Below are 57,125 nucleotides of genomic sequence, written 5' to 3'. Positions count from 1 at the left end.
GGCTCAATCGGCATCGAATGGCTGATGTGCGACCCAACCTTGACTGCGACGACGATCGAACCCCGCGCGGATCGCGCTGAACGTATTCGCCGCAATGCTGATGCGCTTGGTCAGGACCGGCTGAAAGTGATCCACGGCACCGCACCGGATGCACTACACGGGCTTGCTCTGCCTGACGTGGTATTCATTGGTGGTGGGCTCAGCCCCAACCTGCTGGCATGGCTTCGCGACGCACTGCCCGCCGGAACCAGGCTGGTCGCCAATGCAGTGACACTGGAAAGCGAAGCACTGGTGGCACAATGGCACGAGTCACTGGGTGGCGAGCTCTTGCGTATCGAACTGGCCCAAGCGTCGGCACTTGGTCCTCGGCGCGGATGGAAATCCGCGTACCCGGTCGTGCAGTGGAGCGTCACCCTATGATCGTGGCTGGCATCGGTTTCTCTTCAACCGCCACGGCAGAAAGCCTGCGCGTTGCCTTTGACCGGGCCAGTGTCGGTTTGCGCGTTGAAGCGCTTGCAACTGTTGCTGACAAAAAAGACCATCCCGCTCTGAACGAATTTGCCGCGACGGCCGCCCTGCCCTTGCATTTCGTTACGCCCGCCGATCTGGCCGGGCAGCGCACTCTCACTTGCTCGAACCGCAGTCGTGCCACATATGGCACCGGCAGCGTGGCCGAAGCATCCGCCCTTGCCGCGGCCGGTACCGGCGCGCGGCTCACTTCACCCAGACATATCTCAGACGATCGGCTTGCCACTTGCGCCGTCGCCATCGGAGGACAAACATGACCGTTCATTTCATCGGCGCCGGACCGGGCGCTGCCGACCTGCTGACCCTACGGGGCCGTGACATCATCGCGTCCTGCCCTGTGTGTCTCTATGCGGGTTCATTGGTGCCCGAGGAAATTCTCGGCCACTGCCCCGAAGGCGCAAAGATCGTGAACACCGCGCCAATGGATCTCGGTCAGATCATGGCCGAGATCGAGGCTGCGCATAAAGCAGGACAGGATGTGGCCCGGCTGCATTCCGGCGATCTGTCTGTCTGGTCGGCGATGGGCGAGCAGATCCGCCGTCTTAAAGAGATGGGCATCCCTGTCAGCGTGACCCCTGGCGTTCCATCCTTTGCCGCTGCTGCGGCTTCGCTGGGCACCGAACTGACCCTACCGGGACTGGCTCAGTCGGTCGTACTGACCCGAACACCGGGACGCGCATCGTCGATGCCCGAAGGCGAAACATTAGAAAACTTCGCCCGCACCGGTGCAACACTCGCCATCCACCTGTCGATCGGCAACCTGGACAAAGTCATTGCCGACCTAAGCCCGGCCTATGGCGCCGATTGCCCGGTGGCCGTGGTGTATCGCGCCAGCTGGCCGGATGAGCGGATCATCCGAGCAACGCTGGCGACATTGAAAGAGGCGCTGGACGAAAGCATTTCGCGTACCGCGCTGATCATGGTTGGCCCTGCCCTAGCTGGTGAAGGTTTTGACGAAAGCTGTCTGTATTCGAAAGACTACGACCGTCGCTATCGCCCGCAGAGCGCCGACAGCCCATGGTCGAGCTGGAGCCACGGCGATGACTAACCCTCCGGGCATTTTGATTTCAGCGCCATCTTCCGGCACCGGCAAAACGACGGTCATGCTGGGCCTTTTGCGCGCACTGGCCGAAGATGGGCTGGCCGTTCAGCCTTTTAAAAGTGGACCGGACTACATCGACCCTGCCTTTCATCAGGCAGCGGCACGCAGGGCTTCGTTCAATCTGGACAGCTGGGCAATGGGTGATCCATTGCTGAGCGCCATCTCAACGCAAGCCGAAGGAGCAGATATCGTCGTTGCCGAGGGTTCGATGGGTCTGTTTGACGGCGTCGCCAAACCAGGGGAACTGGGACATGGCTCAAGCGCCGAAACCGCGTTGCGTATGGGTTGGCCTGTCGTTCTGGTCCTGGATGTAGGTGGACAGGCCCAATCAGCCGCAGCGACCGCGCTAGGTTTCAAGATGTACAACCCAGATTTGCCTTTTGCGGGCGTGATCCTGAACCGCTGCGCCAGCCCTCGCCATGAACGGTTGACCCGGTTGGGAATGGAGCGCGCCGGCCTGCCTGTTCTGGGTGTTTTGCCACGTCGCGGAGATCTGACTTTACCCGAACGCCATTTGGGGCTGATCCAAGCCGTCGAGCATCCGGATTTGGAAAGCGCGATTGTCGGCTATGCTGCCTTTCTACGTGAGCACGTGGATCTTGAGGCAATCAAACAGGCGGCCTCCTCAGGCCCCATTGGGCCATCGTCGGCCGCGCTGCCGCGCCCACCTGCCCAGCGGATTGCACTCGCACGGGATGCCGCTTTCTCGTTCACCTATCCGCATTTGCTAAAGGGATGGCAGGCGGCTGGGGCTGAAATCCTGCCTTTCTCGCCTTTGGCGAATGAAGCCCCTGCTGAAAATGCTGACCTGGTCTGGCTGCCTGGTGGCTATCCTGAGCTGCACGCTGGGACGCTTGCGTCCGCTGAAACATTCCAAAACGGTTTGCGCAGGCATGCCGAGACCAAGCCCGTTCATGGCGAATGCGGCGGATACATGGCTTTGGGACAAGCGCTAATCGACAAGGATGGCGTTCAACACCAGATGGCCGGCCTTTTGGGTTTGGTGACCTCTTACCAGAAGCGCAAGTTCAACCTTGGCTATAGAAAGGCAGAACTGCTGACGCCTATGCCTGGTTTCACCAAAGGGGCAGCTCTTCGAGGGCACGAGTTTCACTATTCATCGATTGTCGAGCAACCCGACCCACCGTTGGCCCGAGTTTTTGACGCCGAAGGTGCAGAAGGCCCTCAAACAGGATCAGTTCGCGGCAACGTGACCGGCACGTTCTTTCACTTGATCGCGGAGGCTTCGGCATGAGCGGATTTGTCTCTTTCATCGGCTCCGGTCCCGGTGACCCGGAACTGCTGACCCTTAAAGCTGTGGACCGGATGAGAAAAGCTGATGCGGTTTTGTTTGACGATCTCAGCAGCGGCCCAATCCTGAGCCACGCGCACGACGACGCCGATCTGGTTGGTGTCGGCAAGCGCGCCGGGCGCCCTTCGCCCAAGCAAGATCATGTCAGCCGCCTGCTTGTGGATTATGCCAAGACTGGCGCTCGCGTTGTACGACTGAAATCTGGTGATGGCGGGTTGTTCGGCCGGTTGGAAGAAGAGTTGGTCGCCCTGCGCGAAGCCGGCATTGAATATGAAATCATCCCCGGAATTCCCTCAGCCGTGGCCGCAGCGGCGGCGGCGGGTATTCCGCTGACACGACGACTAACTGCCCGAAGAGTTCAGTTTGTGACGGGGCATGATGTCAGTGGCAAACTACCTGAAGACTTGAATCTGGCCGCACTCTCCGACCCGGATGCAACAACTGTGGTATTTATGGGCAAGCGGACGTTTCCTTTGCTGGTGAAGACGCTGCATGAGCACGGCCTCCCGTTGGATACGCCGGCTCTGATGGCCGAGTCAGTTTCGACACCAGACCAGAAACTGCATCGCGCAACTATCGGCGGGCTTTCCGAAAAGCTGGAAAACGAGATTGGTACCTCCCCGGCGCTGATCCTTTACGGCCCTCTGGCAGAGTTCGACGATGTTTGATCTGAACCTTATCGGCATAGGCACGGGCAACCCTGATCATGTGACCTTTCAAGGTGCGCAAGCTATCCGAAATGCGGATCTGATATTGATTCCCCACAAAGGCGAGAACAAAGCTGATCTTGCTGGACTGCGTGAAGAGATCATTGCTGCGGTAACAGACACGCCCCCCCAAACCGCCTATTTTGACATCCCCAAACGCCGTGCTGACGATGGGTACCTGAGGGGCGTTGACGAATGGCACGACGCCATCGCTCTGCGTTGGCAAGAAGCCATTTCTGCCCACCCCGAAGCGAAACAAGTAGCACTGCTGATTTGGGGCGACCCTTCGCTATATGACAGTTCGTTGCGGATTGCCTCGCGCCTGGACCCGCAACCGAAAACGCGGGTGATCCCGGGTATCACGGCGCTGCAGGCACTGACGGCAGCGCATGCGATTCCAATCAACGATTTGGGCGCTCCATACATCGTTACCACTGGCAGACGCATTAGAGATGAAGGTTGGCCCGTAAACGCCTCAAAAGTAGCGGTTATGCTGGATGGAGAATGTTCCTTCCAAAGCCTGGATATGGCTGAGTATGACATATGGTGGGGCGCCTATGTTGGCATGAAAGAAGAGATTCTGATCCAAGGGCCTTTGGTCGATGTTGCACAGAAAATTCTGGACACCCGCGCCAGTGCTCGTGCTGATCACGGGTGGATCATGGATATCTATCTGCTGAAGAAGAACGCGGCCTGAACCATCGGGCTGCGCAATCGATTGCCCACGTGATTGTGTGTGCGCGCCAACCAAATCTCTGGCATCAATAGAGCAGTCTCATTGCCGGAGGTGCTAAAATGCGCATTCTTGGGGTTTTGCTCTGCCTTTTTACCCAGCCTGTTTGGGCAGAAGAACCGCTGTCGGGTTGGGCGGTATACCCATCAGGCAAAAGCTACGAAGAGCTTGTTGCGGACACCAAAACTGCAGTTAAGGAAAATGGTCTGATCGTGGTCACTCAAGCCGGTCCTACCAAGGCCGCTGCTGCTCGGGGCATCACCATTCCCGGCAACCTTGTGATTGGTGCCTTCAACAATGACTTCGCTGTGCGCGTACTGGAAACATCAACCCGTGCGATGATCGAAGCTCCGATCCGGTTCTACGTGACTGAGAACGAAGACGGCACTGCTACCCTTTCCTACAAAACACCCAGCTTTGTCTTTGCGCCCTATGTTTACGAGGGCGGCGAGCCATTGAGCGAAATCGCCGCGGAACTTGACACAAAGTTTCAGGCAGTGGCTGAATCCGCAGTCAAATAGTCACACTGACGTGAACCTGCTTGCGTCCGGGCGCGTCCTCCGCAATCTCCTTTGCAACGTGACTATCGGAGCTTGACTGATGCAGGACCTGTCCCCCCGCGCTGCGGACCTACTGGCGCAACGTCTCTATGAGGCCGGATGCCGCCACGCCTTTGGCATGCCCGGTGGAGAAGTCCTGACAATAGTCGATGCGCTGGAGCAAGCGGGGATTACCTTTCACCTGACCAAGCACGAAAACGCCGCCGGGTTTATGGCCGAAGCCGTTCATCACCGCGATGGCGCACCTGCGATTCTGGTCGCAACCCTCGGCCCTGGCGCCATGAACGGGATCAACGTAGTCGCCAACGCGCTGCAGGACCGGGTGCCGATGATCGTTCTAACCGGTTGTGTCGACGCAGATGAAGCGCTGACCTACACCCACCAGGTCATGGATCACTCGCAAGTCTACCGCTCAATCACCAAGGGGACTTTCACCCTAACCGCACAAGGCGCGGACATCGTTGCCGACAAGGCTGTTTCGCTGGCAAATCAGCCGCGCCCCGGCCCGGTTCACATCGACGTGCCGATTTCGGTCGCGGATATGCGGGTATCTGATTTTAAACGTCGGCGTCTGGTTAAGCCTGCGGCAGTTGCCCCCGAAGGAAACTGCGTGGAAAAGGCTCGCCGTTGGGTGGCCGAGGCCGAACGCCCCATCGCGATTGTGGGGCTGGACGTGCTTTACGACGACTCTCGCAATGTGGTGCAGGCGTTTCTGGAACACTTCAGCATTCCCTTCGTGACCACTTACAAGGCCAAAGGAGTAGTCCCCGAGGATCATCCTTTGTGCTTGGGTGGCGCCGGTCTTTCACCTTTGGCCGACAAACATCTGGTGCCTTTGGTCGAACAATCCGATCTGGTGCTTTGTCTAGGTTATGATCCCATCGAGATGCGTCCCGGCTGGCGCGAAATCTGGGACCCCGAGGAAAAGCGTGTCATCGATATCTCGGCCGTGGTTAATGACCACTACATGCATCAGGCTGGCTTGAATCTGGTGGCGCATACCGGCGCTACGCTTGAGGCCATCGCCAAGGGCAACCCCGCCCACGCGACATGGCCAAACGGTGAACCAGCACAAGTCAAGGCTGCATTGGCCCAAGCCTTTCCTGCCGACGATGAATGGGGACCGGCGGCAGTGATCGCAGAAACCCGTGCTGCTCTTCCGGCTGAAACACTAGCAACGGCTGACAGTGGCGCACATCGCATCTTGTTGAGCCAGATGTGGAACTGCCACGAAGAACGTGGCCTGATCCAATCTTCGGCCCTTTGCACCATGGGCTGCGCTGTGCCGATGGCCATTGGCTTGAAGCTGGCGGAACCAGATCGCCCGGTCATCAGTTTTTCGGGCGATGCCGGGTTCCTGATGGTTGCCGGAGAGCTCTCGACCGCGGCCGAAATGGGGGGCAACCCGATTTTTCTGGTGTTTGTTGATGCCAGCCTTGCGCTGATCGAGTTGAAACAGCGCCAACGTCAGATGGGTAACACGGGCGTGGATTTCGATCGCCACGACTTTGCTGCTATGGGTCGTGCATTTGGAGGCAACGGCCACACCGTACGCAACCGTGACGAGTTGCGTGCCGCTTTGAATGCTGCTGTCAAAGCTGACAGCTTTACCGTGATTGCCGCTGAAATCGACCGTGGAGGATATGATGGCCGGATCTGAAGGACCGCTAAAGGGCGTCAAGGTTCTGGACCTCAGCCGTATTCTGGCAGGGCCGACCAGCACACAATTACTGGGTGACTTGGGCGCCACTGTCATCAAAATCGAAAACCCGGCGACGGGCGGCGATGACACACGTCAGTGGGGCCCTCCTTACGTCGAGGATGCAGAGGGCAACCGCTCGGACCTGAGCGCATACTTTATGTCGACCAACCGCAATAAGAAATCTGTGGCCATCGACATCACCACGGCTGAAGGTCAGGCACAGGTTAAACGGATGGCCGCGCATGCGGACATTATGATCGAGAACTTCAAACCCGGCGGTCTGGCGAAATACGGGCTGGACTACGCAACGCTGTCAAAAGAGTTTCCCAGCCTCGTTTATTGCTCGATCTCGGGCTACGGCCAAACCGGGCCGAATGCCTCGAAGCCTGGCTATGATCTTATGGCCCAAGGATACGGTGGGATCATGTCACTGACCGGCGATCCCGAAGGCGCACCAATGAAGGTGGGAGTTGGCATCGCCGACGTGATGTGCGGAATGTACGCAACGGTTGGGATCCTCGCCGCACTGCGCCACCGGGATCAGACTGGTGAGGGGCAACAGATCGATCTGGCACTGGTCGACACACAGGTTTCGTGGCTGATCAATGAAGGCGTGAATTACCTAACCTCGGGCGACGTGCCTCAGCGGCGCGGCAACGGGCACCCCAACATCGTGCCCTATGACGTCTACGAAACAGCCGATGGCCATGTAATCCTGGCAGTAGGCAACGATGGTCAGTTCCGCCGCTTTTGCGAATTCATCAAACATCCGGAACTGGCGGAAGATCCGCGTTTCGCAACCAATCCGGCCCGGCTGGAAAACCGTGACGCGCTGAACGCGGTACTGCGTCCAACGGTTCAGAAATATGCTACAGACACTGTTATATCCGAGCTTGAAACACGCAAAGTTCCGGTCGGTCCAGTGCAATCACTGGATCAGGTTTTTGCCACTGATCAGGTCGCGGCACGGCAAATGCAGATCGCTATGCAGGCCGTACCAGGCGAAGTGAAATTGATCGGAAATCCGCTGAAAATGTCTCGCACGCCTGTAACATATCGCAGTGCTCCGCCAGTATTTGGGGCGGACACAGATACCGTTCTGAACGCTGAAAACCCCTTTGAAGATTGAAACACTACGCCTATTTCGGCGGCATGTTGCTGAAACATGCCGTTGAATCGGCGGTTTTTTTCACGTTTTCCACACACGGCCTTTCACCAATTCGAGAGCAGGGGCGATACTGATACGACGCCGCCAGAGTCTCTGCTAAATCGATTATTGTAGAACGTATCAATTGGATTGGACCGCACGCATGAAACAAGATGTTTTCGGACAGATGAACACTCTGAGCCAGTCGGCAAGTGTCGAGGCGTGGAATGGTGTTCTGCTTGGGTTCATGGCGCATTCGGCCACTACACCGCAACATCTGGGCAAAGTTCTTGAGCTTGAGCCCGACTTTGCGCTGGGGCATGCGATCAAAGGTTTGTTCATGGTGTTGCTTGGCCGACGTGAGATGATCGCGGTCGCAGTCGAAGCGTTGGCAACGGCAAACGCCGCGACTGAACGTCAGCCGATTTCCGCGCGCGAGCAATTGTACATTGATGCATTGGGGCTATACCTCGCGGACCTTCCTTCGCAGGCGATCCAGAAGTTCGAAGAAATCCTGCGAAGCCATCCGCAAGACACGCTGGCAATGAAACTAAGCCACGCAACACGGTTCGTTCTGGGTGATGCGGCCGGTATGCGTCGGTCGATCGAACGTGTGATGCCCGCCTATGAACCGGACCACGCCGGACGTGGCTATTTGCTGGGATGTCATTCCTTTGCACTGGAGGAGACGGGTGCATACGAAAAGGCCGAGATCGCTGGCCGGCAGGCTTTGTGGATGGTGTCGGATGATGCCTGGGGCTTGCATGCTGTAGCTCACGTGCATGAGATGACAGGCAACGCACAGTTGGGTCTGGATTGGCTGGCTGGGCGCGAAGACGCTTGGACGCACTGTAACAACTTCCGCTATCACGTTTGGTGGCACAAGGCGCTGATGCATTTGGATCTTGGCCAGGTCGATCAGGTGATGGAGTTGTACGATAACTACATCCGTCAGGACAAAACCGACGATTACCGCGACATTTCGAACGCAACATCGCTGCTGTCGCGGCTGGAACTGGAAGGCGTTGATGTCGGCAATCGTTGGGAAGAACTTGCTGATCTCAGTGCAGCCCGAACCGAGGATGGCTGCCTGATCTTTGCCGATCTGCATTATCTTCTGGCCCTGACTGGAGACAGTCGCACTGACGCGACCAACAAGATGTTGCAGCGCATCCAGAAGGACGCGCAGCGCAATCAGGGGGACACCCCGATCCGTATGTCCGACCCGGGCATCGCGGCCGCCAAAGGGCTTGAAGCCTTTGGCGATGGTTTGTATGGCGCCGCATTCGACTTTTTATCAAGCGCGCGCAATGGTATGCAGTTGGCAGGTGGCAGTCATGCCCAACGTGATGTATTCGAGCGCATCACAATTGATTCCGGTCTGCGCGCGGGCCGTCTGGATGCTGTCGAGCTCATCCTGGACGATCGCCGCGCCAAACGTGCCGGTGGCGAGGACAATTACGCTTTGGCGCGCCGCGCATTGATCGATGCGGCCCGCGACAACGGAGACGCACAAAGCGTCCCGGCTGAATAAAACAAAAAAAGACTAAGAAGGACAGAACTCGTATGGCGACTGTATCGCCCGCTTCTGATTTTGCGCCTGTGGCGGCCTCGACGGCTGCCCCTGCCCGCACGCGCGACCCGCGGTTGGATTTTTATCGCGGCATTGCGATGTTCATCATCCTGATCGCGCACATACCCAATGACCCGTGGGCCAAGTGGATTCCGGCCCGTTTCGGCTTCTCGGACGCGACCGAGATATTTGTGTTCTGCTCGGGCATGGCCTCGGCCATCGCCTTTGGCGGTGCGTTCTTACGCAAGGGCTGGTGGATGGGCACAGCCCGCGTGGCCTTCCGCATCTGGCAGGTTTATTGGGCGCATATTGGCCTGTTCTTTTTCGTCGCCATGTCAATGGCGGCCTTGGATCAAACAGGTTACTTTGAGAAAACATATATTTCTTCGCTCAACCTTCAGCATTTCTTCAACGATCCGGCACCTCAGATCGTAGGTCTGTTCACGCTGACCTATGTCCCGAACTACTTTGACATCTTGCCGATGTACCTGGTTGTTCTTGCGATGATGCCCTTTTTCATGGCCCTTTCGCGGATTGGGTTCTGGGCAGTCGCGACGACCTCGGTCCTGATCTGGCTGATCGCGCAATTCGACTACTTAGATCTTCCGGCCGAGCCTTGGTCAGACCGCCAGTGGTTCTTCAACCCATTCGGCTGGCAATTGCTATTCTTCACCGGTTTCGCTTTCATGCGCGGTTGGATTCCAGCTCCTCCGGTTTCGAAAACGCTGATTTGGGCGGCAGCTTTGTTCCTCATCCTCTCGATGCCGTTCGGCTCGTGGAAAGTCTTTAGCTGGATCAACGCGGCAGCCCCCGACTTGGCGGACGAAATCCGCAAAGTCTGGCCAATCACTAAGGAATTCCGCGACAAGTCCGATTTTGGCCTGTTCCGTTATCTGCACTTTCTGTCGCTAGCCTATTTGGGCTGGGTTATTGCAGGCGAACATGGCCATCGACTGATTGCCACCGGGCACAGCGCGGCAGCCAAGGTATGGCAAGCCCTGCTGACCGTTATCACCAAAGTTGGGCAGCAATCGCTGGCAGTGTTCGTTTTTTCCATGGCAGCAGCACGACTTATCGGCGTCGGACTGGACCTGAGTGGGCGGGATGTTGCCAGTGTCTTTATCGCAAACATGATTGGCTTTGCCATGATCATCGGCGTGGCCTATCTGGCCGCCTGGTTTAAGTCACAACCTTGGAAGTCGAAAAAATGAATTTCACACGTCGCGCATTTCTTGTCTCGACTTCGGCGCTCGCTTTTGCGCCCGCCACATTTGCCACTGGCGGTGAAACCCCGTTTGACCGCAATGACGTCATCGCTCTGGCCCGTGAACTGGCCAGCCAGCCCTTTGCAGAACGCGAGATGGTTCCACAGGAATGGCAGGACCTAACGTACCAGCAGTACCGCTCAATTCGGTTCCGACTAGATCGAGCGCTCTGGTACGAGACCGAGACCCCGTTCAATGTCGATTTTTTTACGCCGGGCTTGTACTTCCCGCGCACCGTTAAGGTTTCGACAGTTGAGGACGGTTTCGCAACGCCTGTCACCTTTGATCTCGGCATGTTCGACAAATCCGAGGACGTGCCAGAACTGCCGATAGATGACACTTTGGGTTTCTCGGGCCTGCGCCTGCGCACCGAGATGCATCGCCCTGGCAAGACTGATGAATTCTGCGTGTGGCAAGGCGCAAGCTATTTTCGGGCGATCGGGTTGCACGAAGTGTACGGCCTGTCGGCCCGCGGCCTTGCCCTGAAAACCGGCGACCCGGACGGCGAGGAATTCCCCGAGTTCATTCGCTTTTGGCTGGAACGTCCGAAACCCGGTCAGCGCGAGATGGTTGTTCATGCTCTGATGGACAGCCCCAGCGTGACAGGTGCCTATCGGTTTAACGTCACCGCGGGTTCAGACTGCGTGATGGATATCGAAGCAACCCTTTTCCCGCGCGAAGAGCTGACCCATGTCGGTATCGCACCGGGTACGTCGATGTTCCTGTTCGACCAAACCAATCACAGCCGTTTCGACGATTTCCGCCCTGCTGTGCATGACAGCGACGGCCTGTTGATCCGAAACGGTGCTGGGGAGATTCTTTGGCGACCTTTGGCCAACCCGACCCGGCTGCAGATTTCCTCTTTCGTTGATATGAATCCACGCGGTTTTGGGTTGATGCAACGGAAGCGCGAGTTCTCGGATTACGCGGATCTTGAAGCGAACTACCATAAGCGTCCCAGCCTCTGGGTCGAACCTGGCTCCGACTGGGGCAAAGGGTCCGTGACATTGGTCGAAATTCCGGCCGATCAGGAAATCTATGACAACATCGTCGCCTATTGGCGCCCAATGGAACCTTATGCGGCAGGCAGTCAGGTCGATCTCTCCTACCGTCTGATTTGGGGTGAAGAACCACAGCGCACGCCGATGCCGCGTGTGATCAATACGGCTATGGGTGAAAACACCTTTGGTGAAGGGCGTCTGGCCGTCATCGACTTTGAAGAAAGCGAGTTGTTCGACGACCCCGAGGCGATGACGATCTTTGTGAACTCTCCCCATGCCGAAACGTCTGATGGCGTACTGCAACGCAACCCCGACACCGGTGGTCTGCGATTGGCGTTTTCGTTCGAGCCGGGAGAGCGCAACCACGTTGAGCTGCGAGCGCAGTTACTAAAAGACAAACAGCCGGCCTCCGAAGTTTGGCTCTACCGTTGGACCGCATGACCCAAGATCTGCAAATCATGCCCCCAGCGGCGCCTTTGGCCATGCCTGAACAGGATTTCAGCGCAGGTTTCCGAGACGCGCAGGTTCCAAGGGGCAAGCGCCCCTCGGCCGGGTTTTGGCGCGCGCTGGCGTTTTCACCGGCAATGGCGGCCACGCTGGGCTTGCTCTGGGTCATGAGCGATTGGTTCGGGGCCGAAGGGATAAACCTGATCGAGGCCATCCTGTTGGCATTGATCTCGTTTAACTTCTTCTGGATTTCCTTCACGGTCTGCACCGTTTTGCTGGGCATGGCGTCCTTGTCACGGCAGGAACAGCCCAAACGTGAAACCCGACCACAGCCTTTGCGCGTCGCGCTTTTGACGCCCGTCTACAACGAAGTGCCTTGGAACGTTTTGGGCAACGCCCGAACGATGCTGGAAGACCTGCGTGCTCGAGGTGGCCAACATCACTACGCCATGTTCATTCTTTCCGACACCCGCGATCCAGAAATCGCCGCGCAAGAGCAGGCGAGCGTCGAGGCACTGCGCACCACTCTCGCCCCCGGGCTGGAGCTTTATTATCGCCGCCGTGAGGAAAACACCGATCGCAAGGTCGGTAACATCGCCGATTGGGTCAGTCGCTGGGGTGCCGATTGGGACGCGATGCTGGTGCTGGATGCCGACAGCCTGATGACCGGCCGGGCCATTACCCGCCTGACCGACGCATTGGCGCGTGATCCGGGTGCAGGCCTGATCCAAAGCTACCCGCAACTAATCGGTGCTCAGTCTGTCTTTGCCCGGATGCAGCAGTTCGCGAACGGTGTTTACGGCATCGCATTTGCCGAAGGTCTGGCCCGTTGGTGTGGTCAGGAAGGCAATTACTGGGGCCACAACGCGATCATACGAACGCGGGCTTTTGCCTCCAGCGCCGGTTTGCCAAAACTGCGGGCTTTCAATGGTCAGGAAAAGCTGATCATGAGCCACGATTTCGTCGAGGCCGGCCTTTTGCGCCGCGCCGGGTGGGGCGTGCGCTTCCTGCCGCGCATCCGAGGCTCGTATGAGGAAACGCCACCTACGCTGATCGACCACGCGTTGCGCGACCGTCGCTGGTGTCAGGGCAATCTGCAGCACCTAAAACTGCTGGGCTCAACGGGCTTCCGCGCCGTATCGCGGTTCCACATGTTCCACGGTGCAGTCGGCTATCTGATGTCGCCGCTTTGGTTTGCCTTGCTGGTAATGTGGGCATTGATCGGTCAGGGCGAGGATGCCTCGGTTCTGCATTACTTCAGCCCCGACAACCCTTTGTTCCCGCAATGGCCCGAGATGTCGGAAACCCGCCACGTCCTGATCATTCTTGTCATGTATGCGATGTTGCTTGCACCCAAAGTGCTGGGCGTTTTGGCCCTGCCCCTAAGCGGCGTTCGCTATGCGGAATTCGGCGGCGGATCCAAGTTCCTGACATCCTTCCTGGCCGAGGTGGTTCTCTCGATCCTCTATGCCCCGATCCTGATGGTTCAGCAGATGATCGCAGTGTTTCGTACCGCATTCGGAATTCAGAATGGTTGGTCCCCGCAAGCACGCGATGGCGGCACCTACAGCCTGCGCACCCTGATCCTGTGCCACACTTTGGAAACCATCAGCGGTGTCGCACTTAGCGTAGGTATTCTATCCGGTCTTGTATCGATTTGGTTGGCCCCGATCGCTATCAGCCTTGCGTTCGCCATCCCCCTCTCTGCGCTCAGCGGGGTCTCGGCCGGAGCCGCGCGGCGCATGGTCGGAATGAAAGAAGATTTCAATGAGCCTGCGATCACCCGCTCGGCCCGTCGTCATCGGAATGAACTGAAACGCCTGATTGAGGGCAAAGGCGTTATGACCCCGGCGGAGTAATCAACCGCCGGGCAGACCTTCGTACCAATCCACCATCATGTCTGCCCAACCTTTGGGTACGTTGTGTCCACCCGGGAACAGTGCGAACTCCAACGCGCTGCCTTCAGCGCAAGTGGTCCATCGGCGGCGCATGAAGTCGCCTGTGGTACTAAACCCGGTGGGCTTGGTATCGGCGCATTCGTTTACTTCGCGCCAGATTTCCAAGCCCGCAAAAATATCACCTTGGTGGAAACGTCCGCCACCAAGTATCCGCCCCTCTAACGGCACCACGTTGTCGGTCCAGCCATGTGTGTGGAACATCCGTACCGGACCTTCGCAGGCTTCGGGGTGCGGTCGCCAGAACCCACCGGACACCGGAACATACGCCGAAAATGTTTCCGGCGCAGCACAGGCCAAATAGTAGACCATGAATGCCCCGGCCGAGAAACCACCCAAGACAACACGATCCGAGTCGACTCCAAAGCGATCCGAGGCATCCTGTGCGGCTTCGGTCAAAAAGGCGGCTTCATCGCGCCCTTCCCACCCAGGAAAGAAATTCCAGCTTTGACGACCATTCCTCTCAGACCCTTCAGGTGCCATTACCGCATAGCCTCGTGCCAACAAAGGCTCGACCATACTGCGGTTTTTTAGCGTGCCGGTTGCCGTTCCACCGTAACCGTGCAGGAACACCACCAGTGGCGGGTTTTCCGACTCAGGCAATTCAATGTGATACCCGCCCGAAGCCGTTTCGCACATGCCCACTTGATCAGCGCAAGCGGCAAAGCTCATCTGCCCGATCAATGTGAAACTGGCAGCCAGAGCCGCTTTACGGATCATTCTGCTCTCCCTTCGTCGCGCAAGACCGGCAAACCGGCACGCACCCAGCCTGGCCCTGCAGCAGAGCCCAACATCCCTTCAGGAACATCTATAACATTCGTGAAACCGGCCTCAGTCAACAGGTTGCTCAGCCGAGCCGAACGCACACCACGGGCGCAAATCAACGCCACGGGCGCATTCCGATCTCCTTTGGTCAGCTGAATAAGCGCTTGCTCAAAATCATCGCGTCGCATGTCCAGCGGGTTTGCGCCCTCACCCACACCAGTTGCTTGCCATTCTCGCGGCGTACGAATGTCCACCAATACAATATCGCCCGCCAGCGCCTGTTGGTGTGCTTGGCCCACAGTCAGCTGACCTCCAGCATAAACCGGAGGTATCAGTCGGTACTCACGAATTGCAAACCCACCGAGCACTACCGCGCCACCGCCCAAAAGCATCCATCGACGCGTTCGGTTCGTCTTTTTAGCCAATTGGTTTTCTCCCGATCCGACGACGCTGTGTTTACCACACCTCTGGACGCAAATCCGCGAAGAATTTTGCCCCTGAGATCAAGTTCGCGTCATTATTTCGCACCTGAAATGCCGTCAGTTTCATTGCCCTAGAACGCAGTGAAAAACTTGCAATAGCTGGACAGTCAGAAAATTATCCTTACAAAATCAGGACTACTATTGACCGCTCAGACCGGAGTATCGCACTTGTCCCTATTCCTCATCGCGGCCCTTCCCTTCCTCGGAGCTGTATTCCCAGCCCTTCTGATCCGGGCAGGACGAAACGCAGCAGCCTCGGCGGCGGGGCTGACCACTTTTCTGGCGCTTATGGGGCTGTTGATACACATCCCTTCGGTCATGCGCGGAGACGTTGTGACGGCTCGGTTCGACTGGATACCGGCCCTGGGTCTGAATGCGAATTTCATGCTGGACGGTCTGGGGTTTCTCTTTGCGCTGCTGATCCTCGGCATAGGCCTCCTGATCATCCTGTACGCGCGGTTCTACCTGTCACGCGAAGATCCGATGGGGCAATTCTACACGTACCTGCTGTTGTTTCAGGGCGCGATGGTGGGGATTGTTCTGTCCGATAACATACTTCTTTTGCTTATCTTCTGGGAGCTTACATCCCTAAGCTCATTCCTTTTGATCGGTTATTGGAAGCACCTGCCTGCTGGTCGTCAGGGCGCGCGGATGGCTTTGGCTGTGACCGGTTCGGGCGGTCTGGCGATGATTGCCGGCATGCTGATCCTAGGGAATATCGTGGGGTCTTTTGACCTGAGCGTTATACTGCAAAACAAAGAATTGATTCAGTCTTCGCCGTACTACCTGCCCGCGCTCATTCTGATCCTGCTAGGCTGTTTCACCAAATCCGCGCAGTTCCCGTTCCATTTCTGGCTGCCACACGCGATGGCCGCACCGACGCCAGTTTCGGCTTACCTCCACTCTGCCACGATGGTGAAGGCTGGTCTTTTCCTGATGGCGCGGATGTGGCCGGTGCTGGCAGGAACCGATGCGTGGTTCTATATCGTCGCGACCACTGGCCTGGTGACCATGCTGCTCGGCGCATGCATTGCCCTGTTCAAAGACGATCTCAAGGCACTGCTGGCCTTTTCGACGGTATCGCATCTGGGATTGGTGACGATGCTACTGGGGTTTGGCACCAAGATCGCCGCCGTGGCCGCTATTTTTCACATCATCAACCACGCGACATTCAAAGCTGCTCTGTTCATGACCGCCGGGATTGTCGACCATGAGACCGGCACACGCGATATCAAGCGTCTGGGTGGACTGCGTCACCTGATGCCGATCACCTTCACCATCGGCACGATTGCGGCACTATCAATGGCCGGCATTCCGCCGCTGAACGGCTTCTTGTCCAAAGAAATGATGCTTGAAGAAACCGTGCACACCACGTGGCTCCACTCGCATTACTTGGTGCCGGGCCTGGCACTATTGGCGGCGTTGTTCTCAGCGGCTTATTCCTTCCGCTTTGTCAGCCATGTCTTCCTAGGACCGCAGCGTACCGATTATCCTCATCACCCACACGACCCACCTGTTGGCCTGTGGTTGGCACCGGCATTCCTTGTGGTGTTGGTGGTCCTGATCGGGCTTTATTCAGCGGCCATCGTCGGCCCGTTGGTAGCCGTGGTTTCCAGCGCCGTTATCGGCGGTGAGAAACTGCCCTATTATTCGCTGAAGCTGTGGCATGGTTTCACGCCTGCACTTTATATGTCGATCGTGGCCACATTGGGCGGCTTGTTCCTGTTGGCTCTCCATCGCCGTGGAGAAGTGCTTTGGAACGCCCTGCCTCGTCCCGAAGCCAAGGCAATTTTCGACGCCGTTATCAACGCACTGACCGCGCTCAGCCGTTGGATCACCGATACGATGCACAACGGTGTTATCAGCCGGTACGCGATCATCCTGATCACCTTCACGGTTGGGTTGGGCTATTACGCTTACGCGACCGGCACGATCGGCCCCGAAACGCGCGAGCCTCTGCCCGCACCAATCATTCCAATCATCGGGTGGATCTGCCTTGTTGGCGCGACGCTGGCCATCATGTGGTTCCACCGCAACCGTCTGCTGTCCCTGGTGCTGATTGGTGTCGTTGGCCTGATCGTTTCGATGGCGTTCAACTACTTGTCTGCACCAGATCTGGCGCTCACGCAGATCTCGGTCGAGGTGGTGACAATGATCCTGTTGCTGCTGTCGCTGAACTTCCTGCCCACGGATACCCCATGGGACAGCAGCGCAGCACGACGCTGGCGGGATGCGGCGATCTCGGTGGTGGCAGGCCTAGGCACTGGCGCACTGATCTACGCGCTGATGCTGCGGGACTTTGCGTTTCCGACGATTTCCGAGTTCCACCTTGCCAATTCGTACAAAGGCGGTGGCGGCACCAATGTGGTCAACGTAATCCTGGTTGACTTCCGGGGCTTTGATACGTTTGGCGAGATCATCGTTCTGGGCATCGCAGCCCTGATTATCTTTGCTCTGACCGAGGCAGTACTCAGCTCGAATGTCCGCGCCTATCTGCTGAACCGCAAACCGCACTGGCCGCAATCAGGGGATTCACATCCGCTGATGATGGTTGTCGTGACGCGGATGATGATGCCCATTGCCCTGATGGTCGGTGCCTACATCTTTTTCCGCGGCCATAACCAACCCGGAGGCGGCTTTATCGCCGGCTTGATCGTCGCCATCGCCTACCTGATGCAGTACATGGCCAGCGGCTATACATGGGCCATTGAGCGTCAGCGGTTCTACTACCACGGCACGATCGGCTGGGGCGTTCTGATCGCCGCCGCAACCGGTCTGGGCGCATGGTTCAACGAACGCCCCTTCCTGACCAGTGACTTCGGCTATCTTCACTGGCCGCCGTTGGAAGAGTTCGAGTGGGCCACGGCCATCCTGTTTGACACCGGTGTGTTCCTTGCGGTTCTGGGGGCGGTGATGCTTGCGCTCGACAGCCTGTCACGCTTTGCATGGCAACCCGGCATGGCACAGGAATTCCCGATGGATATCAACCCGCTGCGGGACAATCCGCCGGAAGAAGAACAAGAGAAGGAGCAGGCCTGATGGAAGCGCTCGTAGCCTCAGCCGTAGGCATCATGACCGCCGCCGGGATTTTCCTGATCCTGCGCCGCCGGACCTTCCCCGTAATTCTAGGCCTGTCGTTGCTAACCTATGCCGTTAACGTCTTTCTGTTTGCCACCGGAAGGCTGGCGCTGGACGCCCCGGCGGTTCTCAACAAATACAAAGAGGTTCCATACACAGACCCGCTACCGCAAGCGTTGGTTCTGACAGCGATTGTGATTTCATTCGGGATGACGGCGGTAATCGTGATGATCGCGCTTTCGGCCTATCTGTCCTCGAAGGATGACCACATCGACATGACCGCGCAGGACAGCGTGGACGCGCCGGGAGAAGACGCATGAACCATTGGATCGTAGCGCCGATCGTCCTGCCCGCGATCCTGGCCCCATTCATCATTATGGTCCTGCGTTACCATCTGGACCTGCAGCGTATCTTCTCGGTCGCCGGCGTTATCGGGCTGCTTGGTATCGCGTTGACGATTACCGCCCAAGCAGCTGGAGGAGACATTCAAGTCTACGAATTGGGTAACTGGCCAGCACCTTTCGGCATCGTCATGGTGTTGGACAGGCTGTCCGCGATGATGGTGCTGCTAACCGCTCTGTTGGCTTTGCCCATCGTGCTATATGCTATCGCGTCTGGCTGGGACGAACGCGGCAAGCACTTTCATGCCTTGTTCCACTTCCAGCTCATGGGCGTTTGCGGCGCATTCCTGACTGGTGACGCGTTCAACCTCTTCGTGTTTTTCGAAGTTCTGCTGATCGCTTCCTACGGGCTCATGACCCACGGCGGCGGATCAGTGCGCCTGAAAGCTGGTGTTCAGTACGTCGCCTACAACCTTTTAGGTTCTACCCTTTTCCTATTCGCATTGGGCACACTGTATGCGGTGACCGGAACCCTGAACATGGCTGACATGGCGCTACGCGTGGCCGAACTGCCCGCCGAGGATACCGCGTTGTTGCGGGTAGGCGCGGTTCTCCTGTTACTGGTTTTCTGCATCAAGGCTGCAGTTCTCCCCCTGCATTTCTGGTTACCTGCCAGTTATGCAAATGCCCCTCTGCCAGTGGCTGCCCTGTTTGCGATCATGACAAAGGTAGGGGCGTACTCGATCCTGCGCATGTACACGCTGGGCTTTGGTCCCGACGTCGAAGCAACACAAGGTCTGGTTGGCGCATGGCTACAACCCGCCGCAATGGTAACATTGGCCGTGGGTGCCATCGGTATCCTTGGAACTCAGCACATCGCGCGAATGGTGGCCTTTTGCGCCATCACCTCTATGGGGACTCTGCTGATTGCAATTTCATTGTTCACTGAAACTGCCACTGCAGCAGCGTTGTACTACATCTATCACTCGACCTTTGCCACAGCGCTGCTGTTCCTTGTGGCTGATCTAGTGATGGAGCGTCGGGGCGGTGCCATCGCTCCGACCAAGCCGATGCCTCAAAACGGGCTGGTCTCGGCCTTGTTCTTTGTAGGGGCCATCGCGTTGGCGGGCATGCCACCGCTGTCCGGCTTTATCGGCAAACTCTTGGTGCTGGACGCCTCACGCGATGCGCCTGATGCGACGGCCATCTGGGCGGTCGTTCTGATCGGATCGTTTGTCACTATCGTCGGGTTGGCCCGCGCCGGTTCTTTGATCTTCTGGAAAAGCTACGACGCCGAACACAACACCGCGTCACAGACCGAAGAAGCCGATGAGGAAGTCCTGCCCGCGCCTGAACCACATCCCGGGCTGGCATTCACCGCTGTTTTTGGCGCATTGGCAGGCCTCATCCTGCTGACACTGTTTGCAGGCCCGGCGCTGAACTACACTAGCTTGACAGCCGAACAGTTGTTCACACCCGAGGACTACATCACAGCCGTTTTGGGGGGCGAAGAATGATACGACTTCTACACCGAATTTTCCCGCACCCGCATTTGACCGTCCTTCTGACCCTTGTGTGGATGCTGTTGGCAAATTCGCCTTCGCTGAATTCATTGGTGTTCGGGCTGATGCTTGGGATCATCATACCCTTTATCACTCAGCCCTACTGGCCTGACCGCCCCAAGCTGCGCAACTGGCCCATGATCGTAGAGTACATCTTGGTTGTACTTTGGGACATCGTGATAGCCAACATCACAGTCGCGCGGATAATTCTATTCAAACGTGACGCCGACCGGCACCCGAACTGGGTTTGCGTCCCGTTGGAGTTGCGCACGCCCGAGGCTATCACGGTGCTGGCCGGAACCATCACTATGACCCCTGGTACTGTTAGCTGCGATCTGTCCGCGCAAGGTCATAACCTTTTGGTTCATTGCCTGGATGCGCCCAACCCGGATGAAGTTAGGGATCAGATCAAAGCCCGCTATGAGCGTCGGTTGAAGGAGATTTTCGAATGATCGATATTGCGATCTGGTTTGCTTTCGCCTGCTTCGGCTCTGCCATAATGATGTGCTTATGGCGCATTATCACCGCTGACGGCGTTGGCACCCGCGTTCTGGCCCTCGATACTATGGTCATCAACACCATTGCGCTGATCATCCTTTATGGGCTCTCGCTCGGTACCGAAATATTCTTTGAATCCGCTATGATCATTGCCATGCTCGGCTTTGTCTCAACCGTGGCTTATGCGCGCTTTATGCTGCGCGGCAATATTATCGAGTGAGGGCGGTATGGGTATCATCTTCGAAGTTCTGATTGCCTTCTTCCTGATCGTGTCGGGCATTTTCGGCTTTGTTGGATCATATGGGATGATCAAACTAAAAGACCCCATGTCACGCCTTCATGCGCCAACCAAGGCGACCACGCTGGGGGTGGGTGGTGTTTTGCTTGCCTCGATCTGCCATTCGGTTCTGATCGAACAGCATCTCTCCCTGCATGAATTGCTGATCACGCTCTTCCTTTTCCTGACCGCACCGATCACGGCTCTGTTTATTGCCAAATGGCACATTCACCGTCACGAAAAGCCCGAAGACCTACCGGATGCGGGCGAGGATGAGCTCTGGGCCACTCACGCGGTCGAACAGGTTGAAGACGTCCCAGACCACACAGCGAACTAAATCCTATGCACCAATCTCCGCCGCCCCTAACCCGTGATCTGGTTTTGATTGGCGGCGGCCATACTCACGCTTTGGTGCTGCGCAAATGGGGTATGAACCCGTTGCCTGGTGCACGGCTGACAGTTATCAATCCCGGCCCTACGGCGCCTTACTCCGGGATGTTGCCAGGCTTTGTTGCTGGTCACTATGAGCGTGAGGAACTGGATATCGATCTGGTTCGTTTGGCCCGGTTCGCCGGCGCGCGCATAATCCTCGGCGCAGTAGATGGAATTGACGCAGAAAAGCGCGCTGTTCACGTATCGGGACGCCCGCCGGTGGCGTTTGACGTAGCCTCAGTCAATGTTGGCATCACGTCGGATATGCCCGCCCTGCCAGGTTTTGCCGCGCATGCAATCCCGGCTAAACCACTGAGTCCATTCGCGTCACGATGGGCTGCTTATCTTGAAGGCACCGGCACCGCCTCGGTCGCTGTGATCGGCGGAGGGGTCGCTGGCGTTGAACTGGTCATGGCGATGGCTCATGCTTTGCGTTCGAAAGGGCGCGCAGCCCAAATTACATTGATTGACAACACTCAGGCACTGACCGCGACCAGCGATAAGGCGGCAGCCACGATCCGGCAAGCCATGACCGAGTTGGGAGTGCAGCTGATCGAAAACGCGCTCATCGAACGCATCGAAGACAGCCATATCATTCTTGAGGGTGGTCGCGAAGTTCCGGCCACCTTCGTAACCGGCGCTGCCGGAGCCCGACCTTATGATTGGATTGCGCAAACTGGGCTGGACCTGCACGACGGCTTCATTCGTGTGAACGGTCACTTGCAATCCAGCGACCCCGCTATCTTTGCTGCGGGCGATTGCGCCCACCTGTCCGATAACCCTCGACCCAAGGCGGGGGTTTATGCGGTACGTGAAGCTCCGGTTCTTTATAACAATCTGCGCGCAGCGTTGGGTGCAGGAAAAATGCAGCAATACATCCCGCAGAAGGACTATTTGAAACTGATTTCTCTGGGCAAAAAATCTGCCTTGGCAGAACGGCTCGGCACTTCTTTCAGCGGGCGGATGATGTGGACGTGGAAAAACCACATCGACCAGACCTTCATGAACAAATTTCGCAACTTACCTCAGATGACAGCCCCTGCTTTGCCCCGCCATCACGCAGCAGGGCTGACTGAGGCGCTGGGTGATAAACCTATGTGCGGCGGGTGTGGGGCAAAGGTTGGCCGCGGCGCGTTGCAAACAGCGCTTGCAGACTTACCTCAAACGAACCGATCAGACATCACCCCTTTACCCGGCGATGATGCCGCTTTGCTAACAACAGGTGACGTTCGACAAGTGATGACCTCGGACCACCTGCGCGGTTTCACCAATGATCCGATGCTGATGACCCGAATCGCCGCCGTGCACGCCTTGGGTGATATCTGGGCAATGGGAGCAAAGCCACAAGCAGCGACAGCAACCGTGATACTGCCTCGCATGTCGCCCGAATTGCAAAAACGTACAATGGCTGAGGTTATGATCGCAGCCCACGAGGGTATCCACGCAGCAGGAGCTGAAATCGTAGGTGGCCACAGCTCGATGGGGGAAGAATTTACCGTTGGTTTCACCCTGACTGGCCTATGCGACAAAGACCCAATCACCCTATCGGGTGGCCGCCCCGGTGATGCGTTGATCCTGACCAAACCGTTGGGCAGTGGCGTTCTGATGGCCGCTGAAATGGCCGGCTTGGCCAACGGCGCGTGGATCGCAGAGGCCTTTAACTCGATGATTCAACCCCAGGGCAAAGCATCCGAAATACTGGCTGACGCCCATGCGATGACGGATGTGACAGGCTTTGGTTTGGCCGGTCATTTGCAGGGGATTTGCGACGCCTCTGGTTGCGGGGCATTGCTCGACGTTGACGCGATCCCATTGATGCGCGGCGCATTGGAATTGAGCGCCAAAGGTGTCAGATCAACAATCTACAATGACAATTTCGCAATCACCCCAGAGCTCCCTTCGGGTGGAAAAGCCGATCTTCTGTTTGACCCTCAGACAGCCGGAGGGCTGTTGGCTGCGGTGGCAAGTGACGTCGCACAAAGCCTCTGTAAGGAACTAAGGCAAGCAGGTTACCCGGCTGCAGTGATCGGCCACCTTACGGACACACCCGGAGTGCGCCTTCAAAGCTGATCCAGAACCCGCTGAATGCGTGCGGCGGTTTCATCAAGGCCAGCCTCATCCAATCTGGGCGCATCAATCTGTGCTATGATTTCCGATTTCCGAACACGGCTGGACTTGGCGTATGCGGGATCATAGTGCTGTTCCATCAGCGCCCGTGTAAGCGCGTGTTTATCTCCGCCGTCAACCAAAGCAAGCCAGCCGTCCACTACCTCGTGCCCTCGGTGAGATCGCAACGGCGACAAACGATCCCGCAACCGGTCAGGGTTTGAAAGGATGTCGTCATAGGCAGCCACCAGGTAATCCGTCCGGGCCTCGATCGTTGCACGGATACGAATACGAGGAGCAGCTCGCAAAGCTGCCCACAGAGTAGGCGGCAGGATCAAGGACCCAATCTTGGAAGACTCTGCCTCGACCACAACTGGGTAAGCGGGGTTCAATCGGCATAGGGCAGCTGCCAAAGCAGACTCAAACGCCTTTTGGCTGGGTTGTCCGCCCGGCATTTCTCCCAGCAAAGACCCTCGGTGATTGGCAACACCTTCGAGATCCAGCACCTGAACGCCCCGAGCTTTCAAATGCCCCAACAAATCTGTTTTTGCCGTGCCTGTGTAACCGTCCAAAGCAATCAATCGGTGCGGTAACGGATCATCGTAGAGGTATCGGTTCACCAGACGCCGATAGGTGCGATACCCACCGTCCACCACCTCTGCTCTCCAACCGATCTGCTGCAACATCCAGGTGAAAGACCCTGAGCGCTGTCCGCCGCGCCAACAATAGACCAACGGCTTCCAGCTACCCTCGTGATGGGAAAGGCTGTGTTCGATGTGGTTGGCCGCATTGCGAAACACCAACGCAGCCCCGAGCTTACGCGCGAGAAACGGGCTTTGCTGAACATATATGGTCCCAACACGTGCGCGTTCTTCATTATCAAGAACGGGCAGATTGATAGCACCGGGCAAGTGATCCTCGGCGAACTCTGCCGGGCTGCGCACGTCGATCACCGTATCGAATTCATGCGTGTAAAGATCGGGCAGGTCGGTGAATTTCAAAACCATATCAGAGGTCTACCCTGCGGATTTGCAGATGAAAAGGTAAGCCATCAAACCAGAGCAGGCTCAATCAGTTCCGGTCCGCTTGCCCGGTTCGAGTTTACGGCTGGGTCAACGCGATAAAAGTCCAATACATCTTCGGCTCCGGGTTTCATCAAACGCGCGGCCCCCTTCCCAACCTCACCCAGCCAAAGTGGCCAATCGTCGGGCTCCAAGATCAATGGCATCCGGTGGTGAACCGCGCTAAGACGTTTGTTCGCCGAGGTCGTCACAATGGCACAAGTCGCTTGCTGCTCGCCTTCTTCGCCCCAATTTTGCCAGACCCCCGCAAAAGCGATCGGGGCACCGTCTTTGCGATGGATGTACCACGGCAAGCGGGTGCCTTGCTCCGTTTTGGTCCACTCATAGAAACCTGTGGCCACGATCAGACAACGCCTCTCACGGCAGGCAGCACGAAAAGCAGGCTTTTCGGCCAGCGTCTCGGCCCGCGCATTGATCAGCAAAGGCCCCGCGTTTTCCGTTTTGTACCAATGCGGAAGGAACCCCCACCGCAAGGGGTCCAGTCTGCGCCCTTCTTCTCCGCCACGCACGACATGCACTTGGTTTGTCGGGCAAACATTGAAGTTCGGCACCGTTGGCAGTGTATTTGCCGGTCGTGCAGAAAACAGCTGCGCCATCGCGTCGTTAGGAAGGGTTATTGCAAACCGTCCGCACATGGGGGATGAACCATCTATATCGTTTCATTCAGACGCAGGGTGTCACAGGGGCATATGCAAAATCAAACAGCGAAAACCCTCAAAGGCAAAGCAGTGGCCGCTCTCGATGCGGGCAAATTAACCCAGGCACTGAAAAAGGCGCAGTTGGGCACCAAGAAATTCCCCAAAGATTCCGATTTCCACGCCATCGCGGGCTTTGTTCTGACCGAGATGGAGCAATACAAAAAGTCCATCCCGCATTTCGTCGAAGCCTCTCGCATGAAACCGGAAGACCCGCAATTTGTTGAAAACCTTGCAAATGCTCTGATGCAAACCGGGCAGATCGTCAAAGCCTTGGAGTATACGGAACAGAAACTGGAGCAGTTTCCAAACAACAAGGAATTGAACCGGGTTTTAGATGAAATCCAGCTAAAGGGTGAAAACTGGCGTGCCATCATCGAGTACGCGACCGGAAAACTGAAAAACGATCCCAACAACGCCTCTCTTCTTTCCACACGCGCGAAAGCCTACGGGCGCATTGGCTTTGTCGAAAACAACTCGCTTGATATTGCCCGTGCCTACGAACTGGCGCCCGAAGACGAAAAGATTGCCTTTCAAAAGGCCCTAAGCCTGCATCAGGCCGGCGATAAACAAGGGTCGGTCGAAATTCTGAACCGCTTGCGGGCAGAAAACCCGGATCACACACCGACATTGCAACAATTGTCGATGATGACAAGGGCCGAAGACGCTCCGGAACTGATGGCAGCGGTAGAAGCTGCGATCGACAAAAGCGACCATGACATCGCAGAGCTTGAGTTTGCCAGGGCTGTCCTGACTTCTACGACAGACGGTTTGGCCGCTGCTTTGCCGTACTATGCGCGCGCAAATGCAATTCAACACGCCGTTCACCCGTACGACTTTGCTGCACAAGAGGAAAAGCTGAGCAAGATTACCGGCTTGTTCCCCATTGGAACCGAAGCCCCAAGCTCGGGCCTTAGCGAAGAGCCATTGCCGATTTTCGTCATTGGTCAACCGCGTTCGGGCACCACATTGATGGAAATGATGCTGAGTTCCGCCCCCGGCATCGCCGGATGTGGGGAGCTTACGCTGGGCGTCGACCTGTCGCTTGAATTCGAAGAAGACGGCGCAACGTTTGGCAATGAAAACGCGGCCAAGATCGCGCAAGAATTCCGCAAACTTATGCCTCCGATCCCGGATGGTTCAACCGCATTTGTAGACAAGCTTCCTCATAATTATCAGCGCGTTGGCTTCCTTCTTTCGGCGTTCCCAAATGCGAAGATCATCAACATGCTTCGCGACCCCCGTGATGTTGGGTTGTCCAAGTGGATCCGACTGTTTCCAGCAGTTGGGATGCATTATTCTTCAAACCTCGAGGCGATTGCCCACTCGGCTAATTTGTACCGCAAGTACATAACCCATTGGGATGCCGTGTTCGGAGACCGCATTCTGACCGTTCCTTACGAAAAACTCGTGGCCGATCCAAAGACCTACAGCCAACAGGTCGCGGCGTTCTGCGGTATCGATTGGAACGAGACGATGATGCACCCCGAAAAGAACACCAAGCAGGTTAGAACTGCCAGCATCGATCAGGTCAGGAAAAAGATCTCGACCAAGTCTGTTGGTGGCTGGCAAAGCGTTTCAGAGCACATCCAACCAATGCTGAATGGTTTCGATCCGGCGCTTTGGCCTGAATATGATTTCGGATAAAAGAAGCCCAACAAGAAAGGCCGCATCAAAGGATGCGGCCTTTTTCTGTTGATCTAAAAACTTACTTTTGCTTGATCCGGCCATCCAGATACGGCTGGTACGGAGCGTTCTCAGCCAGGTACTCTGCGGTGACATCTGCCAGATCGGGACCGTAGTCGTAGGCGTTCTTGTCGTCACCTTCGAACATGTTGTAGCCGTCACCGCCGTTGCGGACATAGTCGTTCGTGACAACCAGATAGGTCGCCGCCGGATCGATAGGGACAAAACCGTCGCCATCGGCAACCATCACCTCGGACACGCGGCCTTCGTTAGGTGCAACTGCCGGATCCCAGACAAACGTCAGACCAGCAACTTGAGGGAAGCGGCCTTTAACCTCTTCGACTTGGCTGACGCCATTTTCCAGCGCATCAATCACGCCCTGTCCGTTAATTTCAAAAGTCGACAGTGTGTTCTGGAAAGGCAGTACGGTCAGTACTTCACCCATTGTCACTTCGCCGGGATCGATCGAAGCACGCAGCCCCCCCGAGTTGGCGATCGCGATCTTCACGCCCTGATCCGCGACGCGCGCCAGCATGGCATCGGCAACTAGGTTCCCCATCTCGCATTCCTGCACACGGCAGATCGAGCGGTCTCCCTCGATAGCATCAGCTGCGTTTGCGACCACTTTGTTGCGGATCTCTTCCAATGGCACGGCCAATTCAGCAATACGATCCAGCGCGGCCTGATCTTCGATCACGGTGTTGTCCATGATCAGCGGTTCGCCAGCGGCTTCGATGACGTTGCCGTCGTCGTCAAAGGTCACGTTCAACTCGCCCAGAAACTTGCCATAGGCGTAGGCCTGCACGATCTGAACACCGTTAACCACGGTTGGATACGGTCCTACCGCCTTATCGGAAACATTCGACAGGTAGGTATTGGAGTGGCCGCCCACGATGACATCGACACCGCTGGTTTCCTGAGCCACGCGCTGGTCCACGCCATAGCCCGAGTGGCTTAGCACGATGATCTTATTTACGCCCTCACCGGTTAGCCGATCGACCTCAGCCTGCACCGCAGGCACCGGATCCGAGAACGTGATGTTGGGACCGGGTGAAGCCAGATCATGTGTGTCTTCGGGGGTCAGGCCGATCAGGCCAATTTTCTCCCCACCGACTTCGATGACAGTCGACTTTTTGATCTTGTCGGTCAGCAATTCTTCGTCGCGGATATCCGCGTTCGACATCAGAACAGGGAAATCCACCGAGTCGATAAAGCCACGCAGAACCTCGGGCCCGTCGTCGAATTCATGGTTACCCACGGTCATAGCATCGTAGCCCAGCTTGTTCATGAACTCTGCGGCAACTTTGCCTTTGTAATAGGTGTAGAACAACGAACCCTGGAACTGGTCCCCACCATCAACAAGAATCGAATTCTCTGCCCGCGCGCGCGCATCGCTCACCGCGGTAACCAAACGGGCCGAACCGCCAAAGCACTTGCCCTCAGCGTTGTCTTCGGCATCGCAGCCACTATCGTATTTGTTGATCGGCTCAAAACGCGCGTGGAAATCGTTCGTATGAAGAATCGTCAGCTTGTAATCGGCAGCAGCCATGCCTGCGGTCAGGCCTAGAACCGCCACTGATGTCAGAAAACGGGTGAACATATTGATACTCCCTGTATTTGTTTGACGCGATGGTGCGCTCACTGGCAGGAAGAGTCAAAGGGGGAAATCCGGCTTGATTCTGCCAGTCACGCGGGGCATCACCACCTCATGCTGATTTACAAGATTTTTCGAGCCGATGAATGGGCCGAGTTGCAGGATCAAGGCTCTTCGGATGGGGCGCCGATTGATGTCGCGGACGGCTTTGTACACTTTTCAACCGCAGAGCAGGCCGCAGAAACAGCAGCCAAACACTTTGCCGGGGTCGAAGGGCTGACATTGCTGGCATGTGACGGCAATGCAATGGGCGATGATCTGAAATGGGAAGTCTCGCGCGGGGGCGCCCTTTTTCCACACCTCTATCGCCAGATCCGCATGCAAGACGTGGTGTGGTCGTGTCCGCTTCCATTCGATGGATCATCCCATCGGTTCCCTGAGGAGATGAAATGACTTCATTCATCGACCCTGAGCGCACTCAGTTCGAAGCGTTCAAATCACTGGACAGAGACCACCCGATTGAAATGCTGAACCTGGTGAGATTCCGCAAACGGGCCGCCTATCCAGAGGGGCACGAACTGGCCGATGCCCGACTGACTGGCGCGCAGGCTTACAGCAATTATGGCAAGGAAACCGCCCCTGTTATCGCGCGCATCGGTGCATCAATTCTATGGAGCGGCGCGTTTGAAACTACGCTGATTGGCCCGCCGGACGAGACATGGGATGCCGTATTCATCGCGCGTTACCCAACCGCGCATGCGTTCCTCGAGATGGTGACGGACCCGACATACAAAGACGCGGTGATACACCGTCAGGCCGCAGTTAAAACCTCACGCCTGATCCGCTGCGCCCCGACCCAAGGCAGAGAGACTTTCGGATGAAACTGACTGAGAAACTCGGGCTAAGCGCCCTTCACCGCCTTGATCCAGAAGCGGCACATGGTCTTTCGATCAAAGCACTGAAGGCCGGGCTTACACCTTCGCCTGGCCCCATATCATCCTCTCGGTTGCGCACGAATGTTGCGGGATTGGATTTGCCCAATCCGGTGGGGCTGGCAGCTGGGTTCGACAAAAATGGTGAGGTTCTGGCCCCCCTTTCCCGCGCGGGCTTCGGTTTTATCGAGGTCGGCGCAGTCACTCCACGCCCCCAACCCGGAAACCCAAAACCGCGCCTCTTTCGTCTGACCGAAGACAAGGCCGCGATTAACCGCTTTGGGTTCAACAACGAAGGTATGGAAGTCATGGCCAGCCGATTGGCCAACCGCCCAAAGGACGCTGTGATCGGGTTGAACCTTGGTGCAAACAAGGACAGCGACGACCGCCCCGGAGATTTCGCCAAAGTATTGGCGCACTGTGCCGCGCATCTGGATTTCGCCACGGTCAATGTATCGTCCCCCAACACCGAAAAGCTGAGAGACCTGCAGGGTAAAGCCGCGCTGAGCGCCCTGTTGAGTGGAGTGATCGAAACTCGCGACACACTGCCCCGCTCCTTGCCAATTTTCCTGAAGATTGCTCCAGACTTGACCGAGGCAGAACTGCAGGACATCGCCGATGTGGCTCGGGAAACGGGCGTGGACGCCGTGATCGCGACAAACACCACGCTGTCTCGGGACGGCCTGCAAAGCAGGCATCGAGATGAGGCCGGCGGCTTGTCTGGCGCACCCTTGTTTGAAAAATCCACCCGTGTTTTGGCTCGCCTCAGCAAGCTAACCGATGGGCAAATCCCGTTGATTGGGGTCGGCGGCATCAGCAACGCGCAGCAAGCGTATGAAAAGATTTGTGCGGGGGCTTCGGCCGTTCAGTTCTATACCGCAATGGTTTACGGCGGTATCTCTCTGGCCGCCGAGATTGCTCGGGGGTTGGACGAATTGTTAGCGCGTGACGGGTTCGACTCTGTCGCGCAGGCAGTTGGAAGCAAACGAGAGGAATGGCTGTGATCAAATACTGGCACAACCCAAGATGCTCCAAGTCCCGTGCGGGATTAACCCTGTTGGAAGAAAACGGAGCCCAGGTCGAAGTACGCAAATACTTGGAGGATTCCCCTTCCTCAGACGAAATTCTCGCAACGTTGGACCTGCTTGGCGTGTCTGCAATCGACATGATGCGCGCCGGAGAAAAGCAGTTCAAAGAGCTTGGCCTGACCAAAGAGACACCCTCGGACGAACTGATTGCTGCGATGGCCGAAAACCCGATTTTGATCGAGCGCCCTATCGCCATTTCCGACGACAAGGCAGCGATCGGACGGCCGCCTGAGAATCTGCTGGTCCTGCTTTAAGCCACCTGTGCCTCAAGTCTTGGATAGCGCCAGCCCAGTGTGGCGCCGCGCGCAATGTTCAGGACCATCAGCGCCGCCCACAAGCCGTGATTGCCCAATGTCGGCACCAAAATGAAAAGTGCGGCGACGTAAATCGCAATCGACTGGATCATCGCGTTACGCATGGCGCGGGTCCAGGTTGCACCGATGTAGATCCCATCCAACATCCAGCTGGCTACGCCGATCACCGGAGCAAAGGCCGCCCAGATCAGGTACTCTCTCGCGGCGACGCGCACCTCGGGAGAGGTCGACATTAGGTCAATCAACGCAGGACCCGCGAAGTAAAAGACTAGTCCCAGTGCGACAGCCCCACCCACGCCCCACTGCGATGCCATGACGGAAGCGCGGCGAACCTGATACCGGTCTCGCGCACCCACGGCAGTACCGACCAACGCCTCGGCGGAAAAGGCGAACCCGTCCAAAGCAAATGCCGTGATCTCAAGAAACTGCAACAAAACCTGATTGGCCGCGAGGTTCACATCTCCCAAGTCCGAGCCGACGAATAGAAAGGTGGTAAAAGCTCCGGTCAGCAGGACAGAACGGATCATAATGTCACCATTCACCTGCATCATCCGACGCAGCCGTGCGGCATCAAAGATGCGCGGCCAGTCGCACCACTGACTCCCCCCGAAGGCATCGCGGCACAACCATAGACCCAGTGCCAGCCCCGTCCATTCCGCGATCAGGGTCGCAATGGCCACACCTTCTACGCCCCACCCAAGACCCAACACGAACCACAAGTCCAAAAGGATATTCAGACCGTTCATCCATATTTGCAGAACAAAAACACCACGGGTTCTTTCGACCGCGATCAGCCAACCTGTCACAGCGTAAAGCGCAATAGTGGCCGGGGCGCCCCAGATACGGATTTGCAGATAATCCCGGGTCAATGCCTCGACCTCGGGGCTGGCAGGTGACAAGGAGAATGCCCCCCAGAACACCCAGAACTGCGTCAGAATAAAGAATAACCCGGCGGCCCCACCCAGCAACAGCCCGCGCATCAGCAGCGCCCCGGTTTCTGCTGTATCGCCTGCACCACGCGCTTGGGCCGCAAGACCTGTCGTGCCCATCCGCAAAAAACCGAAAATCCAGTAGATGCTCGCTAGGATCACCGCGCCCATGCCCACTGCGCCGATAGGCGCGGCCTGACCCATTTGCCCAACCACACCGGTATCGACGGCACCAAGAATGGGCACCGTTGCGTTAGACAACACAATCGGAACTGCAATCTTTAACACCCGTTTATGCGTTAGGGGTGCCGAGGCGTCGTGCATTTAAGCTACTCTTTTTCGGGCTTGGCTTGCGGCATCAGAAAATGCCCTGTGGCCTGAGCGAAAGGACGGGCGTGGTTATCTTGCCAAGCCTCCGCACGAACGGACGCATAACGGCGACCCGAGCGGCTGACAAAGGCCCGTGCGTAGGCGTCGCGCGGCAAGCCGGACCTCAGATAGTCGACCGTGAAATCGACCGTTTTGGGAAACCGGACTGTTTCGGCCTGAAAGATATCTTCGGCCTCTAGCTCACCGCTTTCGATACGGGGAAAGAAGTACTCCCAGCTTAGCGTGATGACAGCCGTAACCTCCAGAAAGGCGGCTGTGACTCCTCCGTGTAACGCGGGTAGCAACGGGTTTCCGATTAGCTTTTCATCAAAGTTCAGAACGCCAGTCAGTTCGTCGCCGCGCCTGTCGAACGAGATATTGAGGAAACGAATATAAGGTACACCCTCGACGATCGCATTCAGTGCGGCGTCTCGGCGTTGCTTGACCACTTGCATTGGTTCAGGACGAGGACGCGCCATCACAGACCCTCCACCGTAAAGGACCCAGCGGCGGTCGCCACTGGCAGATCCTGATCTTCGTCCATCGCTGTCGCACGAACAAACGCGACGTTGCGGGTTATGTGGTAGCAGGTTGCATGGGCGGTAATGCTCTGCCCCGGTGTTGCTGCGCGCATGTAGTCGATTCTCAGATCAATTGTGGCGGTACCGCCTGGAGCAGAGGGATGGCTCATGACCGCCGCGCCGCAACAGGTATCCAGTATGGCGAATACGGCCCCTCCGTGGATCACTCCGGTTCTGGGATCTCCGACCAGTTCGTTACTGTATGGCATGGTGATTCCCGCCTCTCCATTGCCGATTGAGCTTAGCTTCATGCCCAGCGCCTTGGCGTGCGGAATCGCTTCGATGAATTGTCGGGCTATCGAGGCTTTGTCGACCATGTGTTTGTGTCCCCTTGATTTCTTTCTTTATGAGCGCGTGATCAGCAAAAGAGCAAGCCCACCTGTTGCGCTCGCTTAAGACAACCCATAGGCTGTCGCAGAGGAGAACAGGAATGTCCGACAAGCGTTTGTCATTCAAAGAGATGTGCACCGAGTTCGACGTGACTCCGCGTACCCTGCGCTACTATGAATATATCGAACTGCTGCAACCGGACCGGGAAGGCAGATCGCGATTCTATGGCCCCCGCGAGTGCGCGCGGATGACTCTGATCATGCGCGGTCGCAAGTATGGATTCCCCTTGGAAGATATCCGCCAATGGCTGTTGATCTATGAAGATCAAGGGAATCAGGCGCAGATGAAAGCATTTGTAGAACTGGCTGATCAGCAGATGGTCGAGCTGCATAAGCAACGTCAGCAATTGGACGAAGCCATCGATGCTCTGCAGCAGATGCGGGATCAGACGGCAAAATCGCTGACCTGAAAATCTGAGACGACGAAACGGCAAACTTGGTTGCCAGCCACGCGCATGACCCTGCTTTGGGGCCGTGCGCTTTTTTGTGTTTCGGGCACTCGGGCTATTTTGGCTTTGAAAAGTTCCGTTACGTAACACCCAAAATCACCGCCAAAGCACACCTTGACGCGAGAGGATGCTACGTCAACTTATTAGTGACGTAGCGTTTGCATTACGTGAACGTCATCTCCGTGTTGTAACGTGCGCATCGACTGCGCAACTGACTTAAATAGACGCCAGTGACGAGAGTGCTGAAACCATGACCGAAGACCTGATGACCATACGTGAAATGTGCGAGACTTATGATGTCACGCCGCGCACATTGCGATTTTACGAGGCCAAGGAACTTTTGTTCCCGATCCGCGAGGGTCAGAAACGCCTGTTCACGAAACGTGACCGGGCGCGTCTGAAACTGATCCTGCGTGGCAAGCGTTTTGGCTTCAGCCTCGAAGAAATTCGGCAGCTGCTGGACCTGTATCATGTGGGCGATCAGCAAAAAACACAGATGACCCGTACATTCGAAATTGCACGGGAACGTCTGGTGGATATGGAAGCCCGCCGCGAAGAGCTGACACAGGCTATCGACGATCTGAAGGAACAGTTGCGCTGGGGCGAAAAAGTTATCGCCTCGATGAAACACGAGAAAAAAGCCGTCGAGTGACGCTCGCGGATCCAACCCCGGACATCTGAATTTAAGGGAGCTTCAAATGCCCGTTTACAACGCGCCTACCAAAGACACTCAGTTCATTCTGCACGATGTGCTGAAAGTCTCGGAATCCGATATTCCGGGGTACAACGAACTGGAAGCCGAGTTTACCAGCGCCGTTCTGGAAGAAGCCGGCAAGGTTGCCACCAATGTTCTGCATCCGCTGAACGTAGTCGGCGACACCGAGGGTTGTCGGTTGGAGAACGGCATTGTCTACACCCCGACAGGTTTCAAAGACGCCTTCGAGCAGATGAAGGAAGGTGGCTGGACTGGCCTCGACATGCCCGAAGAGTATGGCGGCCAGAACATGCCTTACGTGATGGGTACCGCGGTGGGCGAAATGTTCTCGGGCGCAAACCAAGCGTTCGTCATGTACCAGGGACTGACCCACGGTGCCGCTTCGGCCATTCTGGCGCACGGAACCGACGAGCAAAAGAACACCTACCTGCCCAACATGGTCAGCTGCGAATGGACCGGCACCATGAACCTGACTGAACCGCATTGCGGCACCGATCTGGGCCTGATGCGCACTAAGGCAGAACCTCAGGGCGATGGCAGCTACAAAATCTCTGGCCAGAAAATCTTTATCTCTTCTGGTGATCATGACATGGCCGACAACATCATTCACTTGGTGCTGGCCAAAATCCCAGGCGGCCCCGAAGGCATCAAGGGCGTATCGCTGTTCATCGTGCCCAAGTTTATTGTGAACGAAGACGGCACACCCGGTGAGCGTAACGGCGTTTCGGTCGGCAAGATCGAAGAGAAGATGGGTATCCACGGCAACTCGACCTGCGTCATGAACTATGACGAGGCCACCGGCTGGCTGCTGGGCGATGAGCACAAAGGCATGCGCGCCATGTTCACCATGATGAACGAAGCGCGTCTGGGTGTCGGTATGCAGGGCCTTTCGCAAGCCGAGGCCGCATACCAGAATGCAGTCGAATACGCTAAGGACCGCCTGCAAGGCCGTGACGTAACTGGTGTGAAAAACCCGGACGGCCCCGCCGATCCGCTGATCGTGCACCCCGACATCCGCCGCAACCTGATGGATCAAAAAAGCTTCACCGAGGGTGCGCGCGCATTCATTCTGTGGGGCGCAACCATGATCGACAAGGCGCACCGTTCGGGTGACAAAGACGCGGATGGCCTGATCTCGCTGCTGACGCCGGTCATCAAAGGCTTCCTGACGGATCAGGGCTATGACATGACCGTTCAGGCGCAGCAGGTATATGGCGGCCACGGCTACATCGAAGAATGGGGCATGTCGCAATACACCCGCGACGCCCGTATCGCGATGATCTACGAAGGTGCAAACGGCGTTCAGGCGCTGGACCTTGTAGGCCGGAAACTGGCACAGGATGGCGGCAAGCACGTCATGGCTTTCTTTGAGATGGTCAAAACCTTCTGCAAAGAAAACGGCGGCAAAGACGAAGCCTACGACAAGGCCTTTATCGAACCGTTGAAAGCGGCATCCAAGGATCTGCAAGCTGCCGGCATGTATTTCATGCAGGAAGGCATGAAGAACCCGAACAACGCACTGTCTGGGTCTTACGACTTCATGCACATGTTCGGCCATGTTTGCCTGGGCCTGATGTGGGCACAGATGGCCAAGGCCGCGCAAGACGCGCTGGACGGTGGTGCCTCGGACAAAGAGTTCTACGAGACCAAGATCAACACCGGTCGGTTCTACATGGCCCGCCGCCTGCCCGCCACCGCACTGCACCTGTCGCGCATCCAGACTGGCGCGGACACTGTGATGGCTCTGGAGGCTGCCAACTTCTGATAACAATCCGGTTCCGGGGCCTGCCCTCGGAACCGGTTTTACCAAGGACACGCAATGCCCAAACGTTTTCGCCTGACCCGCCGCTTTCCGGTCGCCATGACCGAAGATGGTTACCGTAAACTCCGAGGGTTCGCACGAGAAGCTGGTTTAGACGAGGGGGAAGCACTGTCCTTTCTATTCGAGAATTTCAATAGCGTGATTGACGAAGGGAAACTGACCCGCCGACTACGAGAATTCAACACCGAGCTTGAAGCGCGCAAGCGCTGACGGGTTTTCCGCACCTAATCCGGGTGCGCGTGTTTTCAGCAAGACGAACTCCTTTTCGCCAGAATTGGCTCGTTTTCCTCGAAATACGTAAATTGCGGCACTTCAGCATGCGCCTTGGGAGGGGCGATCGCATGACCATCAAACTTCATTGTTTTGGCGAAAGCGGCAATTCATACAAAGCCGCAATAGCGCTGGAAATGTCCGGGCTCGAGTGGGAGCCGGTTTTTGTAGACTTTTTCAAAGGCGTCACCCGCGGGCCTGACTTTCGTTCCGAAGTGAACGTGATGGGGGAAGCTCCGGTTTTGATCGATGGCGATTTCCAAACTTCACAGTCCGGTGCCATCCAAGCCTACGTAACCGAGAAGTCCGGTAAATTTGGCGGCAAAACCAAAGAAGATAACTATGACATTCTGCGCTGGGTTCTGTGGGACAATCACAAGCTCAGCTCGATGGCTGGCTTGACCCGTTTCCTGATGAACTTCTTGCCCGAAGAACACCGCAATACGGATGTAATCGCCTTTAACCAAGGCCGTCTTAAGGCAACCTACGACGTTCTCAACAAGCACCTCGAGGGTCGCGACTGGATCGTCGGCGACGGCGTGACCAACGCCGACCTTAGCTGCTGCGGCTACCTTTATTACCCCGAACCATTCGGCTTTGACCGAACCGATTGGCCCAACATCGACGCCTGGCTGACTCGCTTGTCCGAACAGCCCGGCTGGCAACACCCATATGACCTGATGCCCGGCAACCCGTCGGATCGAGCTTAAGGAGAAGACCCATGACCGAAGCCTATATCTATGACGCCCTGCGCACTCCGCGCGGTAAGGGCCGCAAGGATGGCAGTCTGCACGAGGTAACCTCGGTGCGCCTGTCCGCCGTGACCCTGAACGCTATGAAAGAGCGCAACAATCTGGAAGGTCACGCCGTTGAGGACGTGATCTGGGGCAATGTCACCCAAGTGATGGAGCAAGGCGGCTGTCTGGCGCGCTCTGCCGTACTGGCCTCAGACCTGGATCAGTCAATCCCTGGTCTGGCGATCAACCGTTTCTGCGCTTCGGGCATGGAAGCGGTAAACCTTGCTGCAAACCAGGTAAAAGGCGGTGCGGGCGACGCCTACATTGCTGGTGGTGTTGAAATGATGGGCCGCGTGGCGATGGGCAGCGACGGCGCTGCGATTGCCGTTGATCCCTCGCTGGCAATGGACACTTATTTCGTGCCGCAAGGCATTTCGGCCGATATCATCGCGACCGAGTACGGTTTCGACCGCGATCAGGCGGACGCTCTGGCAGTGGAATCACAAAAGCGCGCGGCTGAAGCCTGGGCAGATAACCGGTTCGAAAAATCGGTCATCACAGTCAAGGATCAAAACGGCCTGACCATTTTGGACCGCGACGAATATATGCGCCCCGGCACCGACATGCAGAGCCTTGGCGCCCTTAACCCGTCCTTTGCGATGATGGGCGAACAGATGCCTGGCTTCGACAAAGTCGCGATGCTGAAATACCCGCATCTGGAAAAGATCAACCACATCCACCACGCGGGCAACAGCTCGGGTATCGTCGATGGCGCTGCTGCTGTTCTGATCGGCAACAAGGAATTCGGTGAGAAATACGGCCTGAAGCCGCGCGCGCGCATCAAGGCAACTGCCAAGATCGGTACCGATCCGACCATCATGCTGACCGGTCCAGTTCCGGTGACCGAGAAGATCCTTGCCGACAATGGAATGAAGATCAGCGATCTGGACCTCTTCGAAGTCAACGAAGCCTTCGCCTCGGTTGTGCTGCGGTTCCAGCAAGCCTTTGATGTAGACCCTGCGCTGATCAACCCCAACGGCGGCTCGATCGCGATGGGTCACCCACTGGGCGCAACCGGCGCGATGATCATCGGCACGCTGCTGGATGAGTTAGAGCGTCAGGACAAGGAAACAGGTCTGGCCACGCTCTGCATTGCATCCGGCATGGGTGCAGCAACGATTATCGAGCGGGTCTGATGCCCAAGCTGGATCTCTCTCAGATCCCGTTCAAGGGCGGCTCGGCCTATCCCGGCAAGCTGGCCGAAGCGACTGCGGGTCGTTTCGTACAGCGCTTGGGTGATGCGGGCGGACTAACCCAGTACGGGGTCAACATCGTGCGGCTGGAGCCGCAGGGTCTCTCGTCATTGCGCCACTACCACATGGAGCAGGACGAGTTTGCGATCATGCTGAGCGGCACCTGCGTGCTGATCGATGACGATGGCGAGCATGAGATGCAGCCCGGCGATTGTGCCGCTTGGCCAGCAGGTGAGGCCAACGGCCACCACCTAGTGAACAAAACCGATGCGCCCGCGACCTTTCTGGTGGTGGGCACACGGACCCCGACCGAGACCGGCTATTACAGCGACATAGACATGATGGTGAAGGATGATGAAAACGGTTTCTCCTTCACCCGTAAAGACGGCAGCCCGTTAACGGCTGACCAGATTGGAGAAGACGAATGACCGAGTTTACTCTGACCAAAGACGCCGACGGAGTTGGCGTTATCACGTGGGACGTTCCCGGCAAAACCATGAACGTGATGTCCTTTGACGGGTTGGCGCAGCTCAGCGACCTGATCGACCAGGCGCTGGCTGACGATGAAATCAAAGGGATCGTCCTTACCTCGGGCAAAGAAGGTTCCTTTGCCGGTGGTATGGACCTGAACCTGCTGGCCGTCATGAAAGAGGAAGCTGGCGACGATCCTGCCAGGGGCCTGTTCGAAGGCACAATGCGAATGCACGCCCTGCTGCGTAAAATTGAAATGGCGGGTATGGACCCCAAGACCAAAAAGGGCGGCAAACCGATCGCGACCGCCCTGCCCGGCACTGCTGCGGGTATCGGCATGGAGCTGCCGCTGTCGACGCACCGCATCTTTGCCGCTGAGAACCCCAAAGCCAAATATGGTCTGCCAGAGATCATGGTAGGCATCTTCCCGGGCGCAGGCGGTACAACGCGTATGGTCCGCAAAGTCGGTGCGATTGCTGCGGCCCCGCTTTTGCTTGAAGGCAAGATGCTGGATGTCAAAAAGGCGAAGGGTGCTGGCTACGTTGACGAGATCGCCGCTGATCCTGTTGCAGCCGCGAAAGAATGGGTCCTGAACGCCAAGGATGCCGACCTGGTCAAACCTTGGGATGCCAAGGGTTATAAGATGCCCGGCGGCGCGCCTTACCACCCTGCTGGTTTCATGAACTTCGTTGGTGCATCAGCAATGGTGAACGGCAAGACCCAAGGCGCATTCCCGGCTGCCAAAGCTCTACTGAGCGCGGTCTACGAAGGTGCGCTGGTCGATTTCGACACCGCCCTGAAGATCGAGGCACGTTGGTTCACGTCCGTCCTGATGAACCCGTCCTCAGGTGCGATGATCCGCTCGTTGTTCCTGAACAAGGAAGCGCTGGAAAAAGGTGCTGTGCGCCCCAGTGGAGTTCCGGATCAGTCGGTCAAGAAGGTTGGCGTTCTGGGCGCGGGCATGATGGGTGCCGGTATCGCGCTGGTCTCAGCCCAAGCGGGGATGGAAGTCGTTCTGGTCGACCGTGATCAGGAAGCTGCAGACAAAGGCAAAGCCTATACCGAGACCTATCTGGACAAAGGTATGAAGCGCGGCAAAGTCACGGCTGAAAAGAAAGAAGCCATGCTGGCCCGCATCACAGCGACCCCGGATCTCGATCACTTGAAAGGCTGTGATCTGATCATCGAAGCTGTTTTTGAGGACATGGGCGTCAAGGCCGAGATGACCAAAAAGGTCGAGGCAATCATCCCCGAAGATTGCATTTTTGCCTCGAACACCTCGACCCTGCCGATTTCCGATCTGGCCAAAGCCTCTGTACGTCCCGACCAGTTCATCGGCATCCACTTCTTCTCGCCGGTTGAGAAGATGTTCCTTGTCGAGATCATCAAAGGCAAAGAAACCGGTGATCGCGCGGTGGCCAAGGCGTTGGATTACGTCCGTCAAATCCGCAAGACACCAATCGTGGTCAACGATGCACGCTTCTTCTACGCCAACCGCTGCATCATTCCGTACATCAACGAAGGTGCACGGATGATCACCGAAGGCGTCAGCCCCGTCCTCATCGACAACGCTGCGCGCCAGTTGGGTTTCCCGGTTGGACCGGTCCAACTGACGGATGAAACGTCGATCGATCTGGGCGCTAAGATTGCGCGCGCGACAAAGGCCGCGATGGGTGACGCCTATCCGGAGAGCCCCTCGGATGATCTGATCTTCTGGATGGAAGAACAGGGTCGTCTGGGCCGCAAAGCCAATGCAGGTTTCTTCGACTACGACGAAAAGGGCAAGCGCGTCGAATACTGGAAAGGTCTGCAAGACAAGTACCCGCTGGCCGACGACCAGCCTGATCTGATCGAAGTTCAGGAACGTCTGATGTTCGCTCAGGTATTGGAAGCAGTCCGCGCGCTCGAAGAAGGCGTACTGGAAGATATCCGCGAAGGCGACGTAGGCGCCATCCTTGGTTGGGGTTTTGCACCTTGGTCAGGTGGGCCGCTCAGCTGGCTGGACATCATTGGCACCCCTTACGCCGCTGAGCGTTGCGATCAACTGGCCGAAGCATATGGCGAGCGGTTTGCATGCCCAGCACTGCTGCGTGAAATGGCTGACAAGGGTCAGACCTTCTACGGCCGTTTCGATCCCGAAGCCAAAGCCGCCTAAAAAAGACGCTGGCGCATAGTTTTATGCGCCAGCGCTTACTTGTTGTGATTGATGTAAAGTGGTTCAGATCATCATCACCGGCCGGCCCGGACGACCCGGGCGACGCGCGCCCCTAACAGGTCTCGCCGGAACAATCGGGTGATCAAAGATTGGCGCTGGCACCGACCCCATTGAATTAGCCAGCACGCCGATGTCGGCACGTCTTGCTGTCAGATTCACCAATTCGCGCGCGGCTTCACCTGCGACCACCTCGTACGATTTCGTCCCCCTTAAATTGCGCGATCCAAAGCGGCCCGACGGACAAAAGGCACGAAATCCACCCTCAATGTAGATCACTTCATCTTCGTCGAAGAACAGAGTACTGATCTCGAAATAGCTTGAGGGTGTATTCGAAGAAATACGGAATACTCCGCTCAGCAGCCTCGCCGATACAACCGGCAAACTCACAGGCAAGTTGATCGGATCGCGACCAAGCTTGGTATTGTCCAAGGCGATCCCCTGTTCTGGCATCAGCCATACGGGACGCCCATTGAAGGCCGCATGCGCAGGTACGCAGACAGGCATATTCTCAGCCCTTGTTTCATCTGGAGGAACCATGATGCTGTCTGTCGCAACGCGCCTTACTGTCTTGTAACCTTTATCCAAAGTCCGGACTAGATCGCCTGTCTGGATTTCCTCGACAAGCTTCCATCCCGCTTTGGTCGAAACTTTGGTTCCATGCAGCAGTCCACCTCTACGCGCGTTTAACGCGACCTGAGGTTCACCGCGGTCCTGATATTCAGGACGCTCTGCAAAACCCACTACACTCTCTACTTTCAACACAAACAGAACCCACTTTTTACTCACAACAACTGAGGTCACGATTAACACAAGATGAATGGGCGTGACTTATTTTTGACATATTGAGGCCCAATTTAGGCCCCCAAAGCCCCAAAGCCGGCCTAAAAAAAGAACAACTCCTGAATACTCAATGCAATTGGATTTATTTTGGAAACTATTGAACTTACGCCGAAGAAAATGAAGGCGCGAATCTAGAGTAAACCAAAACATGATCACAAATCGTTCTACCCGACCGTGTTCAACAGGTTTGCGCCTGGCGAATTTACCATGCTAAGCTGAGGCAAAATAAATACGAGCATACCTCACCTTGAAGACGGCACTTAAACAGTTCCAACGGATCGAAGCCACCGGTCTGTGGCGCCCCTCGCCCGACGTACAACGGCGTGAGGTTGTGGTGTCTCTTGGCGAGGCCACTCTGACGATCTCGGATTTTAACGAGCAAGCTTTGACGCATTGGTCCTTGGCCGCGCTTGAGCGTCAAAACCCCGGCACCTTTCCTGCGATTTTCAACCCGGACGGCGATCAGGACGAGACGCTGGAACTCGAAGAAACCGAAACCACGATGATCGAGGCTATCGACCGCCTTCAACGCGCCATCGACCGCGCGCGCCCCCATCCCGGGCGATTGCGCTGGTTAACTGTGGCTGGGGTCGTCGGGGCTGTTTTGGCTTTGTTGCTGCTTTGGATGCCGATTGCGTTGAAAAAACACGTCGTCTCGGTCGTGCCCGAGATCAAGAGACAGGACATCGGGAATGCCATTCTGCAAAGGATCGAGCGCGTCTCGGGGCGCGCCTGTACGTCTGAGGGCGCACAACAGGCACTAGATCAACTGGCATCCCGAACTGGCGTCAAACAGGTTGTTATCCTTCCGGCAGGCGTCCAAAGCAGCCTTAGCCTGCCGGGTGGTATCGTTCTATTGAACCGCGCCTTGGTCGAGGACCACGAAGACCCCTCAGTCGCGGCTGGCTACATCATAGCTGAACGCGCCCGGTCCAACGATCAGGACCCACTCAGCGATCTATTGGATCGCACCGGGGCTACGGCAGCATTCCGTCTGTTGACGACCGGAGAGCTAACCCCTGAAATCGTGGATGAGTATACTGAACAAATCTTGTCTGAACCGCGCCCGACTCTACCGGATGACGATTTGCTGGCCGTGTTCGCACAAGCGGCCCTGCCCTCAACGCCCTATGCTTATGCAATGGATGTAACGGGCGAAACAGTTCTTGGACTGATTGAGGCGGACCCGATGGCCGGTCGTCCATTGCAGCAGGTGTTGCCGGACCGCGATTGGGTCCGGCTACAGAATATCTGCGGCGAGTAAACTGCGTTACTTGGTTCCGAACATCCGATCGCCGGCATCGCCGAGACCAGGCATGATGTAACCCTTGGAGTTCAACTCTCGGTCCAGAGAGGCGGTTACGATTTTAACGTCCGGATGCGCCTCTTTCATACGTGCAACGCCTTCAGGCGCGGCCAGAAGGCAGAGGAAGCGGATATCGGTTGCGCCCGCTTCTTTAAGCAGGTCAATCGCAGCGGCCGAGCTGTTACCGGTGGCCAGCATCGGGTCGACGGCAATAACGAGACGATCCTTCAGACCTTCGGGTGCCTTGAAGTAATACTGAACAGGCTTCAACGTCTCTTCATCGCGATATAGCCCAACAAAACCGACGCGCGCCGAGGGGACCAGTTCCAGCACCCCGTCCAGCATCCCGTTGCCGGCCCGCAGGATCGACACCAGCGCCAGTTTCTTGCCTGCAAGAATGGGGGCATCCATCTCTTCCATCGGCGTCTCGATGTGGCGGGTGGTCAGCTTTAGCTCACGCGTGACTTCATAAGCCAGCAACAGCGTGATCTCGCGCAGCAGCTGCCGAAAAACAGCGGTCGAGGTGCCCTTGTCCCGCATGAGCGTCAGTTTGTGCTGGACCAGCGGGTGGTCAACGACGGTCAGGTGTTCGCTCATGATTTCTCCAGTCTTTTCTTGACCCGCGCGCGGGTATCATCATCACAGAAGGCCGCCTTCAGGGCCGTTTCATTCATGGCTGCAAAGTCCTCTGCCTCCCAGCCAAAAGCTTGGTTCAACATCTCATATTCGCGCCGCATGGTGGTATGGAAAAACGGTGGGTCATCGGTAGATACAGTGACGTTGACCCCGTGGTCGCGCAACCTGGCAATCGGGTGAGCCGCGAAATCAGGGAACAAACCCAAAACCACATTCGAACCAGGGCAGACTTCAAGCGTCACATCGCGATCAACCAGCTCGTGGACCAGATCAGGATCCTCGATCGCGCGTACGCCGTGCCCTACACGTTCCACTCCAAGGTCGCGCACCGCGTCGCGAACGCTTTCGGGGCCGCCGAATTCACCAGCATGGGTGGTTAATCGAAGACCGGCCTCACGGGCGCAGTCAAAGGCCCATTTGTAGTCACCTTGCGTGCCAACGGACTCGTTCCCGCCCATGCCAAAACCAGTGATCCAGTCTCCGGCGGTCTCAGCCGCACAATGCGCACTGCGTTTCGCCTGTTCGGCCCCGAAATGGCGGACACAAGTTACAACGCCACGAAGGGTGATATCAAACTTGCGCTCCGCCTCTTCTGCGGCATCCTGAATAGCCGTCAGATAATCGCGCCAAGCGTGCAAATCTCCGCCACCGCAGAAGTCAGGGCTTAGGAAGGTTTCCGAATACACTACTCCGTTCGCGGCGCTATCTTCGAGAATGGCCAGTGTCAGACGGCGAAAGTCCTCGGGCGACTTCAGCACTTCGCAGGCGGCCTCATATACGCTGAGGAAATGCGCAAAATCACGAAAGTCATAGCTGCCGTCGGGCTTGAATATCCCACTCAGGTCGATGCGCTTTTCGTGGGCAAGTTGGCGAATAAACGCGGGTGGGGCCGCGCCTTCGTGGTGCAGGTGAAGTTCAATTTTGGGCAGGTCTGCGACAGTCATAGAAAGCTCTTCCCCGGTCCGTGTGCCGGAATTTTCAGATGGTGTGCGATGCTGGCGGCAATGTCGGCGAAGTTAACTGCACCGATCTGACCGGTACCTTGTCCGGCAATCAGAACCGGGACCTGCTCGCGTGTGTGGTCTGTGCCTATCCAGCTTGGGTCATTACCGTGATCTGCAGTTAGCAGCATCAGGTCGCCGGGGTGGAGTTTTTGCAGAACCTTTCCGATCTCGTGATCGAACCACTCCAACGCACGAGCATAGCCACTTATGTCGCGCCGGTGGCCATAAAGGCTGTCGAATTCAACGAAATTGGCGAAGGTCAAACTGCCCTCTTCAGCCTCATCAACAAGGTCGGACAAGTGACACATCAGTTCAGTGTCCGTGCCTTTGCGCAGCGTGTCGATGCCCTGCATTGAGAAGATATCGCCAATTTTTCCAACAGCGTGAACGCGTCGCCCTGCATCTTGCACCCAGTTGGTCAAAACCGGAGCAGGTGGGAGGATCGCAAAATCTTTTCGGTTTGTCGTGCGGGTAAAGCCCTCTTCGGGTGAACCAACGAAAGGACGCGCTATGACGCGGCCAACTTTCATCTCATGCAGCCGAGGGGCCAACGCCTTGCACATGTCCAGCAAACGGTCGAGGCCAAAGCTTTCCTCGTGTGCGGCGATCTGAAAAACGCTGTCGGCCGAGGTGTAGCAGATCGGCCAACCCGTCCGCATATGCTCGGCCCCCAACTCGGCGATGATGGCAGTGCCTGAGGCGTGGCAATCACCCAGAATTCCATCGGCGCCAGCAGCCTGCGCGGCCGCACGACTTAGATCCGTAGGGAAGGAGGGCGAAGTGTCCGGAAAATAGTGCCAATCCCACGGCACCGGCAATCCGGCCAGCTCCCAATGTCCAGACGGTGTATCCTTGCCGGGCGAATGCTCGCGCGCGCATCCCCAAAGGCCCGTGGCATCGGCCTCCAGCCCCGGTGTTTCCGCCTTGGATGCGAGACGCGTAGCCGCCCCCAGTCCAAGCGCGTCCAGATTTGGCAAGTGCAGCGGACCCGAGCGGCCCTCTTCTGCGCGCCCTTCGGCACAAGCCTGCGCAATGTGGGCCAGAGTGTTGGCGCCAGTATCAGGCGTCTCGCCGTTAAAGAAACGATCCGCATCCGGCGCACCGCCGATGCCGACTGAATCCATCACAACAAGAAAGGCACGAGTCACGGTGTGATCCTCTCGTGAACAAGCACAGGCATCGGGCCTGCATCTGGACCAATTGTAATCGCCTTTCTGACCGCTTCGGCAGCTTGCCGGGCGGCGTCTTCACGGGCGGCATGAACCACCGCCAGCGCAGCGCCTTTTTCAATCTTGTCCCCCAGTCGGACAATATCAGACAGACCGACGGCTGGATCGATCACATCGTCTTCTACTTGCCGTCCTCCACCCAAAGCGACAACCGCCAACCCCAATGCTTCACCATCAATCGCGGTCACATAACCGCTGGTCGAGGCTGGCACTTCAAGGATTACACTGGCTTCTGGCAAATAACGGGACCAGTTATCAACGAAGTGCAATGGCCCCCCGACTGAAGCCATCATGCGCCCGAACCGTTCAGCGGCACGACCATCGCGGATGACATCCGTGATCTTGTCGCGTCCCTCATCAGCGGTTTCAAACACTCCCGCGTCCGCCAGAAGCACCCCGCCTAGCTCAGCGGAAATCTCTGCCAATGGTGCATAGTGTGCTTTAGTGAGAACATTCATCACCTCAGCAATCTCCAACGCGTTGCCCAATGAAGGGGCAAGAGGTTGGTGCATATCCGTGATGACTGCTGACGTCCGACATCCTGCTGCGTTGGCCGTTTCGGTCAGGGCCTGCGCCAGTTTACGCGCATCGTCCAACGTCTTCATGAAGGCGCCGCTGCCGACTTTGACGTCCAACACCAAAGCTTCGGGACTTGCAGCCAGCTTCTTGGATAAGATCGATGCGGTGATAAGGTCCAGGCTTTCTACCGTCGCCGTTACATCCCGGATCGCATAAAGCCGCTTGTCCGCCGGTGCAATCTGCCCTGTCGCGCCAACAATCGCCGCCCCCGTGTCGTGCAAAATCTGCGTCAGACGCTCTTGTCCAATCTGAGTGCTAACGCCGGGTATGGATTCAAGTTTATCCAGCGTGCCCCCGGTATGACCCAAACCGCGCCCCGAGATCATAGGAACATACGCACCCAGCTCGGCCAAAGCAGGGGCAAGCACCAGACTGACACTGTCGCCTACTCCTCCGGTCGAGTGTTTATCGATTACCGGTCCGTCGAAGTTCCATTTCAGAACGTCTCCGCTGTCGCGCATAGCCACCGTCAAATCGGCGCGACCCTGAGCACCCAGCCCACCCATACAAACGGCCATGGCAAAGGCTCCAGCCTGTGCATCACTGACACCGCCGTCAGCCAGCCCCTGTGCGAACCAAGTCAGTTCCTCACCGGTCGGCACCTGGCCCCGGCGCAATTTTGCGATGATTGAGCGGGCGTCCATGTGCTCAGACGTCCTCCATATGCGAAGCGTCGAAAGCTCCTGGAAGAAGATCACCGATCGTGGTTTGGAATTCGGCACCATCGACAGTGGCGAGGGTTACCTTAACGTCGCGCTTGCCAAACTCGGCCAGCTTTTGTCGACACCCACCACAGGGCGGCACCGGTTGGGGCGAGGAGGCGACAACATAGACCTCTGTCAGAGCTTGTTCGCCTGCCGCAACCATTGCGGCGATTGCACCAGCCTCGGCGCAAGTGCCCTCGGGGTAGGCTACGTTTTCAACGTTACAACCGGAATAAACCTCACCCGACGCCGAACGGATCGCTGCGCCAACCTTGAAGTTTGAATAGGGAGCATAAGCTTTTTCCCGGACAGACAGTGCTGCATCTTTCAAAGTCATGGCGATTCCCCAATTTTTGATCATCTGGTCAGAAAGACATACCCTAAATGAAACCGCCCGGGGAGTTGAAGCCCCGGGTTTAAGATTCATGCGCCAAAATCCACTTCGTCCAGCGTCGTATTGAACGTACCTGGCAGTGTAACCTCCAGCAGTTCGACATCCTCGGAAGGATCGGACAACCGCGTTCGCATACCGGGTGGAATGACGAAGGCATCCCCCTGCTCAAGACGGTATGGATCTCGGCCGTCGCCTTCCAGCGTCAGCTCTCCATTCATGACGAAGGTAAAGTGGATATCCGTATCATGGGCGGCCCAAACCGGTTCACCCTGCCCTTTGCGAGCGACCTGTACTCCAGCGACACCGTTGGTGTTTTCGGCAATCGTCGTATCGCGGCATATGTATCCCGGCAGGCGGAACGGTTTCCAATCTGCGCCGTTGGCCTGATTAAACACGAACCTCTGGCCCTGCCACTCACGGTCCGGGCGGTAGTGTTGCGTAGGCAGCTCCATATCGTGATCAATCTCGGTAACGTGTTCGGCTGGAACGCCGATCTCAATCACCTGCACATTATCTGAGGCTTCAAGAACGCGGTGGCGAATTTCTGGTGGCTGAATAAAGCAATCACCTGCCGTCAGTCGCATCTTTTCGCCCTGATCTTCGTAGACCACGTCCACCCAGCCATGGATGCAAAAGATCAACTGAAACCCGACCTTGTGGAAATGCACCATATCCGGCACCGGCCCGCCGTCAGGGATGCGGATATGGCTGGCGATAATCGACCCGCCCAGCCTGTTCGGCACAAGATCACGATAGTGCATTCCGGCCCGTCCGATGATCCAAGGGGCCTGATCCTTGAGCCTGCGCACGACGAAAGAATGCATGGTCTCTGGCATCACCAAAGGTGGGTTCAATTCGTCGATCTCAACACGTGTGCCGTTGGGGGCCACGAGACTGCGACGACCGCCTGCAAATTCATCTGGACTTTCAGTTAGAATCCGCAACGTTCCCGGCGCTTCGGGCGCGTCTTTTTCTACCCGAAGACGAAGACCGTGCCCTGAAAATACCGCGACACGAGGGTCATCAGCCGGATAGATCATATCCATCCGCATCCCCAGAACCTTGGTGAAAAACGGGATATCGTCACGCAACTCCTGCGTGGGCAGGCGGATTTCAGCGCGCGTCTGGTTTTGCGGGTTGGTCATTCTTGTTCTCTTCACTTCCAGATTTCGGCCATCCGATCAGAACGGCAGCCAAAATGCCAATTGAAAAGAACATCTCAAGCGTTTCTTCCACAACAAACAGACGTGTGGCCATTACAACGGTCATCTCTTCGCCGAATGCGCTGCTGATTTCTTCGAGAACCTGCGCAACAAATGCCGACATTCCAGCGATGAAGAAAATCAACAGGAAAGGCGCTCTTGCTTTGAGGGCACGCCAAGCATTCGGCACTCCGTGCCACAAGACCCCGCCCAGAATCAAAACTGCCAGAACGACCCGAACGATCGTCATGTCGAGCATAACGTCCAAACCGTGCAGGATGGAGTAAGGCAGGCTTTCCACCGAATAAACGTCGGCCTCCAACTCTCTTTCCGCCAACAATAGGCAAACAAGCCCGATATAAAGACGGCTCAAACCGGAAAACTTAAAAAGCGCCACAACACCAGCAACCAACAATGCTGCAGCCGAAATCGTTTCAAGCGGTCCGCCTTCCTGATTGAAAGCAGAGGCCTGCATCGGCCAAGTCGCGGTAACGATCAGGATTAAAACGGCCAAAACTATGGCCACGCGAAAGCCAAACCGATCCGTTCCAAAGGACCTTTTTTCTAGGGGCGTCGCATCCCCTGACTGAAACTGGCCCTTAGAGCTCATGCCGGTTTTCCATCTTCATAACGATTGCGAGGAAATTGAAGTTGGCGAACTTAGCCGATTTGCCGCAGAATTCAACTAAAGGCCCGTTGCGGTTGCGACACTGTTGCAAAATGACGTGGCGTAGCCAAGCCGCGAAAAATAGTTTAGCACTAAATCAAATTTTGAAGGGAGTTGAAAAGCCGATGTCTGACACACCCAGCCTGCGGCAGGCCGCGCTTGATTATCATGCCCACCCAAAACCCGGAAAACTTGAGATCAAGGCGACAAAGCCAATGGCCAACGGCCGTGACCTGGCGCGCGCCTACTCTCCCGGCGTGGCAGAGGCGAGCCTTGAGATCAAAGCAGATGCCTCTAACGCCGAACGCTATACCTCACGCGGGAACCTGGTGGCGGTCGTCTCGAACGGGACGGCTGTTTTGGGGCTTGGGAACATCGGAGCACTGGCCTCCAAGCCGGTGATGGAGGGCAAGGCGGTTCTTTTCAAGAAGTTCGCTGGTATCGACTGCTTTGACATCGAAGTCGACCAACCCGACCCCGAAAAGCTGGCCGACATTGTTTGCGCGCTGGAGCCCACCTTTGGCGCGATCAACCTAGAAGATATCAAGGCACCCGATTGCTTCATCGTCGAAAAGCTGTGCCGCGAACGGATGAACATCCCTGTTTTTCATGACGATCAACATGGCACCGCGATCGTTGTAGGTGCCGCAGCCAAAAACGCGCTGCACGTCGCCGGGAAAAAGTTCGAAGACGTCAAGGTCGTCTCGACAGGTGGTGGCGCGGCTGGCATCGCTTGCCTGAGCATGCTGGTTAAACTGGGCGTCAAACGCGAAAACATCTGGCTGTGCGATATTCACGGTCTGGTCTACGAAGGCCGGGAAGAGGATATGAACCCGCACAAAGATCAGTTCGCCCAGAAAACGGACCTCCGCACATTGGATGATGTGATTGGCGACGCAGATCTGTTCCTTGGACTCAGCGGTCCCAATGTCCTCAAGCCAGAAATGGTCGAGAAAATGGCCAAGCGTCCGATCATTTTCGCACTGGCCAATCCAACGCCCGAAATCCTGCCTCAGGCCGCACGCGAAGTTGCACCGGACGCAATCATCGCCACAGGACGCAGCGACTTTCCCAATCAGGTCAACAACGTTCTGTGTTTCCCGTTCATCTTCCGAGGCGCTTTGGATGTTGGCGCGACTGAGATCAATGACGAAATGCAGATCGCCTGCGTGGATGGTATTGCCGAAATGGCCCGCGCGACCACAAGCGCCGAGGCCGCCGCGGCCTACAAAGGCGAACAACTGACATTTGGGCCCGATTATCTGATCCCAAAACCCTTTGATCCCCGCCTCGTCGGCGTTGTCTCCTCGTCTGTTGCAGAGGCCGCAATGGCCAGCGGTGTGGCTAAACGCCCGATCGAAGATATCGAAGCCTACAAAGAGCGATTGAACCAGACGGTATTCAAATCCGCCCTGATCATGCGCCCAGTTTTCGAAGCCGCCGCTGCCGCCTCGCGTCGTATTGTTTTTGCCGAGGGCGAAGACGAGCGTGTGCTGCGCGCATCGCAGGCCATTCTGGAGGAAACAACGGAGACACCGATTCTGATTGGTCGTCCGGACGTTATTGAAGCACGCTGTGAACGTCTTGGGCTTACGGTACGCCCTGGTGAGGACTTCCAAATCGTGAACCCGGAAAACGATCCACGTTACTACGACTATTGGAACTCGTATCACGAAATCATGCAGCGCCGTGGGGTGACACCCGATCTTGCCAAAGCGATCATGCGTACCAACTCAACCGCGATTGCGGCGATCATGGTGCACAGAGGCGAAGCCGACAGCATGATCTGCGGTACATTTGGTGAATACCGCTGGCACCTGAATTATGTTGAGCAGGTGTTGGATGACGGCGACCTGCGTCCGCACGGCGCCCTTTCACTTATGATCCTTGAAGATGGGCCCCTCTTCATCGCTGATACCCACGTTCGGCAATTGCCCACCCCAGAAGAACTGGCAGAAGCGACGATCGGTGCTGCTCGTCACGTTCGACGGTTCGGTGTCGAACCAAAAATCGCCTTTTGCTCGCAATCGCAGTTCGGAAACCAGGCGGAGGGATCAGGCAAACGTCTGCGGGCCGCGCTGGATATTCTGGACTCCGAACCACGCGACTTTACTTACGAGGGCGAGATGAACCTCGATGTGGCTCTGGACCCCGAATTGCGTTCTCGGATTTTCCCGAACTCTCGCCTAACTGGGCCAGCGAATGTACTGATCTTCGCTCACGCAGATGCCGCGAGCGGCGTGCGCAATATTCTAAAAATGAAGGCAGATGGTCTGGAAGTTGGGCCAATCTTGATGGGAATGGGCAACAAGGCCCATATCGTAACCCCGTCGATCACAGCACGCGGCCTGCTGAACATGGCTGCGATTGCGGGGACTCCGGTCGCTCATTACGGGTAGTCTAACGTTGATTTGGGTCAGGCATCGTTCAAAGTGCCTGACCTCAGCCTGCCCGCAGGTGATTCTTTGCACGACTGAATTTGCAATTTTGCAAAAGCGGCGGATCGAACACCTCAAAATCGCGAGCAAAAACGAGTTTGCAAAACTTTGCAGGGCAATTCGGCAAATTCTGCAAAGATTTTGCGATAAAATGACGCCCCGTCATGTCCCTTGCTTGTACGCTGCCCCCTGCGCCCCTTACACAAAGCACAAGGAACTGTAGGAGGAGAAACCAACGTGGCTTATCAGGACGTTTACGAAAGCTGGAAATCCGATCCGGAAGCATTCTGGATGGAAGCCGCAAAAGGGATTGATTGGGTTCGACCTCCAAGCAAGGCGCTGTTCGATGACAACGCCCCTCTCTACGAATGGTTTCGGGACGCCAGAGTAAACACCTGCTGGAATGCTGTTGATCGCCACGTGGAAAACGGCCGCGGAGAGCAGACGGCCATCATTTACGACAGCCCGATCACGCACACCAAGCGCGAGATTTCCTATGTCGAGCTTCGCAACCGTGTGGCCAATCTGGCCGGGGCGTTGCGGGCCAAGGGTGTCGAGAAAGGTGATCGGGTCATCATCTATATGCCAATGATCCCCGAAGCGCTTGAGGCGATGTTGGCCTGCGCCCGATTGGGTGCCGTGCATTCGGTAGTATTCGGCGGCTTTGCAAGCAACGAATTGGCTGTGCGGATCGACGACGCAAAACCCAAAGCGATCATTGCCGCTTCTTGCGGAATGGAACCAGGCCGTGTTGTTCACTATAAACCTCTGCTGGACGGCGCCATCGAGATGGCCAGCCACAAGCCGGATTTCTGTGTGATTTTCCAGCGCGAACAGGAAGTGGCGCAGCTCGTCGAAGGGCGTGATTTCAACTGGCACGGCTTCCAATACGGCGTTGAACCAGCGGACTGTGTGCCGGTTGATGGCAACGATCCGGCGTACATTCTCTATACTTCTGGCACTACCGGCGCCCCCAAGGGCGTTGTTCGTCCTACTGCCGGCCACTTGGTCGCGTTGAACTGGACGATGAAGAACATCTATGACGTCGATCCCGGCGACGTTTTCTGGGCCGCGTCTGATGTGGGTTGGGTCGTGGGACACTCCTACATCTGTTACGCCCCATTGATCCACGGAAACACCACCATTGTCTTCGAAGGTAAGCCTGTAGGGACGCCGGACGCAGGAACCTTTTGGCGCGTCATTTCCGAACATAAGGTCAAGAGCTTCTTCACCGCCCCCACAGCTATCCGGGCTGTGAAACGCGAAGACCCAAAGGGCGAGATGCTGGCAAAATACGACCTGTCGAACCTGCGCGCCCTGTTTCTTGCGGGTGAGCGTGCAGACCCCGACACGATCGAATGGGCTCAAGACGCTCTGAAAGTTCCGGTGGTCGATCACTGGTGGCAGACCGAAACCGGCTGGACCATCGCAGGCAACCCCCTCGGGATAGAGGAACTTCCGATCAAGTTGGGCTCGCCTGCCAAGCCGATGCCGGGTTACGACGTGCAGATTCTAGATGAAGGCGGTCACCCGATGAAACCCGGTGAACTGGGCGCCATTGCGGTTAAACTGCCGCTGCCTCCGGGCACTTTGCCAACGCTTTGGAACGCGGAAGAGCGGTTCAAAAGCTCGTATCTAAACCACTTCCCTGGTTACTACGAAACCGGCGATGCAGGCATGATTGACGAGGACGGATACCTCTACATCATGGCGCGCACCGACGACGTGATCAACGTCGCGGGCCACCGCTTGTCGACTGGTGGCATGGAGGAAGTTCTGGCCGCCCATCCGGACGTTGCCGAATGCGCCGTTATTGGGGTAACGGACCAACTCAAGGGTCAGATGCCTATTGGCTTCTTGTGCCTGAACGCCGGGTGCGATCGGGACCATGCCGATATCGTCAAAGATGTCGTCAAACTGGTGCGCGAAAAGATCGGCCCCGTTGCGGCTTTCAAACTGGCTGTTGTTGTTGATCGCTTGCCCAAAACCCGTTCGGGCAAGATCCTTCGTGGAACGATGGTATCGATCGCGGATAGCCAAGAATACAAAATGCCGGCAACCATCGACGATCCCGCCATTCTGGACGAAATCACTGTTGCGTTGAAGTCCATCGGCTACGCTCAGTGAATTGGACTTGGGCGGCCGTTGGTCGCCCAACACCCGCTTTCACTTGCAACCAGAAGCTAGGCCCCTACTGTCTCGGTAAGACAGTGAGGCCCCATGACAGCAGATGAAATTTGGCGTCTGAACGCCACAGACCTGACAAAGCTGACCCGCAGCGGCGAGCTTAGCGCTGAACAGGCCGTTCAAGCGTCCATTGATCGCATGCGGCAGGTCAACCCAGACCTGAACGCAGTCGTAGAAGACTTAAGTGACGAAGCCATGCAAAGGGCGCGCGATCTGGATCGGGCCGTCGCTTCGGGCTCCCCTGCTGGGCCGCTGCACGGTGTACCTGTCACAATCAAAATCAACGTTGATCAAAAGGGGCACGCGACCAGTAACGGTGTTGTTGCACTCAAAGACGTCATCGCACCCGATGACGCACCGGTCGTAGCGAATCTACAGAACGCCGGAGCGGTAGTGATCGGGAGAACGAATACGCCCGAATTTTCCTTTCGCGCAGACACAGATAATGACCTGCATGGGCGGACTCATAACCCATGGGGGCGGCATATCTCGCCCGGCGGCTCCTCGGGTGGTGCCGGGGCCGCCGTAATGGCAGGGGTCGGAGCACTGGCCCACGGCAACGACATCGGTGGCAGCCTGCGCTTTCCAGCTGCGGCCAACGGGGCGGTTACGGTGAAACCCGGGCTCGGTCGCGTGCCAGCATGGAACCCAAGCCAAAAGGATGAGCGCGGGATGCTTGCCCAATCCATGTCCGTTCAGGGGCTAATCACGCGATCAGCAGCGGATTTGCATTTATCCATGCCCAGCCTGATTGCCGCTGATCCGCGCGATCCTTTTCACGTTCCTTTCCCGTGGCGTGGCGATGACCTGGATAGCCCCATCAAGGTAGCCTACACCAAGAATACATTTGGCTATGACCTTCACCCCGAAGTGGAAAAAGCGCTGGATACAGCCCGAGATGCGCTGGTCGATGCCGGTTACATTGTGGAACAGCTCGACCCGCCCAACGTGTTTGAATGTGGCAGGTCAGGCTATCGCGCGCTCATGGGCGAAGTGTTGACACTGCTGAAAAGCGATATCGAAGCCGCGGGTTCCCAGACGATCCGGGATATCTTTGACGTCTACTTCCAAGAGTTTCCTCCAATCACAGGCACCGATCTGATCCAGGTGCTGGCACGCCGAACCCATTATGCGCGTGAGTGGTCGTTGTTCATGGAAGAATACCCTCTTGTGCTGTCCCCTTTTCTGCCCCAACCATTCTTTGGACCCGATCGCGACACGGAAGGCTCTGAAGGTGTTCACGAAGTTCTGGGCTGCGCGGTCTATTCTTATTCAATGAACTTTCTGGGCCTACCTGCCGCCAGTGTTCCCGCTCGTCTAGCGAATCTGCCGCGGGGGCCCCAACCCATAAATATTCAAATCGCAGCACGGCGCTGGCGCGAAGACATGGCTGTTGACGCTGCCGCAGCGATCGAAGAGCGCGTCGGTCCGATGTGCATGCCTTTGTGGGAGAAAATGGAAACGGCCATCTAGAGTGGCCCTCTTAAAAAAATTGACCCCGGGTTTTTGTGCCCGGGGTCCGCTTACTCAAATAAACCCGGAAATTTGATAACGAACGTAGCACCACCTACCTTCGCCAGCGCGAAAACTGCGCAATCATTCGAAAACGCCGGTTGGTGGCCACTCACTCCCACCTTGGCGTATTCTCCGGGTAAGTTCAGATTAACCGGAAGTTAATTGTTTTCCTGTGAACTGGTTCACACAAGTCTCAAAAACATTCTTCATCCCTAGTTTTAGGTGAATTGCTCAGAGATCAGGCGCTCCTCCAGCCCGTGCCCCGGGTCAAAGAGAATGCGATGTTCGATAGATGGCTCCGACCGAATCTCAACCCAGTCGATATCTGGAAATGAAATCGAATCCGCATCTGCCATGACCGGGCGCTTGTCTGCATCCAGCACATCAAAGCGCACTTCGGCTATTTTGGGCAACAAGGCCCCCCGCCATCGGCGCGGCCGGAACGCTGCAATAGCTGTAAGCGCCAAAACGTCAGACCCGATTGGCAAGATCGGTCCGTGAGCCGAGTAATTATAGGCCGTCGATCCAGCCGGCGTCGATAACAACGCCCCATCGCAAACCAACTCATCCATACGAACCCGTCCATCGACGCTGATCTTCAGTCGTGCCGCCTGAGGTCCAGCCCGCAAGAGTGAAACTTCGTTGATGGCCAATGCTTCATGAACCTTACCCGCCTGATCCATGGCCCGCATTCTAAGAGGGTTGATCACTTCTTCCTCGGCATCTGCCAGACGCTGCATCAGGTCGCCTTCGTGGAATTCATTCATCAAAAAGCCGATGGTTCCACGGTTCATGCCGTAAACGGGTGTATCCAAGTGTTGCATGTTGTGCAGTGTGTGCAACATGAACCCATCGCCCCCCAATGCGACCACTACGTCTGCATCCCGAGGGGCCGAATTACCGTAACGGGCGATCAATGCGTCCCGTGCCGTTTGGGCGACTTTTGCGTCACTCGCAAGAAAGGCGATTCTCTGGATCATTTGTTCCGGTTTCCAGTGCTGCACATTTGGTTCCGAAACAACCATACCTTTCCCCGATAGGCCAGAGTTGACGCCGTAGCGGGCCAAATCGTCGCTTTAAAGCTTTTGCATATGTGCCGTTTCCGATAGGAAATCCGCAAGATAATTCCAGCCATGTGGAGCCCCCATGAACGCCAATCTTCGTGATACCGGTTTTTTCACCCAGTCCCTTTCGGATCGTGATCCTGAGCTTTTTGGCTCGATTACATCCGAGCTGGGTCGCCAGCGCGATGAGATCGAG

At 56.7% G+C, this 57,125-nt stretch carries 54 protein-coding genes (1 of these 54 running past the window's edge); 37 read left to right on the top strand and 17 right to left on the bottom strand.

Translation table 11 applies throughout. The annotated features are described in order from the left end of the window. The 13 genes from cbiE to mdoH form a co-directional block, all read left to right on the top strand. On the top strand, positions 1-420 hold the end of the coding sequence (cbiE, locus tag ACR0EO_RS00270) for a precorrin-6y C5,15-methyltransferase (decarboxylating) subunit CbiE (protein ID WP_480686394.1). Its footprint begins 780 nt before the window's first position; 420 of the gene's 1,200 nt are visible here — the last part of the coding sequence; its start codon lies beyond the left edge, outside the window; it ends in the stop codon at positions 418-420. Beyond that, on the top strand, positions 417-785 hold the full coding sequence (locus ACR0EO_RS00265) for a cobalamin biosynthesis protein (RefSeq protein WP_480686393.1): 369 nt from the start codon (positions 417-419) through the stop codon (positions 783-785). Before cbiE ends, ACR0EO_RS00265 begins: the two co-directional genes overlap by 4 nt. Continuing rightward, positions 782-1,576: a precorrin-4 C(11)-methyltransferase gene (gene cobM, locus ACR0EO_RS00260; protein ID WP_480686392.1), complete on the top strand. Its 795-nt coding sequence runs from the start codon at positions 782-784 to the stop codon at positions 1,574-1,576. Before ACR0EO_RS00265 ends, cobM begins: the two co-directional genes overlap by 4 nt. Continuing rightward, a complete protein-coding gene (locus ACR0EO_RS00255; RefSeq protein ID WP_480686391.1) occupies positions 1,569-2,885 on the top strand; it encodes a cobyrinic acid a,c-diamide synthase CobB in 1,317 nt (438 codons plus the stop codon). The genes cobM and ACR0EO_RS00255 overlap by 8 nt, the downstream gene beginning before the upstream one ends. After that, a complete protein-coding gene (cobA, locus tag ACR0EO_RS00250) occupies positions 2,882-3,610 on the top strand; it encodes a uroporphyrinogen-III C-methyltransferase (RefSeq protein ID WP_480686390.1) in 729 nt (242 codons plus the stop codon). Before ACR0EO_RS00255 ends, cobA begins: the two co-directional genes overlap by 4 nt. Beyond that, entirely contained in the window at positions 3,603-4,346 is a 744-nt protein-coding gene (gene cobF / locus ACR0EO_RS00245; protein WP_480686389.1) for a precorrin-6A synthase (deacetylating), read from the top strand. The genes cobA and cobF overlap by 8 nt, the downstream gene beginning before the upstream one ends. Before the next feature lie 98 nt (positions 4,347-4,444). Then, positions 4,445-4,903: a DUF302 domain-containing protein gene (locus ACR0EO_RS00240; RefSeq protein ID WP_480686388.1), complete on the top strand. Its 459-nt coding sequence runs from the start codon at positions 4,445-4,447 to the stop codon at positions 4,901-4,903. Between the two features lie 79 nt (positions 4,904-4,982). Continuing rightward, complete coding sequence (locus ACR0EO_RS00235) at positions 4,983-6,602, top strand: thiamine pyrophosphate-binding protein (RefSeq protein ID WP_480686387.1); 1,620 nt, start codon at positions 4,983-4,985, stop codon at positions 6,600-6,602. Next, a complete protein-coding gene (locus ACR0EO_RS00230) occupies positions 6,589-7,773 on the top strand; it encodes a CaiB/BaiF CoA transferase family protein (protein WP_480686386.1) in 1,185 nt (394 codons plus the stop codon). The genes ACR0EO_RS00235 and ACR0EO_RS00230 overlap by 14 nt, the downstream gene beginning before the upstream one ends. A 181-nt stretch (positions 7,774-7,954) precedes the next feature. Beyond that, positions 7,955-9,325: a tetratricopeptide repeat protein gene (locus ACR0EO_RS00225; protein ID WP_480686385.1), complete on the top strand. Its 1,371-nt coding sequence runs from the start codon at positions 7,955-7,957 to the stop codon at positions 9,323-9,325. A gap of 32 nt (positions 9,326-9,357) precedes the next feature. Next, complete coding sequence (locus ACR0EO_RS00220; protein WP_480686384.1) at positions 9,358-10,575, top strand: OpgC family protein; 1,218 nt, start codon at positions 9,358-9,360, stop codon at positions 10,573-10,575. Continuing rightward, complete coding sequence (locus ACR0EO_RS00215; RefSeq protein WP_480686383.1) at positions 10,572-12,071, top strand: OpgD/OpgG family glucan biosynthesis protein; 1,500 nt, start codon at positions 10,572-10,574, stop codon at positions 12,069-12,071. Before ACR0EO_RS00220 ends, ACR0EO_RS00215 begins: the two co-directional genes overlap by 4 nt. Further along, positions 12,068-13,936: a glucans biosynthesis glucosyltransferase MdoH gene (gene mdoH / locus ACR0EO_RS00210; RefSeq protein ID WP_480686382.1), complete on the top strand. Its 1,869-nt coding sequence runs from the start codon at positions 12,068-12,070 to the stop codon at positions 13,934-13,936. Before ACR0EO_RS00215 ends, mdoH begins: the two co-directional genes overlap by 4 nt. Here the strand turns inward: mdoH and ACR0EO_RS00205 are convergent, their stop codons facing one another. Continuing rightward, positions 13,937-14,752 carry a CE1 family esterase gene (locus tag ACR0EO_RS00205; RefSeq protein ID WP_480686381.1) on the bottom strand — a complete coding sequence of 272 codons (816 nt, stop codon included), beginning with the start codon at positions 14,750-14,752 and terminating at the stop codon, positions 13,937-13,939. Continuing rightward, positions 14,749-15,189 carry a rhodanese-like domain-containing protein gene (locus ACR0EO_RS00200; RefSeq protein ID WP_480688197.1) on the bottom strand — a complete coding sequence of 147 codons (441 nt, stop codon included), beginning with the start codon at positions 15,187-15,189 and terminating at the stop codon, positions 14,749-14,751. Before ACR0EO_RS00200 ends, ACR0EO_RS00205 begins: the two co-directional genes overlap by 4 nt. 258 nt (positions 15,190-15,447) lie before the next feature. Here ACR0EO_RS00200 and ACR0EO_RS00195 point away from each other — a divergent pair, with 258 nt between their 5' ends. Genes ACR0EO_RS00195 through selD form a run of 7 tightly spaced genes read left to right on the top strand, consistent with a single transcriptional unit; the run spans position 15,448 to position 23,537 of the window. Beyond that, entirely contained in the window at positions 15,448-18,318 is a 2,871-nt protein-coding gene (locus ACR0EO_RS00195) for a monovalent cation/H+ antiporter subunit A (protein WP_480686380.1), read from the top strand. Next, positions 18,318-18,677, top strand: coding sequence for a Na+/H+ antiporter subunit C (locus ACR0EO_RS00190; protein WP_480686379.1), 360 nt, complete (start codon positions 18,318-18,320; stop codon positions 18,675-18,677). Before ACR0EO_RS00195 ends, ACR0EO_RS00190 begins: the two co-directional genes overlap by 1 nt. Then, complete coding sequence (locus ACR0EO_RS00185; RefSeq protein WP_480686378.1) at positions 18,674-20,215, top strand: monovalent cation/H+ antiporter subunit D; 1,542 nt, start codon at positions 18,674-18,676, stop codon at positions 20,213-20,215. Before ACR0EO_RS00190 ends, ACR0EO_RS00185 begins: the two co-directional genes overlap by 4 nt. Next, entirely contained in the window at positions 20,212-20,712 is a 501-nt protein-coding gene (locus ACR0EO_RS00180; RefSeq protein WP_480686377.1) for a Na+/H+ antiporter subunit E, read from the top strand. The genes ACR0EO_RS00185 and ACR0EO_RS00180 overlap by 4 nt, the downstream gene beginning before the upstream one ends. Further along, the gene (locus tag ACR0EO_RS00175) at positions 20,709-20,978 is read left to right on the top strand and encodes a K+/H+ antiporter subunit F (protein WP_480686376.1); all 270 of its coding nucleotides are present in this window, start codon (positions 20,709-20,711) and stop codon (positions 20,976-20,978) included. The genes ACR0EO_RS00180 and ACR0EO_RS00175 overlap by 4 nt, the downstream gene beginning before the upstream one ends. Positions 20,979-20,985: 7 nt before the next feature. Continuing rightward, the gene (locus ACR0EO_RS00170; protein ID WP_480686375.1) at positions 20,986-21,372 is read left to right on the top strand and encodes a Na+/H+ antiporter subunit G; all 387 of its coding nucleotides are present in this window, start codon (positions 20,986-20,988) and stop codon (positions 21,370-21,372) included. A 5-nt stretch (positions 21,373-21,377) separates the two neighbouring features. Further along, entirely contained in the window at positions 21,378-23,537 is a 2,160-nt protein-coding gene (gene selD / locus ACR0EO_RS00165) for a selenide, water dikinase SelD (protein ID WP_480686374.1), read from the top strand. Here the strand turns inward: selD and mnmH are convergent. Continuing rightward, positions 23,528-24,580 (bottom strand): tRNA 2-selenouridine(34) synthase MnmH, encoded by a 1,053-nt coding sequence (gene mnmH, locus ACR0EO_RS00160; RefSeq protein ID WP_480686373.1) that lies wholly within the window; start codon positions 24,578-24,580, stop codon positions 23,528-23,530. The two genes, selD and mnmH, sit on opposite strands and share 10 nt — an antisense overlap. Positions 24,581-24,624: 44 nt before the next feature. After that, positions 24,625-25,290, bottom strand: coding sequence for an SOS response-associated peptidase (locus ACR0EO_RS00155; protein ID WP_480686372.1), 666 nt, complete (start codon positions 25,288-25,290; stop codon positions 24,625-24,627). Positions 25,291-25,344: 54 nt separating this feature from the next. On the opposite strand from ACR0EO_RS00155, the gene ACR0EO_RS00150 reads away from it, so the two are divergent. Continuing rightward, positions 25,345-26,997 (top strand): tetratricopeptide repeat-containing sulfotransferase family protein, encoded by a 1,653-nt coding sequence (locus ACR0EO_RS00150; RefSeq protein ID WP_480686371.1) that lies wholly within the window; start codon positions 25,345-25,347, stop codon positions 26,995-26,997. Positions 26,998-27,058: 61 nt separating this feature from the next. Here ACR0EO_RS00150 and ACR0EO_RS00145 read toward each other — a convergent pair whose 3' ends face one another. Next, a complete protein-coding gene (locus ACR0EO_RS00145; protein ID WP_480686370.1) occupies positions 27,059-28,636 on the bottom strand; it encodes a bifunctional metallophosphatase/5'-nucleotidase in 1,578 nt (525 codons plus the stop codon). Positions 28,637-28,744: 108 nt separating this feature from the next. Between ACR0EO_RS00145 and ACR0EO_RS00140 the strand changes: the two genes are divergently transcribed. From ACR0EO_RS00140 to arsC, 4 genes are read left to right on the top strand one after another with little or no spacing between them, the layout of a single operon-like run. Then, the gene (locus ACR0EO_RS00140) at positions 28,745-29,083 is read left to right on the top strand and encodes a DUF952 domain-containing protein (RefSeq protein ID WP_480686369.1); all 339 of its coding nucleotides are present in this window, start codon (positions 28,745-28,747) and stop codon (positions 29,081-29,083) included. Then, on the top strand, positions 29,080-29,511 hold the full coding sequence (locus ACR0EO_RS00135; protein ID WP_480686368.1) for a DUF1330 domain-containing protein: 432 nt from the start codon (positions 29,080-29,082) through the stop codon (positions 29,509-29,511). The genes ACR0EO_RS00140 and ACR0EO_RS00135 overlap by 4 nt, the downstream gene beginning before the upstream one ends. Next, positions 29,508-30,566, top strand: coding sequence for a quinone-dependent dihydroorotate dehydrogenase (locus ACR0EO_RS00130; protein ID WP_480686367.1), 1,059 nt, complete (start codon positions 29,508-29,510; stop codon positions 30,564-30,566). Before ACR0EO_RS00135 ends, ACR0EO_RS00130 begins: the two co-directional genes overlap by 4 nt. Next, positions 30,563-30,904 carry an arsenate reductase (glutaredoxin) gene (gene arsC, locus ACR0EO_RS00125; protein ID WP_480688195.1) on the top strand — a complete coding sequence of 114 codons (342 nt, stop codon included), beginning with the start codon at positions 30,563-30,565 and terminating at the stop codon, positions 30,902-30,904. The genes ACR0EO_RS00130 and arsC overlap by 4 nt, the downstream gene beginning before the upstream one ends. Here arsC and ACR0EO_RS00120 read toward each other — a convergent pair. From ACR0EO_RS00120 to ACR0EO_RS00110, 3 genes are read right to left on the bottom strand one after another with little or no spacing between them, the layout of a single operon-like run. Next, positions 30,901-32,217, bottom strand: a complete 1,317-nt coding sequence (locus ACR0EO_RS00120; RefSeq protein ID WP_480686366.1) for an MATE family efflux transporter — start codon at positions 32,215-32,217, stop codon at positions 30,901-30,903. The genes arsC and ACR0EO_RS00120 overlap by 4 nt on opposite strands. Before the next feature lie 5 nt (positions 32,218-32,222). After that, the gene (locus ACR0EO_RS00115) at positions 32,223-32,741 is read right to left on the bottom strand and encodes a PaaI family thioesterase (protein WP_480686365.1); all 519 of its coding nucleotides are present in this window, start codon (positions 32,739-32,741) and stop codon (positions 32,223-32,225) included. Beyond that, entirely contained in the window at positions 32,741-33,160 is a 420-nt protein-coding gene (locus ACR0EO_RS00110) for a PaaI family thioesterase (RefSeq protein ID WP_480686364.1), read from the bottom strand. The genes ACR0EO_RS00115 and ACR0EO_RS00110 overlap by 1 nt, the downstream gene beginning before the upstream one ends. Positions 33,161-33,273: 113 nt before the next feature. On the opposite strand from ACR0EO_RS00110, the gene ACR0EO_RS00105 reads away from it, so the two are divergent. The 8 genes from ACR0EO_RS00105 (at position 33,274) to ACR0EO_RS00070 (ending at position 41,104) form a co-directional block, all read left to right on the top strand. Continuing rightward, a complete protein-coding gene (locus ACR0EO_RS00105; protein ID WP_480686363.1) occupies positions 33,274-33,642 on the top strand; it encodes a MerR family transcriptional regulator in 369 nt (122 codons plus the stop codon). Between the two features lie 289 nt (positions 33,643-33,931). Continuing rightward, on the top strand, positions 33,932-34,333 hold the full coding sequence (locus ACR0EO_RS00100) for a MerR family transcriptional regulator (protein ID WP_480686362.1): 402 nt from the start codon (positions 33,932-33,934) through the stop codon (positions 34,331-34,333). Positions 34,334-34,379: 46 nt separating this feature from the next. Next, positions 34,380-36,161: an acyl-CoA dehydrogenase C-terminal domain-containing protein gene (locus ACR0EO_RS00095; protein WP_480686361.1), complete on the top strand. Its 1,782-nt coding sequence runs from the start codon at positions 34,380-34,382 to the stop codon at positions 36,159-36,161. A gap of 54 nt (positions 36,162-36,215) precedes the next feature. Continuing rightward, positions 36,216-36,428, top strand: a complete 213-nt coding sequence (locus ACR0EO_RS00090; RefSeq protein WP_480686360.1) for a hypothetical protein — start codon at positions 36,216-36,218, stop codon at positions 36,426-36,428. Positions 36,429-36,559: 131 nt separating this feature from the next. Continuing rightward, positions 36,560-37,198 carry a glutathione S-transferase family protein gene (locus ACR0EO_RS00085; protein WP_480686359.1) on the top strand — a complete coding sequence of 213 codons (639 nt, stop codon included), beginning with the start codon at positions 36,560-36,562 and terminating at the stop codon, positions 37,196-37,198. 11 nt (positions 37,199-37,209) lie between these two features. Next, positions 37,210-38,421 (top strand): acetyl-CoA C-acetyltransferase, encoded by a 1,212-nt coding sequence (locus ACR0EO_RS00080; RefSeq protein ID WP_480686358.1) that lies wholly within the window; start codon positions 37,210-37,212, stop codon positions 38,419-38,421. Next, a complete protein-coding gene (locus ACR0EO_RS00075) occupies positions 38,421-38,906 on the top strand; it encodes a cupin domain-containing protein (protein WP_480686357.1) in 486 nt (161 codons plus the stop codon). The genes ACR0EO_RS00080 and ACR0EO_RS00075 overlap by 1 nt, the downstream gene beginning before the upstream one ends. Then, positions 38,903-41,104 carry a 3-hydroxyacyl-CoA dehydrogenase NAD-binding domain-containing protein gene (locus ACR0EO_RS00070; protein WP_480686356.1) on the top strand — a complete coding sequence of 734 codons (2,202 nt, stop codon included), beginning with the start codon at positions 38,903-38,905 and terminating at the stop codon, positions 41,102-41,104. The genes ACR0EO_RS00075 and ACR0EO_RS00070 overlap by 4 nt, the downstream gene beginning before the upstream one ends. A gap of 63 nt (positions 41,105-41,167) precedes the next feature. Here the strand turns inward: ACR0EO_RS00070 and ACR0EO_RS00065 are convergent, their stop codons facing one another. Continuing rightward, positions 41,168-41,905: a Hint domain-containing protein gene (locus ACR0EO_RS00065; protein ID WP_480686355.1), complete on the bottom strand. Its 738-nt coding sequence runs from the start codon at positions 41,903-41,905 to the stop codon at positions 41,168-41,170. A gap of 346 nt (positions 41,906-42,251) precedes the next feature. Between ACR0EO_RS00065 and ACR0EO_RS00060 the strand changes: the two genes are divergently transcribed. Next, positions 42,252-43,268 (top strand): hypothetical protein, encoded by a 1,017-nt coding sequence (locus ACR0EO_RS00060; protein WP_480686354.1) that lies wholly within the window; start codon positions 42,252-42,254, stop codon positions 43,266-43,268. Positions 43,269-43,274: 6 nt separating this feature from the next. On the opposite strand, the gene upp is transcribed toward ACR0EO_RS00060, so the two are convergent. The 7 genes from upp to ACR0EO_RS00025 form a co-directional block, all read right to left on the bottom strand. Further along, positions 43,275-43,907 (bottom strand): uracil phosphoribosyltransferase, encoded by a 633-nt coding sequence (gene upp, locus ACR0EO_RS00055; protein WP_170443013.1) that lies wholly within the window; start codon positions 43,905-43,907, stop codon positions 43,275-43,277. Then, positions 43,904-44,890, bottom strand: coding sequence for an adenosine deaminase (locus tag ACR0EO_RS00050; protein WP_480686353.1), 987 nt, complete (start codon positions 44,888-44,890; stop codon positions 43,904-43,906). The genes upp and ACR0EO_RS00050 overlap by 4 nt, the downstream gene beginning before the upstream one ends. After that, positions 44,887-46,098, bottom strand: coding sequence for a phosphopentomutase (locus ACR0EO_RS00045; RefSeq protein ID WP_480686352.1), 1,212 nt, complete (start codon positions 46,096-46,098; stop codon positions 44,887-44,889). The genes ACR0EO_RS00050 and ACR0EO_RS00045 overlap by 4 nt, the downstream gene beginning before the upstream one ends. Continuing rightward, on the bottom strand, positions 46,095-47,402 hold the full coding sequence (locus ACR0EO_RS00040) for a thymidine phosphorylase (protein WP_480686351.1): 1,308 nt from the start codon (positions 47,400-47,402) through the stop codon (positions 46,095-46,097). Before ACR0EO_RS00040 ends, ACR0EO_RS00045 begins: the two co-directional genes overlap by 4 nt. Positions 47,403-47,406: 4 nt before the next feature. Continuing rightward, entirely contained in the window at positions 47,407-47,799 is a 393-nt protein-coding gene (locus ACR0EO_RS00035) for a cytidine deaminase (protein ID WP_480686350.1), read from the bottom strand. 86 nt (positions 47,800-47,885) lie between these two features. Then, on the bottom strand, positions 47,886-49,001 hold the full coding sequence (locus ACR0EO_RS00030) for a cupin domain-containing protein (RefSeq protein ID WP_480686349.1): 1,116 nt from the start codon (positions 48,999-49,001) through the stop codon (positions 47,886-47,888). Beyond that, positions 48,970-49,668 (bottom strand): hypothetical protein, encoded by a 699-nt coding sequence (locus tag ACR0EO_RS00025; RefSeq protein ID WP_480686348.1) that lies wholly within the window; start codon positions 49,666-49,668, stop codon positions 48,970-48,972. Before ACR0EO_RS00025 ends, ACR0EO_RS00030 begins: the two co-directional genes overlap by 32 nt. A 182-nt stretch (positions 49,669-49,850) precedes the next feature. Here ACR0EO_RS00025 and ACR0EO_RS00020 point away from each other — a divergent pair, with 182 nt between their 5' ends. From ACR0EO_RS00020 to ACR0EO_RS00010, 3 genes are all read left to right on the top strand, one after another. Further along, positions 49,851-52,124 (top strand): NADP-dependent malic enzyme, encoded by a 2,274-nt coding sequence (locus ACR0EO_RS00020; protein ID WP_480686347.1) that lies wholly within the window; start codon positions 49,851-49,853, stop codon positions 52,122-52,124. Between the two features lie 276 nt (positions 52,125-52,400). Then, positions 52,401-54,290 carry a propionate-CoA ligase PrpE gene (prpE, locus tag ACR0EO_RS00015; protein WP_480686346.1) on the top strand — a complete coding sequence of 630 codons (1,890 nt, stop codon included), beginning with the start codon at positions 52,401-52,403 and terminating at the stop codon, positions 54,288-54,290. A 93-nt stretch (positions 54,291-54,383) separates the two neighbouring features. Then, the gene (locus ACR0EO_RS00010; protein ID WP_480686345.1) at positions 54,384-55,823 is read left to right on the top strand and encodes an amidase family protein; all 1,440 of its coding nucleotides are present in this window, start codon (positions 54,384-54,386) and stop codon (positions 55,821-55,823) included. A 260-nt stretch (positions 55,824-56,083) separates the two neighbouring features. On the opposite strand, the gene ACR0EO_RS00005 is transcribed toward ACR0EO_RS00010, so the two are convergent. Next, positions 56,084-56,845 carry an NAD kinase gene (locus ACR0EO_RS00005; RefSeq protein WP_480686344.1) on the bottom strand — a complete coding sequence of 254 codons (762 nt, stop codon included), beginning with the start codon at positions 56,843-56,845 and terminating at the stop codon, positions 56,084-56,086. Positions 56,846-57,125: the final 280 nt, after the last annotated feature.

The sequence above is a fragment of the Ruegeria sp. BE9 genome (assembly GCF_056538765.1).
The sequence above is the reverse complement of the archived record's forward strand: the minus strand, read 5'-3'. Positions and strand labels throughout refer to the sequence as shown.

What these genes read in the sequence shown, in the direction of transcription:
- ACR0EO_RS00265 (WP_480686393.1), top strand. Translation starts at nt 417, where the DNA reads ATGATCGTGGCTGGCATCGGTTTCTCTTCAACCGCCACGGCAGAAAGC.
- cobM (WP_480686392.1), top strand. Translation starts at nt 782, where the DNA reads ATGACCGTTCATTTCATCGGCGCCGGACCGGGCGCTGCCGACCTGCTG.
- ACR0EO_RS00255 (WP_480686391.1), top strand. Translation starts at nt 1,569, where the DNA reads ATGACTAACCCTCCGGGCATTTTGATTTCAGCGCCATCTTCCGGCACC.
- cobA (WP_480686390.1), top strand. Translation starts at nt 2,882, where the DNA reads ATGAGCGGATTTGTCTCTTTCATCGGCTCCGGTCCCGGTGACCCGGAA.
- cobF (WP_480686389.1), top strand. Translation starts at nt 3,603, where the DNA reads ATGTTTGATCTGAACCTTATCGGCATAGGCACGGGCAACCCTGATCAT.
- ACR0EO_RS00240 (WP_480686388.1), top strand. Translation starts at nt 4,445, where the DNA reads ATGCGCATTCTTGGGGTTTTGCTCTGCCTTTTTACCCAGCCTGTTTGG.
- ACR0EO_RS00235 (WP_480686387.1), top strand. Translation starts at nt 4,983, where the DNA reads ATGCAGGACCTGTCCCCCCGCGCTGCGGACCTACTGGCGCAACGTCTC.
- ACR0EO_RS00230 (WP_480686386.1), top strand. Translation starts at nt 6,589, where the DNA reads ATGGCCGGATCTGAAGGACCGCTAAAGGGCGTCAAGGTTCTGGACCTC.
- ACR0EO_RS00225 (WP_480686385.1), top strand. Translation starts at nt 7,955, where the DNA reads ATGAAACAAGATGTTTTCGGACAGATGAACACTCTGAGCCAGTCGGCA.
- ACR0EO_RS00220 (WP_480686384.1), top strand. Translation starts at nt 9,358, where the DNA reads ATGGCGACTGTATCGCCCGCTTCTGATTTTGCGCCTGTGGCGGCCTCG.
- ACR0EO_RS00215 (WP_480686383.1), top strand. Translation starts at nt 10,572, where the DNA reads ATGAATTTCACACGTCGCGCATTTCTTGTCTCGACTTCGGCGCTCGCT.
- mdoH (WP_480686382.1), top strand. Translation starts at nt 12,068, where the DNA reads ATGACCCAAGATCTGCAAATCATGCCCCCAGCGGCGCCTTTGGCCATG.
- ACR0EO_RS00205 (WP_480686381.1), bottom strand. Translation starts at nt 14,752, where the DNA reads ATGATCCGTAAAGCGGCTCTGGCTGCCAGTTTCACATTGATCGGGCAG.
- ACR0EO_RS00200 (WP_480688197.1), bottom strand. Translation starts at nt 15,189, where the DNA reads ATGCTTTTGGGCGGTGGCGCGGTAGTGCTCGGTGGGTTTGCAATTCGT.
- ACR0EO_RS00190 (WP_480686379.1), top strand. Translation starts at nt 18,318, where the DNA reads ATGGAAGCGCTCGTAGCCTCAGCCGTAGGCATCATGACCGCCGCCGGG.
- ACR0EO_RS00185 (WP_480686378.1), top strand. Translation starts at nt 18,674, where the DNA reads ATGAACCATTGGATCGTAGCGCCGATCGTCCTGCCCGCGATCCTGGCC.
- ACR0EO_RS00180 (WP_480686377.1), top strand. Translation starts at nt 20,212, where the DNA reads ATGATACGACTTCTACACCGAATTTTCCCGCACCCGCATTTGACCGTC.
- ACR0EO_RS00175 (WP_480686376.1), top strand. Translation starts at nt 20,709, where the DNA reads ATGATCGATATTGCGATCTGGTTTGCTTTCGCCTGCTTCGGCTCTGCC.
- ACR0EO_RS00170 (WP_480686375.1), top strand. Translation starts at nt 20,986, where the DNA reads ATGGGTATCATCTTCGAAGTTCTGATTGCCTTCTTCCTGATCGTGTCG.
- selD (WP_480686374.1), top strand. Translation starts at nt 21,378, where the DNA reads ATGCACCAATCTCCGCCGCCCCTAACCCGTGATCTGGTTTTGATTGGC.
- mnmH (WP_480686373.1), bottom strand. Translation starts at nt 24,580, where the DNA reads ATGGTTTTGAAATTCACCGACCTGCCCGATCTTTACACGCATGAATTC.
- ACR0EO_RS00155 (WP_480686372.1), bottom strand. Translation starts at nt 25,290, where the DNA reads ATGTGCGGACGGTTTGCAATAACCCTTCCTAACGACGCGATGGCGCAG.
- ACR0EO_RS00150 (WP_480686371.1), top strand. Translation starts at nt 25,345, where the DNA reads ATGCAAAATCAAACAGCGAAAACCCTCAAAGGCAAAGCAGTGGCCGCT.
- ACR0EO_RS00145 (WP_480686370.1), bottom strand. Translation starts at nt 28,636, where the DNA reads ATGTTCACCCGTTTTCTGACATCAGTGGCGGTTCTAGGCCTGACCGCA.
- ACR0EO_RS00140 (WP_480686369.1), top strand. Translation starts at nt 28,745, where the DNA reads ATGCTGATTTACAAGATTTTTCGAGCCGATGAATGGGCCGAGTTGCAG.
- ACR0EO_RS00135 (WP_480686368.1), top strand. Translation starts at nt 29,080, where the DNA reads ATGACTTCATTCATCGACCCTGAGCGCACTCAGTTCGAAGCGTTCAAA.
- ACR0EO_RS00130 (WP_480686367.1), top strand. Translation starts at nt 29,508, where the DNA reads ATGAAACTGACTGAGAAACTCGGGCTAAGCGCCCTTCACCGCCTTGAT.
- ACR0EO_RS00120 (WP_480686366.1), bottom strand. Translation starts at nt 32,217, where the DNA reads ATGCACGACGCCTCGGCACCCCTAACGCATAAACGGGTGTTAAAGATT.
- ACR0EO_RS00115 (WP_480686365.1), bottom strand. Translation starts at nt 32,741, where the DNA reads ATGGCGCGTCCTCGTCCTGAACCAATGCAAGTGGTCAAGCAACGCCGA.
- ACR0EO_RS00110 (WP_480686364.1), bottom strand. Translation starts at nt 33,160, where the DNA reads ATGGTCGACAAAGCCTCGATAGCCCGACAATTCATCGAAGCGATTCCG.
- ACR0EO_RS00105 (WP_480686363.1), top strand. Translation starts at nt 33,274, where the DNA reads ATGTCCGACAAGCGTTTGTCATTCAAAGAGATGTGCACCGAGTTCGAC.
- ACR0EO_RS00100 (WP_480686362.1), top strand. Translation starts at nt 33,932, where the DNA reads ATGACCGAAGACCTGATGACCATACGTGAAATGTGCGAGACTTATGAT.
- ACR0EO_RS00095 (WP_480686361.1), top strand. Translation starts at nt 34,380, where the DNA reads ATGCCCGTTTACAACGCGCCTACCAAAGACACTCAGTTCATTCTGCAC.
- ACR0EO_RS00090 (WP_480686360.1), top strand. Translation starts at nt 36,216, where the DNA reads ATGCCCAAACGTTTTCGCCTGACCCGCCGCTTTCCGGTCGCCATGACC.
- ACR0EO_RS00085 (WP_480686359.1), top strand. Translation starts at nt 36,560, where the DNA reads ATGACCATCAAACTTCATTGTTTTGGCGAAAGCGGCAATTCATACAAA.
- ACR0EO_RS00080 (WP_480686358.1), top strand. Translation starts at nt 37,210, where the DNA reads ATGACCGAAGCCTATATCTATGACGCCCTGCGCACTCCGCGCGGTAAG.
- ACR0EO_RS00075 (WP_480686357.1), top strand. Translation starts at nt 38,421, where the DNA reads ATGCCCAAGCTGGATCTCTCTCAGATCCCGTTCAAGGGCGGCTCGGCC.
- ACR0EO_RS00070 (WP_480686356.1), top strand. Translation starts at nt 38,903, where the DNA reads ATGACCGAGTTTACTCTGACCAAAGACGCCGACGGAGTTGGCGTTATC.
- upp (WP_170443013.1), bottom strand. Translation starts at nt 43,907, where the DNA reads ATGAGCGAACACCTGACCGTCGTTGACCACCCGCTGGTCCAGCACAAA.
- ACR0EO_RS00050 (WP_480686353.1), bottom strand. Translation starts at nt 44,890, where the DNA reads ATGACTGTCGCAGACCTGCCCAAAATTGAACTTCACCTGCACCACGAA.
- ACR0EO_RS00040 (WP_480686351.1), bottom strand. Translation starts at nt 47,402, where the DNA reads ATGGACGCCCGCTCAATCATCGCAAAATTGCGCCGGGGCCAGGTGCCG.
- ACR0EO_RS00035 (WP_480686350.1), bottom strand. Translation starts at nt 47,799, where the DNA reads ATGACTTTGAAAGATGCAGCACTGTCTGTCCGGGAAAAAGCTTATGCT.
- ACR0EO_RS00030 (WP_480686349.1), bottom strand. Translation starts at nt 49,001, where the DNA reads ATGACCAACCCGCAAAACCAGACGCGCGCTGAAATCCGCCTGCCCACG.
- ACR0EO_RS00025 (WP_480686348.1), bottom strand. Translation starts at nt 49,668, where the DNA reads ATGAGCTCTAAGGGCCAGTTTCAGTCAGGGGATGCGACGCCCCTAGAA.
- ACR0EO_RS00020 (WP_480686347.1), top strand. Translation starts at nt 49,851, where the DNA reads ATGTCTGACACACCCAGCCTGCGGCAGGCCGCGCTTGATTATCATGCC.
- ACR0EO_RS00010 (WP_480686345.1), top strand. Translation starts at nt 54,384, where the DNA reads ATGACAGCAGATGAAATTTGGCGTCTGAACGCCACAGACCTGACAAAG.
- ACR0EO_RS00005 (WP_480686344.1), bottom strand. Translation starts at nt 56,845, where the DNA reads ATGATCCAGAGAATCGCCTTTCTTGCGAGTGACGCAAAAGTCGCCCAA.